Raw genomic sequence first — 55389 nt, forward strand, 5'->3', positions numbered from 1 at the left:
GCGTCGGGAGTGAGCCACGGGGCCTCGGGCCGTACGGCGGTGGCGAGTTCGTCCAGCAGCTCGAACAGGTCGCCGAGCGCCACGGCGTTGAGCGGTGGGAACCGCCCGTCCCGGGTGGCGTGTTCGGCGCCCAGCGCGAAGCGGCTGGCGCCCTGCATCGTGGTCGGGGTGGTCTTGAGGCCCAACTCCTCTACCAGGGCGTTCAGTTCGGTGTGCCGATCGCCGAGGTAGGCGGCGCCCGCGTCGATCCAGGAGCCCGACCCGACCCGGCGGCCGTGGGTACGGCCGCCGACCCGGTCGCGGGCCTCCAGCACGGTGACCTCGATCCCGTGGGCCGCCAGTCCGGTCGCCGCCGTGAGCCCGGCCAGCCCGGCCCCGACCACGACGGCGCTGGTGGCGCCCGCGCGGTCGTGCTTCACCGGGCGGCCGCGATCTGCTCGGCGAGGCCCTGCGGGGTGGGCGCCAGCACGAAGTCGTCGAAGGTCAGCTCGACGCCGTGGCTCCGGGCGATCGCGCTCAGCACCCGGGTCGCGATCAGCGAGTCGCCGCCCAGCAGGAAGAAGTCGGAGTCGGACGCGACCTCGGTGCTCTCCAGTACGCGACGGAAGATCGCCACCACGCTCTCGACGTCGCTCCCGGGGTTGCCGGGTGTGCCGCCGGAGTCGGCGGAAGTGGTGGTGTCAACGCTCATCGAAGGTCTCCTTTGACCTGTCAGTGGGCTGTGTCAGTGAGTTGCGTGGCGCAGGTGCGAGCCTGCGCGGTCGACCTTTCCGCTTACGGTGAAGACGAGTTGGGGGACCACGGTGATCCGGCTCGGCACCAGATGGCCGGGGACCCGCCCGTGCAGGTAGGACCGGACGTCGGCGTCCAGGGTCCCGGCCGTCGCGGGGGTGCGTGGCACCAGGTAGGCGACCAGCGCGGACCGGCCGGCCAGCGTGGTCCCCACCACGGCCACCGCGTGCACCCCGGGGTGGCTCGCGATGTGGGCCTCTACCTCCGCCGGGTCGACCCGGATGCCGCGCACCTTGATCTCGTGGTCGAGCCGGCCCTGGTGGGTGAGCACACCGTCCGGTGAGCTGCTCACCCGGTCGCCGGTACGGAACCGGCGTTCGCCGTCGACGGCGGTGAACCTGGCTTCGGTGGCCTCGGGCAGCCCGAGGTAGCCCAGCGCGAGCGCGGGCCCGCCGATCAGCAACTCGCCCTGATCGCTGATCTGTTGGACGACGTGCGGAAGGGGCCGCCCGATCGGCGCCCGGGTGCCGCTGCCCCAGTCCCAGCCCGGGGAGGGTGCCTCGGGGCCGTGCAGGTCGACGGCATGGGTGATCAGGGTGGTCTCGGTGCAGCCGTAGGTGTTGAGCAGCCGGATCCGTCCGGTGTCCAGGCGGCTCCAGTCGTCCAGCCGGGCCGGGTTCGCCGCCTCGCCGCCGATCACCAGCAGGCGGAGGCAGGCGGGGAGGGCGAGCCGGTCCTCGGCGAGGTGGAGCACCAGCTCGTGCCAGAAGGCGGTCGGCAGGTCGAGGACGGTGATCTGCTCCCGTTCGACCATCCGCAGGAAGCGGGGGAACGATCCCGAGTGCGCTTCGGCGTCGAGGACGAGGGTGGCTCCTGCGGTGAGGGTCGGCAGGATTTCCTCGAAACAGGTGTCCCAGTTCAGCGAGGCGAACTGCAGGACCCGGTCCTCGGGCGTCAGACCGAACAGCTCGCGCAGCGAGTGGACGGTGGCGGAGATGGCCCGGCGGGGGGTGACGACCGGCTTCGGCTGCCCGGTCGAGCCCGAGGTGAAGAGGATGTAGGCCGGGGTGTCGGGGGCCGGGGGGCCGGTGATTTCGGCCGACTGGTCCGACTCGGCCGGATCAGCCCCCAGATGATCTAACTCCAGGTATTTCAACCCGGGTTGGTCTGCCATTCCAGGATCGGCGCCGAGCACGGTGCGGCAGTCGACCGCCGACAGCATCGCCTGCTTGCGTGACGGCGGGAATGCCGGATCGACGGGACAGTAGGCGCCCTCGGCCGCCAGTACGCCGAGCAGCCCGACGACCGTTTCCGGTGTGTGCGCCGCCGGTACGGCGACCACGCCGGGATTGGCTCCCAGGCGTGCGGCAAGTGTGTTCACCAGCTCGTTGAGCCGGTGATAACTCACGGCGCTCCCATGGTGGATGAGCGCCGGACGATCCGGGTAGCGAAGAGTAGTTTGCCTGAACGCGTCAAAAAGGTCGGAAGTGACCTCGCTGGCGCCGCGATAATTTGACATGCCCGCCCCAGGTAATGCTTCGCGAGCCCTCATTCGTGCTCGGCGATCCGGGACTCTACCTTCGAACATGTGTCGCCACAATGGTTGTTGGGGCCGTTTCCTCCAGGTGGAGTGGTGGACCTGTGAACAGGCATGGTCTGGCGGGAGGGGGGTAATGTGCCGATACTCGACTCCGGACCGTGCGCGCTCGGCTGCGTCGGGTGATCTTCCGGTCGCCCGGCCCGGGGGCGTTCCGCCGACCGGTTTTCGAGACCGGCTTGATGGTGCGTCAGAAATGGCCGAGAAGCGCCACTTTGGCGGTCGCGCATCGCGTGGTGTCGGTGAACTTCCTGTGCCTTCAGTCGAGTTCGGTGCTCCGTCGACTGGGAAGAGCGGCACAGGCCGGCCGCCCGGCGCTGCCGGAAAAAGGACCTGGCAGATCGGCGGGAGGGGCGCTAGGGTCATCGGCGATGACTACTCACTCCGTTCACAGATCGGGGGTCCCATCCGCGCAAGGTGAGTGCTGATGCTCACTTGGACCGCGAATGGGGATTCCCGAATTTCCCGCTGGCTGCGCGTGCGCGAGTTCGCCGTGCCGGCCTCCATGATCGAAACTGCCACCGCCCGCCGTCGTGCGGGGGACTGGGCCGGGGCGTGTGCCGCCGCAGGCGTCGACATCGACTTCGGCCTGCGCCACCTGTCGCGCACCCACGGGCAGGAACTGGTGGCCCGGGTACGGGCCGATCTCCGCCATCTGGCGCCCGACCTACTGCGGTGGCACCTGCCGAGGATCGCACCGGACGGGCTGCTGCGCCCGGGCCTGACCATCGAGCTGGCCCGGTACGGGACTTCGGGGTGCGACGGGGACCGCCCGGTGCAGCTGGTGGCCCGGACACCGCCTGCCTGGGCGGACGCCGGACAGCGGATCAGCCTCGCGTTGTGGGACGGGTCCCAGTCCGAGGCGGCTGCCTGGGGCCCGCCGCATCCCCGTCCCCACCGGCGCTTCCGCCTCGACCTGCACCGTCACCTCTGGGACGCGCGCAGGGCCGATGAGCTGGGGGTCCGGTCCGGGGCCGAGGGAAGGCCGGCGGACCTCCCGGATCTCACGGGTCTGGTGCCGCCCGGGTACCGGTGTGCCGTCGACCGGTGGGCGGCCGAAGCGGCCATCCTGCTCCACGCCGAGGGCCGGACCGCCGGTGCCGTCGGCGTACGGCTCAGTGCCCGACACCGGCTGGTCCTGGAGCTCGCCGCAGACCGGGACGGCCCCGGGCCGCCCGCTCTGCAGATCGCTTCGGCGGCCCTGGATCGCGGCGCCCACCCGCTGCCCGTCCTGCCCGATGCGGCGACCTGGGTGCTGCCCGACCTCGACCTGCTGCGCGCCGGGCTGATCGAGGCCGATCGGCTGCACCCGCTGGTCGCCTCGGCGCTGGTCCCCGACCACTCGCCGACCGGTCCTTCCCACCGGCCGGACCTGGCCGGGCAGCCGCAGCTGGTGGAGTGCCGGGGAGCCCGGCACCGGATCGGCCTGGTCGACGGAGTGCTGGCCGCACTGGACCACGACCCGGCCGAGATCCGCCGCGAGGAACTGCTGGCCGCGCTGTCCGGCACCCCACTGCCCTGCCTGCAGGCGATCGACGTGGCGCACCGTCACCCGGACTGCCTGGTCGGCGTCCGCGAGCGGCTGGACCACGGTGACACCGCCGGTGCGCTGGCCGTCGTCGAAGGGCTGCTCGGCCCCGAGGCACTGCTGCGCAGCGGCGACCTGCGGGACGAACTGGAGACCGCCGCGCTGCGCCGGGTCACCTACGGACTCTTCCGGGCGGGCCTGGTCGGGCCCGGCACCGGGCCGCTGCGCGGCCGGTCGGACCGTCGCCGTACCGCCGGCAACCGCTCGCGTTCGCGTCACGCGCTGACCCGCTGACGCTCGGGGCTTCGCCCCCCCACTCCACCCCTTCTCTACAGACAACAGGTGATCAGACATGTCCTCGTACCCCCAGGTGTCCCAACTCGACATCGCCGGAGAGCTGTTGGCCCTGCTCCGGGACTCCACCACCGAGCCGCGCCCCGACATCCAGCTGGAGGCGCTGACCCTGACGGTGGCCGCCGATCTGCCGGTGCTGCTCTGGGGCGAGCCGGGGATCGGCAAGACCGCAGCCCTCACCCAACTGGCGGAGACCCTGGACCTGCCGCTGACCACGGTGATCGCCAGCGTCCACGAACCGTCCGACTTCTCCGGGCTGCCCATCGTCGGCGACAACCCGGCCGAACAGGGCGTGCCGATGGCCCCGCCGGACTGGGCCGTCCGGCTGGTGCGGGCCGGCCGGGGCCTGCTCTTCCTGGACGAGCTCTCCACCGCGCCACCGGCCGTCCMGGCGGCGCTGCTCCGCCTGGTGCTCGAGCGGCGGATCGGGGCCCTGCAACTGCCGCCCGGGGTAAGGATCGTGGCCGCGGCCAATCCGCGCGCCTCGGCGGCCGACGGCTGGGAGCTGAGCGCGCCGCTGGCCAACCGCTTCGTCCACCTGCAGTGGACCCACGACCACGAGGTGGTGGTCCGCGGCCTGGGCGGCACCTGGCCCCGGGCGACGCTGCCCCGCCTCGATCCCGAACGGCTGTCGGCAGCCGTGGAGTTCGCCCGGCGTGCGGTCTGCGGACTGCTCGCCGCCCGTCCCGGGCTGGTACACCGGCTGCCGTCCAACGAGACCCGTCGCGGCGGGCCCTGGCCGTCGCCCCGAAGCTGGGACATGACGCTGACCCTGGTCGCCTTCGCGACGGCCGCCGGCTCGTCCAGGGAGGTCCTCTCGCTCCTGGTCCGTGGCACGGTGGGGGACGGTCCGGGGCTGGAACTGCTGGCGAGCCTGGACCGGATGGACCTCCCCGACCCCGAAGAGCTGCTCGCCGACCCCGCCGGTGCGGCGCTGCCCGAGCGGGGGGATCTGCGGCAGGCGGTGCTCGACGGAGTGGTGGCGGCGGTCCGCAACCGTCCGGAGCGGGACCGCTGGGACTCCGCCTGGGCGCTGCTGGTACGGGCGTTGGAGACCGGGGCACCGGATCTGGTGGTGGTCCCGGCGAACACCCTGGCGGCTCTGCGCCGCGAGGACTGGGACGTACCGGCGGCCATCGAGCGGCTCGCCGGGGTGGTCTCGCTGTCCCGGCGGGCCGACCAGGTCGCCGCCCGGGTCGCGGTCGGCGCGAAGGCGGGCCGATGACCGCACGAGGAGTACCGGCCGCACCGGAAGTACTGGACCGGGACCGGCTGTTCGCCGCCCGGCTGCACGCCGCCCGGGCCCGGCCGTACCTGGCGACGGCGCTGTTCGCGCTGCACGTGGTGGAGTCGCGCCGGGTGCCGACGATGGCCGTCGACCGGCACTGGCGGTGCTACGTCTCCCCGGCCTTCGTGGCCCGGACGCCGGAGGAGGAGTTGGCCGGGGCCTGGGTGCACGAGGTGTCCCACCTGCTCCGCGACCATCACGGGCGCAGCGACCGGGTCGCCCGGGAACGTGGGCTGACCGGCCCGGGGGAGCGGCTGCGGATGAACATCGCGGCGGACTGCGAGATCAACGACGACGTGTTCGGCGACGGTCTGGTCCAGCCCGAAGGCGCCCTCCAGCCACGTGACTTGGGGCTGTCCGCGGGCGAGCTGATGGAGGACTACCTGCGGCAGTTCCGGCTCGGGCCGCACACCCAGAGCCTGGCCTGGCTGGACTGCGGCAGCGGTGCCGACGGGCTCGACCGGGACTGGGAGCTGGGACCGGACGGCGCATACGGCCTCAGCCCGCAGGAGCGCGACGCGGTCCGGTTCCGGGTGGCGCAGGGCATCACCGGCCGGCTCGGCAGCGCGTCCCAGGGGTGGCAGCGCTGGGCGGAGGAGGCGTTCCAAGCGCCGCAGCCGTGGCGGGAGTTGCTGGGAGCGGCGGTCCGCTCCGCAGCCTCCGGCTCCGGTGCGGGCGAGGACTACACCTACGGCCGCCCGTCGCGTCGCTCGGCCGGACTGCCCGGCGTCGTGCTGCCGAGCCTGCGCCGCCGCCCGCCCCGGGTCGCGGTGATCATCGACACTTCCGGGTCGGTCAGTGACGCCGAACTGGGCAGCGCGCTGCGGGAGGTGGCCGCGATCTCGCAGGCCCTCTGCGGGCGGCGCGACCTGGTGAGCGTGCTGCCCTGCGACGCGGCGTCCGGGATCGTGCACCAGCTGTGCCGGGCCGAGGGCATCCCGCTGGTGGGCGGTGGCGGGACGGACCTCCGGGCGGGCTTCGCCAGGGCACTGCAGACGGGACAGCGGCCGGACGTGATCGTGGTGCTGACCGACGGTCAGACACCCTGGCCGAGCAGCCGGCCACCGTGCCGCACGGTGGTTGGCCTGTTCCCGCGCCCGCGGCCGGCCGGCTCCTGGGACGAGGACGACCCCGACTACGTACCGGACACGCCACCGGACTGGGCCCGGGTGGTGGAGATCGGGTAGGGCCCAATTCGCGGGCGCGGCGGGGCGGCGTGTGGTTAGTGTGCCCCACTGTGACCGACTGGACTGCAATCGAAGCCGCTGACTGTGCCGTACCCGCCGACCGTTCGATGGCGGAGCTGGTGAGTGAGCTCTCCGCCGCGCTGGCGGATCCCGATCCGCTGATCCGGGACGGCGCGCCGTACGCCGTTCTCTGGACCTGGATTGCCCGGGGGGTGATCGAGGAGCCGCTGCGGCTCGCGCTGGGCGACGAGATGGCGGCCCGCTTCCTCGACCAGGAGGTGCAGGCCCGCACCTTCGCGCCGCTGGTGCTCGACATGCTGGTGGAGCAGGGTGACCACCGGTCCGGCTGGGTGGACGCGTTCGAGCTCTGGTACTCGACGGAGCAGGACCTGCGCGGCTACGACGGGGAGCTCGGCTGGTTGCACGCGGTTGCGCACGGCGCGGACCTGCTGGGCAGCTTCGGGCTCCACCCCGAGGTGGATCCGGTACGGATGCTCGACCTCGCCGCCGCGCGACTGACCGCGCCCACCACGTACGTCTTCGACCAGCTGGAGGACGACCGGCTGGCGAAAGCGGTCGCCCTCGTCCTCACCCGGCCCGGCCTCGCCGAACACGACGCGACGGCCTGGCTGGACCCGATCGCCACCCACTTCGGAGCCGACCGGATCAGCACGCCGGTGCCCGCGCAGCTCAGCAACTGCCTGCGCACGCTGCGCCTGCTCTACGTCCTCGCGGACCGGGGTGTACGGCCCACCAGCGAGTCGGCGCCGGAGGCCCTGCAGCACCGGGCGGCGGTCAAGGAGCGTCTCGCCACGGTCCTCGACGCGATCGTGCAGCGGTGAGCGCGGCGTTCAGGGTGTCAGTACCCGCTTCAGGCGGGCGAGTTCGGCCAGGATCCGGCGCCCCTGGGGGCTGATGCCACGCACGGCGTCCCCGGCCAGCCGGGGGTTCACCGGCAGCACGTGTTCGGCCCCGCCGGCCTGGACGGTCATCGCCGTCAGATCGTGCGTGATCACATCGTGCAACTCCTGGGCCATCCTGGCGTGTACGGCCTCGCGGACCAGTTCGGTGCGCGCCGTCGCGGCCCGGTCCGCCAGCTCGGCCAGCTCCGTACGCCGGGCTCGTGCCCACAGTCCCCAGACCCAGCACGCCACAAAGGGGACCGAGTACGCCACCGAGATGCGCGCCAGCTGCCAGGCCGAGAAGTCGCCCAGGCTGCCGTCGGCGACTCCCCGCGCCATGGCCAGCGGCCCGACCGCCAGCACACTCAGCAACGCGGCCCGGGACACCCGGGGGGAGCCGAAGCAGGCGGCCCAGCGGGCCAGCAACAGACAGCCGACCTGCAGCAGACCCGGTTCGGCCCCGGCGAGCAACTCCCCGACGCCCACCGCGATCCCGGCCAGTACGACCAGGTCAGGATGCCGGCGGCGCAGCAGCATCAGGGCCGCGAACACCACCCCGACGGCCAGACTGCCGAGCTGCGGCCGACCGAACGGCCCGGGCAGTTCGGCCGCCGCCCACCCGCCCAGCAGCAACAGGCACATCGCCCAGGCGCCGTCGCCGACGGCGGGACGCTGGAGGAACCATGCATGGAGTCGGTACACGCCGCCAGCGTAGGCAGCCGACCACTGACCCCGAGTCAGCCGCTGAGGTGACCCGCCCTCCTCCTCCGGAGGTACGGACCGGGTGGGGAGCATCGCTCAACGCGGCGCCTGGACATCCGCGTTCGGCTGGGTGCGGCGGGCGTAGGCGCGGGCGGCGCGGACCCGGTCGCCGCAGCGGGTGGAGCACCAGTGGCCGCGGCCGTGGCGCAGCAGGTAGCGGGTGCAGGGGGTGGAGCCGCAGGCGGTGAGGCGGTCGGCGTCGGGGCTGGTGAGGAGGTCGGCCGCGTTGGCCGCGAGGGTCGCCAGGGCGTGGTCGAGGATCTCGGTGGTGGGGCACGGCGCCGCCCGGTAGGGGCCGTTCGTCTCGTCCCAGTACAGCAGGGCGGCCGTGGGGGCCCTGGTCAGCGCGGCATTGACGGCGGACAGAGCCGTGGGCAGAGCGGGCACCCCGGCCGTCCGGGCGGCGAACAGGGACCTGATGTGCTCGCGCATCGAGCGCAGCTGCGTCGCGCACATCTCCCGCACCCCGGCGTCGGCCGGCGCGAGGTCGCGTTCGGTGAGCCAGTGGTTCGCGGCCCCGGGGGTGCCGAGGAGGTCGATGAACTGCCCGCCGGGCAGCGCGACGGCGCTGTTGACGAAGTCGAGGGCGAGGTAGTCCGCCGCCCCTGGCGCGGGCGGCAACACGGATTCGGCGGTCTGGGTCTCGCTCATGACTCTCATGGTACGTCTTGCGCTCTTCCGTGAGAACCCGCTAACGTTCATCACGGATAGACCGCTACTCATCCGTGAGGTGTCTGAATGACCAGTACCAGCACGACTTTTGAGCAGATCCCCGTCCGCGTCTTCGGCGGTCCGACCGCCCTCTTCGACTACGGCGGCCTGCGGTTCCTGACCGATCCGACCTTCGACGCCCCCGGCGACTACGAGCGGCCGGGCGCCCTGCTGACCAAGACGGCGCCCGCTGCCGCCGCACCGGCCGGTCTCGGCCGCATCGACGTGGTGCTGCTCTCGCACGACGAGCACCCCGACAACCTCGACACCTCCGGCCGGGCCCTGCTCGCCGAGGTCCCGCTCACCCTCACCACGCCCGGCGGCGGGCAGCGCCTGGGGGGCCGGGCCAGGGGGCTGGCCGACTGGGAGTCGGTCGAGCTCGACCGCCCCGGCGGCGGCACGGTCACCGTGACGGGCGTGCCCGCCATCCACGGCCCCGGGGCCCGCGAGCAGGTCGAGCCGGTCACCGGCCAGGTCATCGGCTTCGTCCTGACCGGCGAGGGCCTGCCCACGGTCTACGTCAGCGGCGACAACGCCTCGCTCGACGCGGTCGAGCAGATCGCCGGACGCTTCGGCCCGGTGGACACCGCGATCCTGTTCGCCGGGGCTCCCCGGTTCCCCGTGCTCTTCGACGGTGCGGTCCTCGTCCTGGACAGCGCCCAGGCCGCCGAGGCCGCCGGGATCCTCGGCGCCCGCCGGGTGGTTCCGGTCCACTACGACAGCTGGGCCCACTTCACCGAGGGTGGTGACGAACTGACAGCCGCGTTCGCCAAGGCCGGCCTGGCCGACCGCCTGGACCTGGGCGACCGGGGCTGACGGTGCCGGCCGGGCCCACCGACTGTACGGCCGTTCCGATCCGCCGGGATCACACCGAGCCCCTTGTTGGCAAGGCCCGTGCGAGAACGTCCGATTGTCGATCGTGCCGGGAACGCGAACTGACTCTCCATCAGTTGCAGGAGTGACGGGCCCTGCCCGTGCAATCCGTCAACGATCAGGAGAACCACCGTGCGCATTCTCTTCACCGGCCCGGCCGCGCCCAGCCACCTGTTCCCGATGGTGCCGACGGCACAGGCCCTGCGGGCCGCCGGGCACGAGGTCCTGTTCGCCAGCCCGAAGCCGCTGGACCAGCTTCGGGAGGCCGGCTTCCCGATAGTCGAGATCGGCGACGGCCGGTCGCTCCGGGAGTCCTTCGAGGCCGTCAGTGGTGAGCAGCCGAGGTACGCCAGGCCGGATCTGACCCAGGACCAGATCCTCGACATGGCGGCCGCCGCCTTCGCGCACGCCTCCCGGGCCACCGTGGACGGGCTGCTGGCGACCGCCGGGGAGTGGGAGGCCGACCTGCTGATCCATGACTCCTGCCTGGCCTCGGCCCAGTTGGTCGCGGCCAAGCTCAAGATCCCGGCGGCACTGCAGAACTTCGGCTTCACCTCCGGCCTCGAGATGGCGGCGCGGCTGGCCGGTCACTTCACCGACCTCTACGAGGCACACGGCGTGGCCGCCCCGGCCGAGACCACCCCGCTGAACATCGTCCCGGCCTCGCTCGGCGGCGACCCGGGCGGCCTGCGGATGCGCTACCTCCCCTACAACGGCGGCGGTGTGGTCCCCGCCGAGCTGCTGCGCCGCGGCACCCGGCCGCGAGTCGCGGTCACCCTGGGCACCGTGGTCACCGAGATCGACGGCGTGCACGCGATCACCCGGCTGATCGAGGCCGCCGCCTCGGTGGACGCCGAGTTCCTGCTCGCCGTCGGTGGCGCCGACCTCACCCACCTCGGCACGCTTCCGGCCAACGTCCGCCCGCTGCCGTGGGTTCCGCTGGCCGAGTTGCTGCGGGTCTGCGACGCGGTGGTCCACCACGGTGGCTCCGGCAGTGCGCTCACCGGCCTGCAGGCGGGGATTCCCCAACTGCTGCTTCCCCAGGGCGCCGACAACTTCGTCGTCGCCGACACCCTCGCCGCCACCGGTGCCGCCCTGCGCTCCAGCTCCGGCGACGTCGACACCCCGCTGCTCGCGCGCCTGGTCGGCGACCCGGAGCTCCGTGACGCTGCGGTCCGCCTCCGGGCCGAGAACGACGCCCTGCCCACCCCGGCCGCCCTCGTCCCCGCCATCGAAGCCCTCGCGAACGCTCGGCGCTGACCCGTACCGTCCGGCGCCGGGCCMCAGGTCGGAACGCCTGCGGTCCGGCGCCGACGGCTCAGCTCAGCGGTCGGCAGAGCAGGGCGTCGGGCACCCCGCCGTGGTTCCACTTCCAGGTGAAGGCGACCCCCGCGACGTACTCCCGGTCGGTGCACTGGCCCTTGTAGTAGCCGGGGGCCCAGTCGCTGGCAACCGAGCCGCCGTTGGCCGGCCGGTTGTCACTGTGGTCGAACCACACGTTCCGGCCCGATGTGGGCAGCGGAGCGTTCGCCTGGGCGCAGAGCAGGGACGCCATCGCGCTGCCCCGGACGCCGTAGCCGACCACGAGTTGGCCGTCCGGGCACTGCAGCTTGTTGTACCCGGACGCCCAGTCGCCCCCCGTCACGTAGCGCTCGTCGGTGACGCGCAGGTAGGGCGCGTTGGTCAGCCCGGGCTGGGCCGAGTCGGTGCACAGGCCCCGGCTGTCGCTGCGGCCGAGGCCGGTCAGGCGTTGGCCGTCCGGGCAGTTGCCCTTGCGGGCGCCCGAGTCCCAGTCGGGCAGGGCGAGCATCCGGGACGAGACGATGTAGTCGCCGTGGTCGAGGTTGAGCATGTTCCAGTGGTCGACCCGGGCGACAGGCCCGGTCAGGCCCGGAGCTCCGACCAGCCTGCGCCAGTCCGTCACCCGCCAGTCACCGGGATCGTCGATGCTCAGCCGGGTGCCGTCGGGGGCGTACGAGAGCAGGGACCAACTGTCCAGCGGGGCACCGTCCTTGGTCCAGCCGACCAGCGGCCAGATCGCGAAGTCGGTGTCGTTGGCCACCAGGATGTCGGTGAAGTTGCGGAGCCAGGCCTGCTCCTTGGCGTCGTTCGAGCCACGGCCGCCGGCGCCGAACTCGCTGATCCACACGGGGGCGGTGAAGTGCTGCCCGGACTGGGTGACGAACAGCGCCTCCCGGTCGACCACCTGGGCGAGCTCGGCGGCGGTGAAGTCCTGGTAGCGCGGGTCGCTGGTGGCCCCGAGCCCGCTGCCCGCACCGCTGTTGGCCGGGCCGGTGTAGGCGTAGAAGTGCGCCGCGTACACCAACTTGCCTGAGCTGATCAGGGTGTTGGAGAGGGTGCGGACGGGGGCGAGCACCGGCCGGCCGTGCGGCAGCCCGTCGAGCGGGATGCCGTACCAGTTGATGCCCTCCATGATGACGAGCAGGTCAGGCGCGGCCTGCAGGATCCGGTTCCCGGCGGCCTCGAAGGCCGCGTTCGCGTCGTGCGAGTCGCCCCAGCCCCAGTTCGGGTCGTCCCAGACGTCCCGGCGGATCTCGTTGCGCAGGTCGGCGCCGACCACCCGCTTGTTCGCCCGGTAGCGCTCGGCCATGAAGACCCAGTCGGCGATCCACTGCTCGGTGGACTGCCCGCTGTTCCAGCGCTCGTTGCCGTCCAGTCCGCAGCACCAACGGGCGCTGGTGGTGTGGTTGTTGAGGATCACGGCGAAGCCGTCGGCGGTCAGCGCGGCGACCACCGCGTCGAACACCTGGAGTCCGGTGGACCCGCGCAGCTGGGGGTTGGCCGCGACGGCCGCGTCCGGCACGACCGTGCTGTCGTGGAGCAGGGCGTTGGAGAACGGGAGCCGGATGCTGTTGATGCCGAGCCCGTGGAAGTCGGCCAGGATCTTCGCCATCGGGACTCGGTCGAGCCCCAGCGGCATGTTGTGCCCGTCCTCCCCGTGCATGTGATTTGCCGGATCACCGATGTCGCCGCTGCCTTGCCAGGTGCCCTGGGCGCCCTCCCAGTTGCCGGACTTCAGCTTGAAGCGGTCGCCGTTCGCGTCGACGATCCAGCGGCCGCGGGTACTGAGCGGGCCGGTCCAGGACGCGGCGAGCTGCGCACCGGTCTGTGGTGTCGCTGCGGCCGGGGCAGCGGACGCCGCGTTCAGGCCGGCGGGTAGTCCGGACAGGAGGGCGGCGACGCAGAGGGCCCGGCTGAGGGCCCTCCTGATCGTGCCTGACCTGGCGTTTCTCACGGTCTCTCCCTTGAGGGTTAGGGTACGAGGCAGTGCAACTGGGTGAATGTACGCACTCAATGAATCACTGTCAGCCCTTGAGCCCGTCGCTGGCTACCCCTCGGTAGCAACGGTCGGATGTCAGCTCGGCAGCCGGGGGACGTACGTCGCACCCCGGTCGGACGGAAGGTCCGGGCGGCAGCCGCGGGTCAGCAGTGGGCTGGTCCGGCGGCGCAGCGCGGTGCCCGGGCGGTCCAACTGCCGCCACTCGGGCCGCAGGACGGCGACCAGGGTGACCAGCAGGTAGCCGAGGCCGGCGACGGTCAGGGCGGGAGTGAGCCCGGCCGTGCTCGCCGCGAGGCCGCCGAGCAGGCCGCCCACCGGGATGCCCGCCCAGACCACGGAGTCCCTGATCGCCCGGACCCGGCCGAGCAGCGGGCGCGGTATCCGTTCCAGCAGCACCGCACCGATGATCGGGTTCACGAAGCCCGCGCCGAAGCCCGATACCGCGAACACGGCGGTTACCAGCCACAGCGGAAGGTCCAGGGCGAGGACCAGGAAGCGGGGCGCACCGGCGATCAGAAAGCCCGTCAGGAACACGGGTCTGCGGGGCAGCCGGGCCGCGTACACGGCCGCCAGCAGGCTGCCGCCCAGCGCCGTGACACCCATGGCGCCGGCCACCAGTCCGATCGCGGACGGCCCGTGGCCGGACTCCCGGGCCCAGACCGGCAGCAGGACGCCCGAGAGGGCGGCGTCCAGCAGGTTGGTGGCCGCGAACAGCGCGGTGACGGTGATCACCAGTGGCTCGCCCCGGAGGAATCGCACGCCCTCCCGGAAGCCCTCCCAGTACTTCTGGCCAGGGCCGTCGGCGGGCCGGCCGACCCCGCTCGGCAGCAGCCCGCCGATGATCAGTGCACCCGCCAGGAAGGCCGCCGCGTTGAGCAGCAGTGCGGTCATCGGCCCTGCCAGGGCGACCGCCGCGCCGCCGCCGACCGGGCCGACCGTCGAGGCCAGCCGGTTCACCACGCCGAGCAGACCGGTCGCCCGCTCCAGCGGCACCCCGCCGAGCTCGGCGGTCTCGGGGAGCAGGACGTCCTTGGACAGGTCGCCGGGGCCGCGCACCGTCCCGACCAGGGCGACCAGCAGGAGCAGAGCCCAGAGCGGCAGCAGGTCGAGCGCGTGCAGCAGTGGGACGAGTCCGACCGCCAGGGCACTGACCGCATCGGCGGTCCAGGAGATCAGCCGGGCCCCGAGCCGGTCGACCACCGGGCCGGTGAGGCCCTTGCAGAGAACGTACGGGACGAGTTCGCAGAAGGCGGTGAGGCCGGTGCTGGTGGCGCTGCCGGTGGTCACCAGGACGAACCAGGGCAGGGCGATCACCGACACCGCCGTGCCGGCCTGGGCGAGGCTGATCGCGGTCAGCAGTGCCCGGTACGGACTTCGGCTCCCGGTCACCGGATCTCCCCGACGGCTGTCTGCGGGACGGTTCTTCGATCGGTTGAGGACACGTGGAACCACACCGCACTGACGGCGGCGCTCAGTTGAGGGCGCATGGCCGTCACTGTAGGGGGATCACTCTCCCCCGGAGCAACTGAATTCGGCCTGCGCCCCCAACGGTCAGAGCTGCGCGGTGATCTCGGTGGCCGTCCGGGCGCCGGAGACCAGTGCGGCGTTGAGGGTGGCGTTGTCCACGTCGGTGTGTTCGCCGGCGAAGTGGATCCGGCCCTCCTGGACGGCCTCGTAGCCTGCGAACGCGGTGTACTGGCCGACCTTGTAGTAGTGGTACGCGCCCAGGTGCCACGGGTCGAGCGACCAGTGGTCCTCGTACGCCCGGCCGTTGTAGGCGGCCGTGGTGCCGGGGTGGACGTGTTCGATCTGGGCGAGGAAGGCGTTCACGTCGGCGGCCGGGGCCGGGCCGTGGGCCGCTCCGGTGAGCCGGTCGCGGGCACCGTCGCCGCCGGGGAAGTTGACCAGCAGAGCCGGTGCGCCCGCCTCGCCGAGCTGGACCGAGCCGTCCCAGGCGGTCTGGTAGCCGAGCGGGCCGGTGTTGGAGATGCCGTTGTACCCGAGGGCGGGCCAGGTCTTCCGGGTGAGCTGGGTGACCAACTTGGCGTTCTGGCCCATCCCTTGCTCCCGGATCGCGGTCAGCTTCAGCGGGGACAGCTGGGCCCGGGAGAGATCGACCTTGCGCAGCGTGCTGAACGGCAGCGCCAGCACCACGTGGTCGGCCGGGACCGAGACGATGCTGCCGCAGTGGTCGAAGGTGCAGGTGTAGCTGCCGTCGCTGTTCCGGGCCAGGGCGATCAGCTCGTACCCCTGCTTGACCGCCCCGGCCGGCAGCTGGCCGACCATGCCGGTCACCAACTGGTCGTTGCCGCCGACCAGATGGTACTTCTCGTCGAAGCCGCGGCCGCCGGCGAAGATGCTCGACCCGCCGAGGAAGCCGACCATGTTCAGGGCCGAGGACTGCCCGGGCTCGCCGCCGGTCTGCAGCTGGAGGGCCTGGATCAGCTGGCCGAGCCGGGAGTTCGGAGGTAGGCCGATCTCGGCGAGGTAGTCCAGGCAGGAGAGTTGGTCGAGCCGGTGTGCCTCGGCGGTGTAGTTGTCGTAGCGCGGTGTGCCGATGGCCCGGTAGGAGGCGCTGAACGCGTCGAAGGCGCTCGCGATCCAGTCGTCCTGCTGCTGACTGCCGCTGTAGAGCGAGTCGTTGACCCACCCGGCGTAGTCGCCGGTGTCCAGCTCGCCGCCGTTCGCGTACTCGCGTTGCAGGCCGAGGCTGTTGGCCAGGTTGAGCACGGCCTTGTCGGTGGAGCTGATGAACGAGCCGCCGTGCTCGCTGACCTGGCCGCCCTCGAAGAAGCCGCGCAGCGACCAGCAGCGGCCGCCGAGGTGGGTGGTGTCGGCCTCGTAGACCGTGGCGGCGACCGGCTTGGCCCGGTTCCACAGCTGGTGGGCGCAGCGCAGCCCCGCCAGGCCGGCCCCGACCACCACCACCCTGGGTGCGGTGGCCGCGGCGGCCCGGGACGGGGCGAGCAGACCGGCGGGTACGGAGGCGGCGGCGAGCGCACCGGCGGTGCCAAGGAGCTGACGGCGGCTCAGCCGCTGCTCGGCCCGCTCGGCCCGCTCGGCCTGCTCGCCCCGTTCGCCCCGTTCGCCCCGTTCGCCTCGTTCGGCTCGCTCCCCGGCGACCTCGGCGACGGGCATCCGGCGGCGCCGGGCCTCGCCGAGGGCGGCGAAGACCGCTCGCAGCGGTTCGGGCAGCCCGGCCCGGTCTCCGGCGGGGGAACCGGAGCGGGTGGCGGGCAGGCCGGTGGGTACACGGTCCATGTGGTGCCTCTTCTCGGGAGGGTGGCTTCCCTGCGGCATCAAGTGGGGGACCGCAGGCGGAGACAGTTCGGAGAGGCTCGCGCGGCGGCGTGGCGCCCGACGCGTTCTTCGAGTTGATGGGGAGTGAAGCGCCTGCGCAGCACTGTTGTCAACGGTGTTGCGCACCGGACCGAGTACCGGGCTGCGGGCCCGGCACCCGGACCCGGCCCGCCGTCACGCCTTGCGGACGGCCTCCGCGCGCTGCTCGACCGCGGTGATCAGAGCCTCGACCCTGGCGTGGAAGATCTGGTCGTGCGTCACCTCGGCCAGCTCCCGGCCCAGCCGGGCGATGTTCGGGAAGCCCTCGGCGTCGACCAGGCGGTACTCGCGGCTCCACGACGACTCGTCACCGGCCCTGACCTCCGGGTCGAAGAGCAGGTAGGCGGCCCGCTGGCCGACGTAGGCCAGCAGCGAGTCGCCGACCATCCGGTAGTGGACGGCCGCGTCGACGCCGTCCAGGCCCGCCTCACGGACGGCCCCGAGGATCAGCTCGACCACCCGGAACTCGTTGGCTCTCCTGGTGGTCCGGCTGGCCATCGCCGAGCTCACGGCCGGGTACTTGAGGGCGACCGCGAGCGAGCCGTCGGCCAGCGCCCGCAGCCGTCCCTTCCAGTCCAGACCGGCCGGGATGCTGTCGAGCACCTCGCCCAGGGTCCGGTCGGCGACGGAGAGCAGCAGCTCGTCCTTGTCCCGGTAGTGCCGGTAGATCGCGGTCGGATCGGTGCCCAGCTCCTCGCCGAGACGTCGGACCGTGAAGGCGTCGGCACTGCCTCGGGCGGCGATCCGCAGACTGGCGTCGATGATCGCTTCGGGTGTCAGCTGGGCGCCAACGCGCTTGCTGCGGGCGGGAGTCACAGGTGGCTTCGACATGGTCTCCATAGTGTATCGACCTGGGGCGAAGTTAGCGCAACACCGTTGACAACGGTGTTGCGCTGCCGTTCACTCCTCCTCAACAACACGACGCGCGGGCCAGCCCGCCGAGGGGAACTTCCGTTGACGACACAGGACATACCGGGGCAGCACGGGCAGCGGGCGGACACCGTCTTCGTCGGTGGCCGGGTTTTCACCGCCACCGGCCCCGCGCCGGTCGAGGCCGCCGTGGCGGTCGCCGACGGCCGGATCATCGCGGTCGCCGACGAGGCGTCGGTCCGGCTGCTGGTGGACCGGGACACCGAGGTGGTCGACCTCGCGGGCGGCCTGCTGGTCCCCGGATTCCAGGACGCCCACGTGCACCCGGCGGTGGCCGGCGTGCAGATGCTGCGCTGCGACCTGTCCGCCGAGCGCTCGGTGGACGGCTACCTCGCGGTGGTCGCCGGGTACGCCGAGGCCCACCCCGAGGCGCAGTGGATCTGCGGCGGCGGCTGGTCGATGGACGTCTTCCCCGGTGGCGTCCCGACCCGGGCGATGCTCGACGCCGTGGTGCCGGACCGGCCGGTGCTGCTCACCAACCGGGACGGCCACGGAGCGTGGGTCAACTCGGCGGCCCTGCGGCTGGCGGGCGTCGACCGCGACACCCCCGACCCGGCGGACGGCCGAATCGAGCGGGAGGCAGACGGCAGCCCGGCCGGCACCCTGCAGGAGGGGGCGATGGACCTGATTGCCGCCCACGTCCCGGTCGCGACCCCGGAGGAGGCGCAGGCCGGTCTGCTGGTCGCCCAGGAGTACCTGTTCTCGCTCGGGGTGACCAGCTGGCAGGACGCCATGATCGGCGCCTTCCCCGGCAATCCCGACAACTACCAGGTCTACCTGCGCGCGGCGGCCGACGGCTCGCTGAAGGCCCGGGTGGTGGGCGCGCTCTGGTGGGACCGCGAACGCGGCCTGGAGCAGCTGCCCGAGCTGGAGGAGCGCCGACGCGGCGGACAGGTCGGGCGGTTCGCCGCCACCACCGTGAAGATCATGCAGGACGGCATCGCGGAGAACTTCACCGCCAGCATGCTTGAGCCCTACCTGGACGGCTGCGGCTGCCCCACCCAGAACTCCGGACTCACCTTCGTCGGCCCTGAGTTGCTCACCGAGGCGGTCTGCGCACTGGACGCCGCCGGCTTCCAGGTGCACTTCCACGCGCTCGGCGACCGCGCCGTCCGCCAGGCCCTCGACGCACTGGCCGCCGCCCTCGCGGCCAACGGCGCGGGGGACAACCGCCACCACCTGGCGCACCTTCAGGTGATCCACCCCGACGACCTGGCCCGGTTCGCGGAGCTCGGCGCAGGCGCCAACATCCAGGCACTGTGGGCCGCGCACGAGCCGCAGATGGACGAGCTCACCATCCCGTTCCTGGGCTCCGAACGTGCCGCCTGGCAGTACCCGTTCGGGGACCTGCAGCGGGCCGGAGCCCGACTGGTGGCCGGCAGCGACTGGTCGGTGAGCAGCCCCAACCCGCTCTGGGGCATCCACGTCGCGGTCAACCGGGCCGTACCGCCGGCCGCCCCCAACGCCGCGGAGGACCACAAGCCGCGCGAGCCGTTCTACCCCGAGCAGGCCCTGACGCTCGCTCAGGCGCTGACCGCGTACACCGCAGGCAGCGCCTGGGCGAACCACCTCGACGAGATCACCGGCACGGTCGAGGTCGGCAAGTGCGCGGACCTGGTCGTGCTGGACCGCGACCCCTTCGAGCACCCGGCCGAGGAGATCGGCCTCACCCGGGTGCTGCGCACCTACCTGGACGGCCGAGCGGTCTTCACCGCCACCTCCTGACCGCCACCTCCCCCCACGAAGGACCCCCATGAGACCCCGCAGCCTCCTCGCCGCCGTCACCGTGGCCACCGCCCTCGTCACCACCGGGTGCAGTGGCAGCGCCAAGCAGGCCGACAGCACCGGCGCCGCCTACCAGTTGACCGACACCACCCCCGCCGCCACCGGTCAGCTCGACTCGTTCACCTGGTCGCTGTTCGGCGAGCCGACCACGATCGACTACGCGTACGCCTTCGACTTCCCGCCGAACCAGATCCTCGCCAACGTCTGCGAGAGTCTGCTGCGCTGGAACCCGGACCTGACCACCTCGCCCGGCCTGGCCAGCGCGTTCAGCAACCCGACGCCGACCAGCTGGGTCTACCAGATCCGCCCCGGCGTGAAGTTCCACGACGGCACGGTGCTCACCGCCGCCGACGTGGTCGCCTCGCTGCGCCGCAACATGGACCCGGAGGTGGGCAGCGTCTGGGGCAACCAGTACCGCAACGTCGAGTCGATCGAGCCTTCCGGACCGCTGGAGGTCACCGTCACGCTGAAGGCACCCGACGCCACCTTCAACAAGTACCTGGCCGCCGGGCCCGGCGTGGTGGAGTCGGCCGCGACGCTGGCCAAGGCGGGCAAGGACTACGGCACCCCGGCGGGTGGGGTGAACTGCACCGGGCCGTTCTCGTTCGGGTCCTGGACCTCGGGCCAGTCGCTGGTGCTCAAGCGGTTCGAGGACTACTGGAACCCGCAGTTGAAGGCGAAGTCCGCGCAGGCGAAGTTCGTCTTCCTGGCCGACCCGACCACCCGGGTCAACGCCTTCCGCACCGGTGAGGTGGACGGCGGCTGGATGGTCCCGGCCGGCGCCTACGCGCAGTTGAAGTCCACGCCGGGCGGCGCGCTCTACTTCGGCCAGAACACCACCGTCGCCACCGAGGTGGTCAACAACCTCAAGGGCCCGCTGGGCGACGCCCGGGTGCGGCAGGCGCTGCTGATGGCCGTCGACCGCAAGGGCATCGTCAAGGCCGGCGCCGCGGGGGTCGGCGAGGTGGCCAAGTCCCTGGTGACGGCGAACAACTGGAACGGTGCGCCGGGCGCGGCCGACCTGCTGAAGGCGCTGCCCGAGTACCCGTACGACCCCGTGAAGGCGAAGACGCTCGCCGCCGAGGCCGGGGTGAACGGCCAGAAGGTGGTGATCGCGACCAGCCCGCTGGACTCGCAGACCACCATCATCACCCAGGCCGTCGCGCAGGCCGCCACCGCGATCGGGCTCAAGCCGGAGATCAACACCATCGCGGCGGACAAGTACAGCGCACTGTTCACCGACGCGGCCGCGCGGGAGGGCATCGACCTCTTCCTGACCTTCTGGTACACCTCGATCACCGACCCGCTGGACATGTTCGGCTCGCTGCGGACCGACGCGTTCAGCAACTACGGCGGCTGGTCCGACCCGAAGTTCGACGCCGCCGTCGACCGGGCCATCGGCTCCTACGACCTGGCCGCGAACGCCGCCGCCAAGGGCGAGGCCCAGCAGATCGCGATGACCCAGCTGCCCTGGCTGCCGCTGTACACCGAGCCGGTCAGCGTCTTCATGGGCAAGCGGATCACCGGTGTCCGGCCGTCCATCGCCTACCTCTACTACCCGTGGGCCGCCGAGATCGGCGCCAAGGGATGACGCCGACCACCCTTCTTCGGGCGGCCGGGTCGGCCGCGCGCAGACTGCTGGGCATGGCGGTGACCCTGCTGGTCACCTCGTTCCTGGTGTTCTCCTCGCTCTACCTGGCGCCCGGTGACCCGGCGAGCTTCCTGGTCAAGGGCCGGAGCGCGAGCCCGCAGGAGCTGCTGGCGATCCGTCAGCAGTACGGCTTCGACGACCCGTTCCCGGTGCGCTACTGGCACTGGCTGGAGGGCGTGCTGCACGGTGACCTCGGCCGCTCGTACCTGTTCCACCAGAGCGTCGGCGAGGTACTGGCGGCCCGGCTGCCGGCCACCCTGCTGCTGGTCGGGGTGGCGGCGCTGCTGATCGCCGTGTTCGGCGTCGGCGCCGGGATCGTCGGCGCCCTGCGGCGCGGCACCCGGACCGGGTCCGCCGTGCTGCTGCTGGTGACGGTCGGCGCCGCGGTGCCGTCCTTCGTCGCGGCGATCGTGCTGCGCTCGGTGCTCGGGGTACAGCTCGGCTGGTTCCCCACCATCGGCAACGGCACCGACCTGCTGGACCGGCTGCACCACGTGGTGCTGCCCGCGGTCGCCCTCTCGGTCACCTTCATGGCCCTGGTCACCCGGGTGACCCGCTCGTCGATGCTGGACGAACTGCGGCGCGAGCACGTCGAGGTGGCGCTCAGCCGGGGGCTGCCCCGGCGGACCGTGATCCGGCGTCATGTGCTGCGCAACGCGCTCGGACCGATCGTCACCGTGGGCGGGCTGCTGGTCTCGGGGATGCTGGTCAGCACCGCGATCGTGGAGACCGCGTTCGGCATGTCCGGGATCGGCTCGTTGCTGGTCCAGTGCGTGGACCAGCTGGACTTCCAGGTCGTCCAGGCGATCGTGCTGCTGGTGGTGGCCGTCTTCGTGGTCGTCAACACCCTGGTGGACCTGGTCCATCCGCTGATCGACCCGCGCGTGCGCGCGGCCGGAGGAGCCCGGTGAGTATCTCGACTTCCCTGCTCGGCAGCCCGCTCGGCGCGCTGCGCCGGATCGGCGGTGGCCCGCTGACCCGGGTCAGCACGCTGGTCCTGGTCCTGTTCGTGCTGGCCGCGCTGTTCGCACCGTGGCTCTCCCCGCAGGACCCGACCTACGGCGAACTGGGCAACAACTTCGCGGCCCCGAGCCCCGAGCACTGGCTCGGGACGGACGGCGGCGGGCACGACACCTTCTCGGCGCTGATCGAGGGCACCCGCACCAGCCTGGTCGGCCCGCTGGCCGTGGTGGTGTTCGCCACCCTCGGCGGCATCGCGGTCGGCCTGTTCACCGCCTGGCGCGGCGGCTGGGTCGACACGGTGGTGGGCAGGGTGCTGGACATCCTGTTCGCCTTCCCGGCCCTGCTGCTGGCCATCCTCGCCGTCGCCCTGTTCGGCAAGGGGCTGACCGCTCCCGTACTCGCGATGGCGGTCGCCTACCTGCCGTACACGGCACGGCTGGTACGCAGCCTGACCGCGCAGGAGAAGGTGCGGCCGTACATCGCCGCGTACCAGGTGCAGGGCCACTCGGCCCTGTTCGTGGCCCTGCGGCGACTGCTGCCCGGCATCATGCCCACCGTGCTGGCCCAGTCGACGGTCAACTTCGGCTACGCGCTGCTCGATCTCGCCGCCCTGTCGTTCCTCGGGCTCGGCGTCCAGCCGCCCACCCCCGACTGGGGCGCGATGATCAACCAGGGGCAGGCGGCCGTGCTGCAGGGGGAGCCGCTGTCGGCGATCGTCCCGGCCGTCGCGGTCGTGCTGGTCGTGGTCGCCTTCAACGTCGTCGGGGAGCACCTCGGCGACCGGCTCGCGGGGAGGGAATCCTGATGCCGATTCTTGAGTACGAGGCACTGGACGTGGCCCTGCCCGGGATGGCCCGGCCGATTCTGGACGGCGTCAGCCTGAGCGTCGCCGAGGGCGAGGCCGTCGCGCTGGTGGGGGAGTCGGGGTCCGGCAAGTCGGTGACCGCCCGCGCCGCGCTCGGCCTGCTGCCGGCCGGCGCCCGGGTGAGTGGCCAAGTACGGGTCGGCGGCGCCGAGTTGATCGGTGCCGATGCCGACACCGTGCGCGCGGTGCGGGTCGGCAAGGCGTCCATGATCTTCCAGGACCCCCGGGCCGGCATCAACCCGGTGCGCCGGGTCGGTGACTTCCTCACCGAGCAGCTGCGGCTGGTCGGCGGCCGGTCCAAGGCGGAGGCGGAGGCCCGGGCCCTCGAACTGCTCGGCGCCGTCGGCCTGCCCGACCCGCCCCGGCACCTGCGCCAGTACCCGCACCAGATGTCCGGCGGCATGCTGCAACGCGTCATGATCGCCGGGGCGCTCACCGCCGACCCCCGCCTGCTGCTCTGCGACGAACCCACCACCGCACTCGACGTCACCACCCAGGCCGAGATCATGGCGATCCTGCGCCGGCTGCAACGCGAGAACGGCCTCGGCCTGCTGCTGATCACCCACGACCTGGACCTGGCCGCCGCCACCTGCGACCGGATCTACGTGATGTACGCCGGGCGGATCGTCGAGACCGGCACCGCCGCCGAACTGCTGGCCGCACCCCGACACCCGTACACCGCAGGCCTGTTGGGCTCCTCGCCACCGCTGCACGGCGAGCTCACCCGGCTGGTGCCGATCCCCGGCAGCCCGATGAGCCTGGCGCAGAGCGCACCCGGCTGCGCCTTCTTCGACCGTTGCCACTTCGCGCAGCCCGGACGCTGCGACCAGGCCGCGCCGCCGCTGGCCCCCCTGGGGGCGGGCATGGTCGCCTGCCACCGAGCGGACGAACTCGCCAACCCAGCTGCCCAGGAGATCCGTTGACCACCGACCCCGGCCTGCTGCTCCAGGTCAGCGGCCTGCGCAAGACCTACCCGTCCGGAGGAACGACGGTCGTCGCGGTCGACGACCTCTCCTTCTCGCTGCGCCCCGGGGGAGCTCTCGGCATCGTGGGCGAGTCCGGCTCCGGCAAGACCACCACGGCCCGGATGCTGGTCGGCCTGGAACGCCCCGACCAGGGCGAGATCCTGGTCCAGGGCACCCCGCTCGCGACCCGGGTACGGGGGCGGGCGGCGCGGCTGGCCCGCGCCAAGGCGGTCCAGATCGTCTTCCAGGACCCGTACCTCTCGCTGGACGGCCGCCTCAGCATCGGCGACACGCTGGACGGCGTCCTGCGCCTGCACAACTCGCCGTCCGGCGCGGACCGGGCAGCCCGGGTCAGGGAGCTGCTGGCCCAGGTCGGCCTCGGCGACCGGGAAGCCGCCGCGCTGCCCCGCCAGCTCTCCGGCGGGCAGCGCCAACGCGCCGCCATCGCCCGGGCGTTGGCCGTCGAGCCGGCCGTCCTGGTGCTGGACGAGGCGGTCTCGGCCCTGGACGTCTCGGTCCAGGCCCAGGTCCTCAACCTGCTCTCCGACATCCGCCGCGACACCGGCATCGGCCTGGTCTTCGTCAGCCACGACCTGGCCGTGGTCCGCTACGTCTGCGACGAGGCCCTGGTGATGTACCGCGGCCGGACCGTGGAGCACCAGCCGGTCACCGACCTGCTCAGCACGCCCCAACACCCGTACACCCGCCTGCTGCTGGCCTCCGTACCCCGTCCCGACTGGGACCCGGAGGCGATCGGTGAGCAGCGCCGCGACCTCGTGGCGGCCGACGCCCTGGTTCCGTAGACACGCGAAAGCCCCCGGCCGCAGTTCGCGAGGCCGGGGGCTTCGTCGTGCCCGTCACACGTCGGTCAACTCGCCCAGCCCCAGGGTGCGCAGGGTGTGGTTGGCCATCTGCAGGTGGCCGACGGCGTTGGGGTGGGCGGGGTCGTCGAGCCAGGGGATCGGGTCGGCGCCGTCGGGGAAGCGGGCCAGCCAGTGGGCCTCGTGGTCGACCAGCAGGGCGCCCGTGTCGTGGGCGATCTCCCGGACGGCCTGGCAGTAGGCGGGGAGTTCGGGCCGGGCGGTGCGGCCGCTGACACTGGTCAGCACGGGGGTGTGGAGCACGATCTGTGCTCCGTCGGCCCTGGCGATGATCGCCCGCAGGTTGGTGTGGAACGCGTCGAGCCCGGCCAGCCCGGCGCGGGCGTCGTTGGTGCCCAGCGAGATCGACAGCACGTCCGGGGAGAGCCGGCCGATCAGGTGGTCGTAGCAGCCGAGCACGTCACCCGCGGACCAGGCGGAGACACCGGAGTTGACGACCAGGTCGGTCAGCCGGTCCAACTGCCAGCGGATCCGCTCGTGGACGTGCTCGACCCAGCCCCGCGCGCCGTAGGTGTGCCGGACGGCCTGGGTGATGCTGTCCCCAGCCGCCACCCAGGTCATCGGCGCCGCCGACAGTTCGATCACGTGACCATCCCTCTGTTCGTTTCTGGTGCGCACGCACCTTGCGCTACGGACCTTATTCGATCATGACGGATCGGCCACCGGCCGGCTCAGTTGCCGGGGCGGCTGCCGCGCAGCAGGACGGTTGCCGTGGCGGCGTGGGTGTTCAGGAGGTTGACGGTGCGCCGGTTTCCGTTCCGGAGGAACGGCAGTACGGCGAGGGCGGGCACGGTGGCGAGCACCGTGATCAGCAGGACGGGAGCGAGCAGGGCCACCAGCAGCACTCGCTGCAGGTGGCCGAGCACACGTGGGCCGAGGGGCAGCAGGGGCATCGAGGTCTCCAAGCGCCGGGACGAACAGTGGGGACGAACGTCGCACGCCCGCAGGTTCATCGCCGTTGTTCGTCCGGCCCGGCCCTGGTGAACCCTGAACAACCGGCGGTTGTTCGGCGATAATGCCGAACAAGGATCCGTGGTGTCAGGGGGACGGGTGACGCAGGGGAACCGGGGTGGTCGCCCCTTCGGACCGGTTCGAGCGGAGAGCCGGGAGGCGGCGGAACTGGCCGAGTTCCTCCGCGACCTGGTGCGGGCCGGCGGAAGGACGCTGACCGAGCTGGCCGGCGCGCTGGGCAGGTCCCAGGGCACGGTGAGCGAGTACCTGGCCGGCCGGGTCCCGGACGAGACGTTCGTGAAGTCGGTGGTGGCGGCCACCAGTCGCGACCACCGCGACCAGATCCGAGCGCTGACGCTGCTTCGGGCGGCCCGCAACCCCGCTCCGCAGCGGGCACCCGTGCCACGTGGCTCCGCCGATCCGGAGGAGCGTCAGGGCCACCTGGAGAGCCTCTTCCAGCGGCTGACGCAGGCCGAGGGCCAGCGCGACGAGCTGCGGGTGACCCTGGACACCAGCAACAAGCTCGTCATGCTGCTGGTGGGCATGCTGAACAAGCTGCAGGAGCGAGTCGGTGAGCTGACCGAGGAGCGCAACACTCTGCTCGGGCACCGCGAGGAGATCGCGCGGCTGTACGCGGCTCAGCAGCAGCTCGAACGGGCTCATGGCCAGGAGCGCCAGGCGGTGGGCGAACTCATCCGGGTCGAAGCCCGGCGCAGCGAGGCGGAGCGCCTGCTCGCCCAAGTGCTGGAGCAGGTCGGCCGATTGTCGGGGCAGGTCGCGTCGCTGGAGGGGGCGGTGGGTGCCCGCGCGGCCGGGCATTCGGCAGGTGCCGGCCCGGTCGTGCTGGACGAGGTGGCGGACCCGGTCGGCGAGGACATCGGCCGGGCACTGGCGCGGGTGTCCGAGATCAACGAGGCGGACGAGCGTACGGTCCGGCGCATCACGGACGAGCTGGACCTGACGGTGCCTCAGGCGCTCACTCCGCCGCCCGAGGACGACGAGGAGGAGGACGAAGAACCGGACCAGGAGCACGGCGGGGAGGGCGCGGGCGGACGGATCGTCACGTTCTACTCCTACCGGGGCGGCGCAGGCCGGACCATGGCCCTGGCGAACTGCGCCTGGATCCTGGCTGCCAACGGGTACCGGGTGCTCGCCGTCGACTGGGATCTGGAAGCGCCAGGTCTGCACCACTACTTCCACCCCTTCCTCGATCCCGCTGTCATCGAGAACGGCGAGGGCGTCGTAGGGCTGCTCCGCAAGTACCGCGGCAGGGCGCGGAAGAGGCGGCGCCAGGGCGGTGAGGAGTGGTTGCGTCGCGCGGCCTGTGTCCGCAGCTTCGCGCACACCATCGCCTGGACCGGCTTCCCCGGCGATGGGCGCCTGGATCTGCTGCCGGGCGGGCGGGCCGATGCGGTTTCGGGTGAGGGCGTGGACTTCTTGGCGGATGCGTTCGTCGATGCCCTGCGAGAGGACTTTCGTCACCACTACGACTACGTGCTGATCGACTCCCAGACCGGTGCGTCCGACCTCACCGAGGTCTGCCTCGTTCAGCTGCCCGACGACCTGGTGGTCTGCTTCACCCTGGGGGACCAGTCGATCGCGGGCGCCTCCGAGGTCGCCCGGTTCGTCCAGGACCGCGAGATCCGCGTCCTGCCGGTGCCGACGCGCGTCGACGACGGCGAGAAGGAGAAGGCGGACGCCGGCCGGGCACTCGCCCGGGCCCGGTTCTCCGGGCTGCCCGAGGGGCTGGTCGAGGAGGATCTCGCCCACTACTGGGGCTCGGTGGAGATCCCGTACCGGCCGTTCTACGCCTACGAACAGATCCTGGCCACCTTCGGCGACCAGCCCGGCATGCCGACCTCGATGCTGGCCGCCTGCGAGCGGCTGACCGGGGTCATCACGGAGGGACGGGTCGCCGCGCTGGCCCCGGTGAACGAGGAACTGCGGCTGCGGTACCTGGACGCGTTCACCCGGCGGGGGCCGGTCGTGCCCGCCGACGTCTGCGTCTCGTACGTGCCGGAGGACCGAACCTGGGCGGACTGGATCGAGTCCGTCCTCACCCGGGCCGGCTTCCGGGTGCTGTGCCGGAATCTCCTCGATCCGGACCCGCGCCAGGAGACCCTGCCCGGCATCGACGCCACCGACCGGACCGTCGTGGTGCTCTCGGCCGCCTATCTGAGGGCGCCTCAGGCCCGGGCGCTGGGGGAGTCGGCGGTCGGGTCCGACCCGTCCGGCCGCGAGCTGGTCGTGGTCCGGGTCGGTGATGTCCGGCCCACCGCGCCGTTCAGTGCCCGGATGCCGGTCGACCTGATCGGCCGCGACGAGCCCCAGGCCACCCAGAGCCTGCTGCGCGCGCTCGGCCGCAGTGACGTCGTGCCCGACGACGTTCCCGGCTACGGGCCGCGCTTCCCCGGCACCCGGCCGTCGTACTGGTCGATGCCGCAGCGCAACCCGTCCTTCACCGGCCGGGCCAAGGAGTTGGAGGAGCTGCGCGAACAGCTGGTCGGCGGGCCGATGGTGCTGCCGACGCCACAGGCGCTGTACGGGCTCGGCGGTGTCGGCAAGACCCAGCTGGCGATCGAGTACGCGCACCGCTACATGTCGTCCTACGACCTGGTGTGGTGGATCGACGCCGAGCAGACCGTGCTCATCCCGATGGCGCTGGCCGAGCTGGCGGCCAGGCTCGGGCTGCGGGTCGGCGACAGTGTCAACGAGGCCGCCGAGGCGGCCCGGGAGGCGCTGCAGTGGGGCAACCCGACCTCGCGCTGGCTGCTGATCTTCGACAACGCCGACGAGCCGGACGAGATCCGCCGGTTCCTCCCCGGCGGTTCCGGGCACATCCTGGTGACCTCGCGGAACCAGGCCTGGTCGGAGCAGGCGGGTCTGCTCGAGGTGGACGTCTTCACCCGGGCCGAGAGCGTCGAACACCTCACCCGGCGCACCCGGGGCCTGTCCAGGGCCGACGCCGACCGGGTGGCCGAGGCGGTCGGCGACCTGCCGCTGGCGGTCGAGGCGGCCGCCGCCTGGCTGGACGCCACCCGCACCCCCGTCGACACCTACATCCACCAGCTCCAGCAGGCGTCCGGCAGGGCCCTGGCGGTCGGCGGCCCGGCCGACTACCCGACCCCGGTCGGGGCCGCCTGGAACGTCTCCATCGCCCGGCTGAGCGAGCAGTCCCCGGCGGCCGTACGCCTGTTGCAGCTCTGCGCGTTCTTCGCCCCCGAGCCGATCTCGATGGACCTGTTCCACAGCGACCAGATGATCAAGTCGCTGGCGCCCTACGATCCGACGCTGACCGACACCCTCATGCTGGCCAGGGTGCTCCAGGCGGTCGGCCGGTACGCGCTGGTCAAGGTGGACACGAGCGGCAACAGCTTCCAGATGCACCGGCTGGTGCAGGCGGTGGTCCGCTCCGAGATGGACGAGAGCGCCCGCGAGGATGCGATGCACGAGGTGCACCGCATCCTGGTCGGCGCCCGCCCGGCGCTCGGCGACACCGACAACCCCGCCAACTGGCCCCGGTTCGAGAAGATCTGGCCCCACCTGGCCCCGTCCGGGGCGCAGGACTGCGACGAGCGGGAGACCCGCGAGCTGCTGACCGACCGGGTCCGCTACCTGTGGCAACGCGGTGAGCTCGACCGAGCCGGCGAGCTCGGCGCCGCCCTGGACGCGGCGTGGACCGGCAGGCTCGGTGAGAGTGACCCGCAGACCCTGCTGCTGCGCGTCCAGATCGCCAACGTGCAGCGCTCGCAAGGTGAGTTCGCCAAGGCACTGGCCCTGGACGAGGCCACCCTGGCGCGTCAGCGGGCGCTGCTCGGCGAGCACCACCCGTACACCCTGATGACCGCCGCCTCGCTCGGCGCCGACCTGCGCGCACTCGGCCGGTTTGATGCGGCCCTCGACCTCGACCGTGAAATCCTGGACCAGTTCCGGGAGTTGTTCGGCGACGACAACACGCGCACGCTCTCCATGGCGAACAACCTGGCCATCGACCACCGCCTGGTCGGCGACAGCGAGGCCGCCCGCGCACTCGACCAGGACATCTACGACCGCCGCACCGCCGTACTCGGCGCCACGCACCCGAACACGCTCGCCAGCAAGTCCGACCTCGCCCGCGACCTGCGCGACCTCGGCGACTACAAGGGTTCGATCGACCTGCTGCGGGAGCTCGCCCAGGAGCTGGCCGACGTGCCTCAGGCCGACCAGCCGGAGGACCTGCGCAACGCCAAGTCCCTTGCGGTGTCGCTCCGTCAGGCCGGCCGGCTGCGGGAGGCCGGGCAGCTCACCAGGCAGACCTACGAGCGCCACCTGGAGCGGTACGGCGGCGACACGCCCGATGCGCTGGCCTGCGCCCTCAACCTGGCCGCCGACCACAGTGCCGCCGGCGACCAGGAGGCCGCCCGGGACCTGTGCCTCACGGTGCTCGACGGCCACCGCCGACTGTTCGGCAAGCAACACCCGTTCACGCTGGTCTGTGGCAACAACCTCGGCCGCTACCTCCTGGGCAGCGGCGACGTCGAGGGCGCCATCGGCCGCGGCCGGGACGCCGTGGCGGGGCTGAGCCGGTCGGTCGGGACGCACCACCCGTACACCCTCAACGCGATGGTCAACCTGGCCTGCTCCTTCGGCGCGGTGGGGCACCACGACGAGGCGGAGCAGCTGGAGCTGGCGGCGTACCAGGGGCTGAGCGAACGGTACGGCGTACGTCACCCGGACGCGGTCGCCTGCCGGGCCAACCTGGCCGTCACCCTGCGGGACCAGGGCCGATTGAACGAGGCCGTCGAGCTGCGGGCGGACGCGCTGGCCGCGCTGCTCGGGCAGTTCGGTGACGAACACCCGTACACGGTGGCCGTGCGCCACTGGCGACGGATCAGCCGGGACCTGGAGGTCCAGCCGCTCTGACAACGCTGCGAGCTCAGGCCGACCCGGGTCACCCGGGAGGGCGAAGGTTCGGCCGCGTCGGGCGCCGTCGGCAGGGCCGGACCAGGCCGCCGGGGATAGCTTCGTGGACGAACGTGGGCGCCGACCCGCGCAGCCCACCGCCGTCCCGATGGAGACCCCATGCGGATCCCCGCGACCCTGGCCGCCGCCCTGACGGCCGCTCTCGTCCCCGTCACCGCCCAGGCCGCCCCGTCCCCGCAGCCTGCCCCGCCGTACGCCCGCGACCTGGCCGTGACGGTCGCCGCACCCAATCCGGCCGCCCCGCCCGGCGCCACCGTGCCGTTCACCGTCGTGGTCTGCAACCACGGCACCGAGACCCCGCAGACCGCGGCGACCCTGGTGGTCAACGGGCCGCCGGACGAGGGCATGGAGATCTCCCCCGAGTCGGGCCAGGCCACCGACGGTGGCTGGAACTGGATCCGGGTCCCGGTCGCCGAGGGGCTCCAGCCGAACCAGTGCAGCCACGTCAAGCTGCGCTCACGCACCATCAGCGGCCTGGCCGGACCGAAGAGTTACCCCGGTGGCACCGCCGAGGTCAGCTGGGACGGCGAACAGAACCCGGTCGACAACCTCGCCACCTGGACCTCCGAGATCGCCAGCCCGGTCACCGGTGCCTATCTCTCGCTGGTCCGGCCCCCGCTGCCCGCCGCCCCCGGCGACCCGGCCGACTTCGAGGTCGAGGAGCGCAACCTCGGCCCGTCCACCGACTACCCGTGGCGCGGCCGCCTGGTCGCCCAACTGCCGCCCGGTTCGACCTTCCTGAGCTCCGCGCCGGACGGGGCCCCGTGCGAGTTCTCGGCCGACCGCTCCACCGCGACCTGCCCCGACACGGTCAGCAACACCTGGTCGTGGCGGAACCGCGGCTTCGCCGTCCGGGTCAGCCCCACCGCCCCGCACGGCGGCAAGGTGACGGCCACCCTGACCTACGAGGCCCCGGCCGACCCCGCGCCGCACGCCTTCGTCCTGAAGGTGGACATCCCGGTCCTGTGACCCTCCGTCAGGCGGGCCGGCTCCGAACGCCGCCGGCGGAGCGGGCCCGCGTGACGGCCGGCCGGGAGAGGACCGTGACGGCCAGGGAGACCACGGCGACGGCGGTGATCGCGGCCCCCGGAGCGAGGTACTGGGCGGCGCCACCGGCGATCGCGGCGCCGAGACCCTGCCAGGTCATCCGGCCGGCCGACTCGACCCCCTGGACCTGGCCGCGCACCGGATCGGGGGTGAGCTCGAGCAGCTGCTCCTGCAAGGGCAGGGTGGCCGCGAACCCGACACTCGCGGCGAACACCGCGACCGTCACCACCGCGATCGGGGGATCCAGCACGAACAGCAGGTACGGGACGGCGAGCAGCAGCCGCAGGGCGTACGCGTAGCGCCGTCGCCGGTCTGCGGTGAGCAACCGGCCGACGGCCAGGTCACCGACCAGCAGGCCGGCCGATCCGGCGGCCAGCAGGGTGCCCGCGTGGTCGGGCGCATAGGAGAGGAACAGCGCCTCGCAGCCGACGATCAGGCCGTTGGGGACCCAGAGGTTCAGCAGCAGCGCCCGTTGCCCGGGGTCGGCGAAGAGCGCGGCGTTGGTGCTCCAGGTCTGCCGCAGCCCGGGCCGCCGGGTCAGCCGGATCGAGTGGTCCCGGACGGTGGCCGCCAGCACGACCAGGCCGAGCGCGGTCAGGACCGCGGCCAGCACGAAGACCTGGTGGGGGCTCAGCTGCCGCAGGAGGACGGCGCCGATCGCGTAGCCGAGCACGGCCGTACCACCCGAGGTGATGTTCATCAGCGAACGGGCCATCGCGTAGGCGGAGGCCGGGACCACCTCGGCGAGCAGCCCCATCCGGGTACCGGTGCCCAACGACTGGAAGAACCCCAGCGCCAGCAGCAGCCCGAACCGGGCCACCAGTGGCAGCCCCGGTATCGACTGCGCGGCGACACCCAGCAGCGAGAGGCCCTGGAGCGCGACGACGGTGCGGCGCGGGCGGCGCCCGTCCGCGACCGACATCAGGGTCAACGCCCCGAGCACGGCGGCGAACGTGGCGCCGTACATGCTGACCGCCGTCAGGAACGGCGAGCTGGTCTGTCGGCTGACCAACGTGCCAAGGGCGAAGCCGGACAGGGTACTTGCGCCGACCGTGAGGGTGAAGCCGACATACAGACCGGTGAACTCGGTGATACGGAGCAGGTCACGGTAACCGGTGACGGCAGGCGCCCCGGGCAGAGGAGTGTGAGAAGGCATGAAAAAAGCCTCCGGACACCCGCACTTGAGGGGCACGCCGAAGGCCAACACCCGCATTCTAGCAGCAGCGGCCGTTCGATACGCTGGTCAGCGGTGTTGCGCCGACGAGAGGAACTTCGATGGGATTCAAGCGCTTGCTGGCCGGACTCGGTGCCGGAGGTGCCTCGGTCGAGACGGTCCTCGCGGACCCGAACGTGCTGCCCGGCGGCATGCTGCGCGGCGAGGTCCGGATCCAGGGCGGCAAGGTGGACCAGGCGATCGAGGGCCTGACCCTCAGCCTGCAGGCCCGGGTGGAGGTGGAGGGCGGCGAGAGCGAGAGCCACCAGAACATCCGCTTCCAACAGCACCGTCTCGGTGGCGAGTTCGAGCTGAAGGAGGGCGCGCTGCACGCGGTGCCGTTCGCCTTCCAGGTGCCGTTCGAGACGCCGGTGACGGCGGTGGGCGGGCAGCAGCTGCGCGGCATGGTGCTCGGGGTGCACACCGAGCTGGCGATCGACCGGGCGGTCGACGCCGGTGACCTGGACCCGATCGCGGTCCATCCGCTGCCGGTGCAGCAGGGCATCCTCGACGCGTTCGGGCGGCTCGGGTTCCGCTTCAAGGGCGCGGACCTGGAGCGCGGTCAGATCCGCAACACCCGGCAGCGGCTGCCGTTCTACCAGGAGATCGAGTTCTTCGCGGCACCGCAGTACCCGGGGCTGAGCCAGGTCGAGCTGTCGTTCGTCGCGGACGAGCACGCGGTGGACGTGGTGCTGGAGATGGACAAGCGCGGCGGCCTGTTCACCGAAGGATCCGACACCTTCCGCTCGTTCACCGTGGCGCACGCGGACGCGGCCGCGACGGACTGGGCGGACTACCTGCACCAGTGGCTGCACTCGGTCGGCGGCCGGCGCGGCTGGGTCTGAGCCGGCTCCCCGGTCAGGTCTGCCGGGAGGACTGGAGATGGGCGAAGACCACGACGTTGTCCGTGTAGTCCTTGCGCTGCCGGTCGTACGCGCCGCCGCAGGTGATCAGGCGCAGCTGGGCGGTGTCGGTGTCCGCGTACACCTGCTGGTCCGGGAAGCGGTCCTTGGGGAAGGTCTGGACCGAGTCCACCGCGAAGGTCGCGACGATGCCGTCCGTGCGGGTGATGTCGATCGTGTTCCCCGGGGTCAGCAGGTGCAGCATCAGGAAGACCGCGGGGCCGGTCGTGGTGTCCACGTGTCCGGCCACGACCGCGCTGCCGCGTTCGCCGGGTGAGGCGCCGTCGCGGTACCACCCGACCAGGTTGCGGTCCTCCTTGGCCGGGGCCTCCAGGGCACCGGCCCGGTCCAGGCCCAGCTCAACGAACGGTGCCTCCACGAAGAGCTGAGGGATCCACAGCCTGACCGGGCGGGAACGGGGCAGCGCGGGCGCCGCCGGGGCGGCGAGGGAGGACGCCCGGGCGGTGGGGGCGGCGGCCGGGGCGACGGCGGCCACCTGACGGGGCGCCACCGGGCCGGTGTCCACGGACTGGTACATCACCAGGAGCCCCAGAGCGGCTGCCCCCATCGCCCACCAGAAGGGCCTGAGACTGCCTGCCTCCCGGGCGGCCGGAGACCCGGTCGCGCGTTCACCGTTCGGCGCTGTCTGACGGCCCATCGGGTCGCCTCCTCTCGCTGGGCGCTGGGTCGGAGTGGTGCGAACTCTGCGGACGCCTCGTCGTGGCCGCCGCCCGGGGCGACGACCACGACACGAGGCCTGCGGGCCGGCCTGGTCAGGCCGGGTCGGCGCCGGCGTTGCGGCGCCGCAGGGTGTAGGCACCGACGCCGAGGCCGCCGGCCAGCAGGGCGACGCCCGAGGCCAGGCCACCGCCCGAGACGGCCAGGCCGCCGCCACCGGTGTGGACACCGCCGTGCGGCTTCTGGCCCTGCTGCCAGGACGACTCCGGCTCGGCGGCCGCCTTGTCCTTGGCGGCCTCGTGGTCCGGCTTCTTCTCCTGGGCGGGCGGCTGGTCCGGCACCGCCTTCTGCACCTCAGGGGCGGCCGGGGCGGCCGGGGCGGCCGGAGCCTCCTGCCACATCTTCTGGTCGTCGACGGCGCGGGGCTGCTGCTGGGTCGTCTGGCCGTCGGGGGCAGCGGGGGTGGTATCGGCCTGGGCGGCGGGAGCGCCGAGGACGAGGATTGCGGCGGCGGCCGCTCCGGCGAGCAGAGCGCATTGAGAACGCATGGGGAACTGGATCCTTCCGGCGCAGCCGGACGACTGCCGACACTTCGTCGGCTGAAGGAGACGTTGGCGCGCCTCACTCACCGTCAGTTGCCGGGCAGCGGAGCGCCACCGGGGAGCTCATCCGGGTGAGGGCGGCAGGTCCGTTCGGGGTGCCGGCTCGGCCGTTGGAATGGGTGCCGCACCCCGGTGGAGCGCTCGGCCGCGCCGTCCCAGGACTTCCGTGCGACAGATGGAACATGCTGTCGCACCGTCAGATCATCAGCCGGAGAAAGCTCCTGTCCGTCGCCGGGGTGACCCTGCTGGCCGCCGCAGCCTGCGGCGCGCCACCCGGCGGCTCGGGCGACGTGGGCCCCGCTTCCCCCGCCCCGCTCCCGCCCGCCGCCGCACCTTCGCAGCCGGAAGCCCCGAGCACCGCTGCGGCCCCGAGCCCGGCCCCCGCCCCCAGCTCGGCCAAGCCGGCGCCGAGGGCGGTCGGCAATCCGGTGTACGAGCTCCCGGCCACCGACAAGCTGGTGGCCCTCACACTGGACGACGGCCCGGACCCCACGCACACTCCCGCGGTGCTGGCCCTGCTGCGGAAGTACGGGATCCGGGCCACCTTCTTCCTGGTCGGCGAGAACGCCGCCGAACACCCCGCCCTGGTCCGCGAGATCGCCGGTGAAGGCCACCACCTGGCGAACCACACCTGGACCCACCCCGACCTGCGCCACCTCTCGGAGACCCGGGTCCGCGACGAGCTGGAGCGCACCTCCGACCTCCTCCAGGCCGCCGCCGGGAAGCCCCTGACCTGGTTCCGGGCCCCCGGCGGTGACTGGTCACCCGTCGCCCTGCGGACCTGCTCGGAGCTGGGCATGCGCCCGATGGCCTGGTCGGTGGACCCCCGCGACTGGGCCCGCCCCGGCATCTCCCTCATCACCGACCGCGTTCTGAAGGCGGTCCAGCCCGGCTCGATCGTCCTGAACCACGACGGCGGCGGCGACCGCTCGCAGACCATCGAGGCACTGCGGACCTACCTGCCGGTGCTGATCGACGACGGCTACCAGTTCACGGCCCCGCGCTGACCCGGTTCCACGGAGCGGCATGGAGATGCAGGCGGGCCCGAGTCTTCCTATGGTCGATGTACAGGAGTGCGGCGCAGGAGAACCAGGTTCCCCGGCACTGACCGCGACGACTCCCCAACTCGCTCAGGAGATGACCCGGCGTGACGACTTCATCCGAAACCCCAGTCCTCGACACCCTTGCGGCCATGACCGTCGACTCGATCGAACGCTGCGGTCTGCCGGCGGACAGGCTCATCCTCACGCGCATCGCCGCGCTCGTCGCCATGGACGCACCGCCGATGTCCTACCTCGCCCACATCGGCCCCGCCGTGGAGTCCGGCCTGACGGTCGATCAGGTGCAGGACGTCCTGGTGGCCATCGCACCGATCGTGGGCACCGCCCGGGTGATGTCGGCGGCCACCCACCTCGCCGAGGCGCTCGGATTCGCCATCGCAGTGGCCGAAGCCGAAGTCGAGGCCGAACTCGGAGCGTAGGCCCATTACCCGATCAGCAGGAATGGAGACACATCATGTCCTCATCTACGAGCGTCCGCGGTGACGGTTCCTCGAGCGTGGCCAGTGGCCTGGTCGTCTTCGCCGCCGTGATGCTCCTGATCTCGGGCACCCTCAGCATCCTCCGCGGGATCATGGGGATCGTCGAGGACGACGTCTTCGTGCGAACTCCGAACTACGTCTTCAAATTCGACCTGACCAGTTGGGGCTGGATTCATCTGGGCCTCGGCGTCCTCGCCGTCGGCGTAGGCGTCGGGTTGTTCCGGTTGGCCTTCTGGGCCCGGATCCTCGGAGTGGCCCTGGCAGCGCTGCTCATCATCGCCAACTTCCTGTCCATCCCGTACTACCCGTTCTGGTCCCTCACCGTGATTGCCGTCTGCGGTTTCGTCATCTGGGCCCTGTGCGTGTCCGGCCGCGACGACGGTAGCCGGGCCACCTGACCGGGCTGCGATCGTCACCGGCGGCGGCGGTACCAGACCACCGAGACGACTGCCGCGGCAGCGAGCAGCAGAAGCACCCCCGTGCCCCACGAGTTGTCGGCGATGCGCAGGTCGGCGAGGAACACCACCAGCACCGTCCCCACGGTCAGGATGCAGGCGCCCAGTGTTCGCAGGGCCACCAGTACGGCGCCGGGGCGCACGGCGAACCTCGTCTTCGCCGAAGGCTCTGTCTCGGTGTCGCGATCAAGCGCGAAGTACGCGATGGCGCGCTCGGCGAGCTGGTTGGTCGAACGCCGGTACATCTCACCGCATGCGGGCACCCACACGAACGGCACCACCAGGCCCACGAGGAGCAGGACAGTCAGGCCCGCCCAACCGGCTGCCTTGCGCAGTCCGCCGCGCGGCTGCTCCTCGGGTACGAGCAGGCCGAGCAGGTAGGCCTGTCGTCGGACGGTGCTCCACCAGCCGGCCCGGGTCCCGTCGTCCGTGGGTGCCCGCTCCGCCTCCCGCAGCGCCACCTCCGCTTGGGCGACATCCGGATACACGCCCTGGATCACCAGCAGGTCGGCCGCCATGTCCTGGTCGCGCGGGTCACGGCCGGCCAGGGCGGCGAGCTCGAGCACCATCCTCAACTGGGCCAGGAGCGCGGCACAGAACGCGATCGGCAGCAGCACCATGAACGGACCCCCGAGGAAGGCCCCCTCCACGACGGCCCGGTGAACCCCACGTCGGATCACCCCGACGGCGGGTTCACCGGTATCCGCCTCGGGGTCCGCCGCCCGCCGAGCCCGAAGCTGCGCGACGGACTCGGCCGCCCGAGTGCCGAGGAACTCCACGGCGAACACGGCCATCCGCTCCGGCATGTGGCGGGGATCGGCCCGGACCGTGCGGAGCAGTCTCCCCGTAGAGCCGCTCGCCCCCTGCCCGGCACTCTCACGCTCGTCCATCGTCGGCAGCGTAACCGGACGGTCGTGCCCAGCCAGTCGACCCGGTCTCTCCCATCGACGAGTTCACCCGAATACCTGTCGACTACCTGGCGACCCGAAATCCGGGGCCGACCGATGCGGGCGCGGCGGGTCAGGAGTCGCGCCAGTGGCGGCGGCCGACACTGATCAGGCGCAGCTGACGGCGCGCCACCCGGCTGATTCGCAGGTCGAGTTCGGGGTGGTCCTCGGGGACGTCCAGGAAGGCCGTCGCGGTCGACACCAGGTGCTCGACGTAGAGCTCGGCGAGCATCAGCAGGTCCTCCGCGCTCCAGCCCGCCGAGGCCGGCTGGTCCGCCAGTGCGGCGGCGACCTCGTCGGCGAACCGGGCCAGCTCCGCGCCGATCGCCTCGCGCACCGGCCGTACGCCGCCGTGCCGTTCGCGCGCGAGGAAGCGGATGTGGGCGCGGTGCTCGCGGACGTGCGTGGCTACGACGTCCACCGCGCGGTCGATCAGCTCCTCGGCGTCGTCGGGCCCGGCCAGCACCGCGAGCACCATGCCGTGCAGGCTGGCCAGGGACTCCTCGACCAGCGTCACACCCAGGTCGGCCATGTCGCGGAAGTGCCGGTAGAAGCCCGCCGGGGACATCCCGGCCTCGCGGGTGACCTCGCGAACGCCGAGGCTGCTGAGGTTCTGACCCTCCAGCAGGTGCAGCGCGGCATCGAGGAGGGCGCGCCGGGTCTGTTGCTTCTGGGCCTGCCGGGGCCCCAAGGTGTGACTCACGTCATTCAGTAAACAACTGTTTGCTGACTTTGGCCAGCGTAGAGTGAGAACTCAGCGAACAGTCGTCAACTCAACTGTTCGCCGAATCCTGCCGAAACGACCAAAGGGGTCCGCAGATGTCACTTCTCGCCGTGCTCGTCGCCCTCGCGGTACTGGGCGGCGCGGCCGTACACGCCTCCGGTCCGGTGTTCACGGCCGCCTGCTGCGCCATCGCGGCCTGGCTGGCCGTCTTCGCCGTCCGCGAGCAGCTCGCCCGTACTCGGCGCCACTGAACCCCGAGAGGAGTCACCACCATGAACGCCACCACCACCTCTGCCCGCAGCGACGTGGACGGCATGGCCGTCGCCTCGTTCGTCCTGGGCCTGCTGGGCCTGCTCTTCTTCAACCTGGTGCTCGGCCCCTGCGCCCTCGTCCTGGGCGGTCTCGCCCTCGCCCGCGGCACCCGACGCCGGGGCCGCGCACTGCTCGGCCTGACCCTCGGCGCCGCCGACCTGATCGTGCTGGCCGCCACCCTCAACGCCGGGCACGGCACGCTCTGGCAGCTCGGCGGCTGAACGGCGGAGGGTGACGTGTGGTCAGTTGCCGGTGTCGAGAGGCTTCAGGAACCGGCGCTCGTACCGCCTGATGCACCCGGTGGTCCGTGCCAGTTCGAAGGCCGCCAGACACTCGGGGTCGGTGAAGCTGGCGTTGCGGTACTGCTCGTACTCGGCGAGGCTGCCGAAGGAGAAGAGGGCGTAGGCGATGTCGCTGTCCCCCTCGCTCGGGAGGAAGTAGCCGTGGTGGTCGCCTCCGAAGCGGTCGACCAGTTTGACCCAGCGGCGCCCGTACTCCTCGAAGTCCGCCAGCTTGTCGGGGTCGATCTCGTACTTCAGGTGCACGGTGATCATGCGAGTACTGCCTCTCCGTAGGTCGGGGTGGTCTGAAATCCTCCTGCCACGGGAGTCCTTCGCACCAGTGACGAGAACGCCCGAAGCCATCGATTTCCCGCCACCGTCCCAGACCCGGACGAGCCACTCGGGTCAGCCCGTGGTGCCCTGTCGGAGCGGGCCCGTCCACTCCTTGGACGAGGAGAAGAAGCACAGCGTCTCGCGGTCGTGGGCCAGCCACCAGCCGGGGGCCTGCGGGTAGAGGGAGATATCGACGGCTTCGTCCGGAAGCGCGGAGAGCTTGAGGGTCCCGTCGTTCTTCCGGGCGGCGCACAGTCTCTGTGAGGCTTCGGAGACAGCGTCCTCGCCGGGGAAGCCGATGCCTCCCGGGATGCTGACCTCGGTGTAGACCTCCGCCCGGTGGGGCTCGTCGCAGGAGACGACCGTGACCCTGGAAGGCAGCTTCTGCTGTGCGTCGACGTAGTCCCGCAGGCAGTCCCCTGCCCTGAGATACCACTCGCTGGCCGGGCCGTCTGCGGCGGGCCGGCCGTCGGGTCCGCGTTCCGGACCGGTCGTCAGATCAGTGAAGACCAGCCAAGCCAACAGTGCCAGCAGGACGGTCACCAGGAACTGGCCCGCAGCGAGCACCAGGCTCGTGATCGCCAGGCCGAACCCGCGCTGGGGCCGGCGCCTCCTGCGGAGCAGCGCCGCGACGGCGAACCCGGCCGACAGTGCCCAGAGCGGGAGGACGAAGCCGACCAGGCTCAGGACGAACGAGGTGACGGCAAGACCGCTCCAACTGCGCGCATCCGGACTGTCGTTCGGCGGCAGGGCGACTGATGCGGCGTCAGTCAGGATGTCCCCGGGGGCCGGAGGGGCGAACGGGTCCGCGGCCGGCTGCTGGGCGAGGAGCGTGGCGGCGTGAGGCTCGCCGGGTTCGTTCGACACGGGGGAGGTCCTGGATATTGGTGGGAGCAACGGTCTCTGACGGACAGCCGGGCGACTCTAGCCGGCGCAGTACGCGCGGCAGGTCCTCCGGACCACGCCGGTGTCGTCGCACGCCTCGCCGGAAACGGCGGGAATCGCACACCTTGCGACATGTGACCATCCCCGGCCGTGAGACCCCGTCAGGAGCTCTGCGCCCGTCGTCTGGCGCGGTATGCGCTGGCCTTGGTCCGGTTCTGGCACGCGAGATCGCAGAAGCGGCGGGAGGCGTTGCGCGTGGTGTCGAAGAAGACCAGCGAGCATTCCTCGGCCTGGCAGGCGCCGAGCCTGGCCGTCTGGCCCACTCCGATGACCATGGCCAGGGCGGTTCCCATGTCCGCGGCCCACGCGTCGACGAGGTCTGCGTCGGCCCGGTGGAAGGAGAGGACGAGGGGTCGGTGCGGATCGCCGTGCAGGTTGGGTACGGCGTGGTGCCGTACCAGGAGCTGGTTGAGCCGTGCGGCAGCGTCGAGGATGCGGTCGCCGGCGCCGAAGGACGGACGCAGTTCGGCGGCGACCCCGGCCAGTCGGTCGGCGTCGGCATCGGTCAACGACAGGGGCGGCCGACCGGCCGCGGCCATCCGGTCGGCCTCGTCGGCGGTGAGCAGGGAGGGCGCGCGCCCGGCTGCGGCCAACTGGTCGGTGAGCGCGGCGAGTCGGTCGTCGCCGCCGGAGGGTGGCGTGACCGGGCGGCCGTGGGCCGAGGTTGCGGTGAGGCAGTTCACCAGGAGGGCCGCCAACTCGACCCGCCAGCCGATGTGACTGTCTAGATCGGGTTGACCAGTGATGCGCCATGCTTCTATCGTCACTGTCATATCCTACCTAGACAGTGAGGATTTCGCGATGTTCGAGCTGTTGGCCCGTCAGATGTGGCATCAGACAGAGCCGGTGAACGCCGTGCTCTACCTCGCTCCCGAAGCCCAGGAGGAGGCGGCGAAGCCGTGGCGAGCGCTCGGGGAGGCGGGCGCCGGCAGGCTGACCCACCTCAACCGCCCCTTGCTGGGCGCGGTGTTCGAGTCGGGGATGCTGCCCCCGGCGAGCACCCTCGGCATCGGCAAGGTCCAGGTGCCCGCATGAAGCTGGAGCGACTCACCGCGGACGAGACCCACGCCCGCGCCGCCGAACTGATCGAGATCTACGGCGCTGCGTTCAGCGAACCGCCCTGGAACGAGGACGGATCCGGCATCACCGCCTTCGCCCGCCGCCTGACCACGGACCTCCGCCGTCCGGGGTTCGTGGCGGTGCTGGCCAGTTCGGACGGCGTACCCGCAGGTTTCGGTACGGCTTGGCCGACGCCACGCCCCTTCCCGACGGGCCGCGCCTACGACCGGGTGCGGGCCGCCCTCGGCGACCAGGTGGTGACGCGGCTGGCCGGGGCACTCGAGGTGGACGAACTCGCGGTCGGCCCGCACGCTCGCAGGCAGGGTCTGGCGGGCCGCATCCTGCACCTGCTGTGCGCCGACTCGGATGACTCCTGGCTGCTGACCTCACCGAAAGCGCTGGACGCGATCAGGCTCTACGAGGCGCACGGCTGGCAGCGCCTGACCGGGCCGGCGGACGTCGTGGTGTTCGCTCGCCCGCCACGCGCTCGCGACACGGAAACGACCCTCACGTATCTGGAAATGAACGACCCCGGCGACCTGCGGCCCGGCAGAGCCGTGCCCGCTCTGTCGCTCCACCGCGTGGACGGTACCTCCCCGCTGCTGCACGCTGCGCTGGCCCGGATCGGGAGCGACTACGGGTGGGGGAGTGCGACCCGCTCCGCCCAAGGATGGCGGGAGCTGACGCTGGCTCATCCGCTGCGCCAATTCTGGCTGATCTCGCTCGGGAGCACGACCGCAGGGGTCGCTGCCGTGGAGCCCCAGCCCGGTGGGGACGTGGAGATCGTCACGTTCGGGTTGTTGCCCGAGTACATCGGCCGGGGCCTCGGCGGTCCCGCGCTGACGCTGACGGTCCGACAGGCATGGGCGAGCGAGGCCGTGGAGGCAGACGCGGTGCACCGGGTCTGGCTGCGCACACGCTCGCGCGACCATCCGAACGCACTGCGCAACTACCGGCGCCGGGGCCTGAGGGTCTACCGCACCGAGGTTCAGCTGTAGCGCGGCAGCTCGTCAGCGTGGTCACTCGCCGGTGTCGAGGGGCTTGAGGAACCGGCGTTCGTACCGCCTGATGCACCCGGTGGTGCGGGCCAGTTCGAAGGCTGCGACACACTCGGGGGCGGAGAAGCTGGCGGTATCCCGCCACCGTCCCGGGCGGACGAACCGCCCGGGCGGGGCGTGGCAGGCTGACGCTCGGTCAACCGTCGTAGCGGGTGAGGGCTGAGGCGATGATGGCGGCGGCCATGCCGTGGCGGGGGTCGAGGCCCGCCAGGACGGAGGCTGGTGGGTGGCGCCGTTGAGGGGGAGCCCGGGGAGTCCGTTGACCTCCAGCAGGTGCAGGCCGCCGTCCGGAGAGAGGCGGAAGTCGGCTCTGGCCATGTCCCGCAGGCCCAGTGCGTCGACGGCCAGCCCCTGAGGTCGTAGTCGAAGACGCCGCCCGCGGCGGCGGTGGCGGGCATGGTGGCCTCCTTCGCCGTGTGCGCAAGGGAGTTGTCGGTGATGCCCTTCGAGCAGGACTCGAAGTTCGGTTTGACGATGACGGGGAACGGCAGACCGCTCAGCGCTGTCATCGCTGCGTCCGGCGGGAGGAACGGCGTGAGGAACACCGAGGGCGGGGTCGGCAGGCCGGCCTGGTGCAGGGTCAGTTTGGTGCGGTGCTTGTCCAGGGCCAGCGCCAGCGCAGCGGGTCCCGAACCCGTGTAGGGCAGGCCCAACTCTTCGTAAAGTTCCGGAAGGACCGACTGCCGCCACGGGCCGCTCCATCCTTCCGCCAGGTTGAACACCAGATCCGGGCGCATGGCTCCAAGGACACCGGCCACATCGGCGAGAGCTCCGGACACCTCGAGAGGTTCGACGGAGTACCCGAGGCCGGCCACCGACGCCATCAGGTCGTCGAGTTCCTGCCGGGAGGTGAACCCCGTAGCACGTGGTGGGAGCCCACCGTCCGGAACGCTCCGCCGTCCGGGCGGTACGCAGGCCGTGCCGCGCCCGGTCGGGCGGGTTGCCACGCGGGCGGTCACGATACTGGGTGCCCGCTCTCCAATCGGGGACTCACCCGGAAGGCTCCAGCGTGAGCACACCAAGCCCTCCCGTGCCCGGGTCCCGGGACGAGTCGCGACCGGCGGACGACGGGCCGGGGCGGGAGAACCGCTGGCAGGCACTGACGGTCTGTCTGGTCGCGGGGTTCATGACGCTGCTCGACATCAGCATCGTCAACGTCGCCCTGCCCTCCATCCGCTCCGACCTGCACATGTCGGAGAGCGGGATGCAGTGGGCGCTCTCCGGCTACGCGCTGGCGTTCGGGCTGGTGCTCGTGCCGGGTGGGCGGCTCGGTGACGCGTACAGCAGGCGCGTCGTCTTCATGACCGGCCTCGCGCTGTTCACGATGGCGAGCGCGGCGGCCGGCGCCGCCCGGAACGAGACCTGGCTGGTGGTCGCCCGGCTGGCGCAGGGCCTGGCCGGGGGGCTGCTGGTGCCCCAGGTGTCCGGCTTCATCCAGCAGCTGTTCCAGGGAGCCGAGCGAGGGCGGGCGTTCGGCCGACTGGGTTCCACGATCGGGTTCTCCACCGCCGTGGGGCCGCTGCTGGGCGGTCTGCTGATCGAGGTGTTCGGCGAGGAGAACGGTTGGCGCTGGGTGTTCTACGTGAACCTGCCGGTCGGTGCCGTGGCGCTGGTGATGGCGTACCGGCTGCTGCCGGGGCCGAGTGCGCGGCCGCCGGGTCGGCCCCGGTTCGACCCGGTCGGCGTCCTGCTGCTGGGTGGTGGCACGCTCTGCCTGCTGCTCCCGTTCATGCAGCAGCAGTGGCATGCCGCGGCAAAGTGGCTGCTGCTCCCGGCCGCCCTGGTCCTGCTGGCCGCCTTCGCGGCCTGGGAACGCCGCTACGGCCGCAGCGGTGAGCCGCTGGTCCGGATGAGTCTGTTCGAATCTCGCCCGTACGCGCTGGGTGTGCTGCTCGCGCTGCTGTACTTCGCCGGGTTCACCGCGATCTTCTTCATCTTCAGCCTCTACCTGCAGGGTGGGCAGGGGTACAGCGCGCTGCTGGCGGGGCTGTCGATCACGCCGTTCGCCCTGGGCTCGGCCGGTTCCGCCCTGGTTGGCGGGCGGTTGGTGCAGCGCTTCGGGCGGAGGTTGGTGACGGTGGGGCTGGTCCTGGTGGCGGTCGGCCTGGCGGGTGCCGCGCTCGCCGTCCACCTGTGGTCCGGCCACCACGTCGGCTGGGCCACCGCCGTACCGCTGCTGGTGGCGGGCATCGGCAGCGGCCTGGTGGTCTCGCCGAACCAGACGCTGACGCTGGGCGAGGTGCCGGTCGTCCGGGCCGGGAGCGCGGCAGGGGTACTGCAGACCGCGCAGCGGATCGGCTCCGCGGTCGGCATCGCGGCGGTCGGTTCGGTCTTCTTCGCCGAGGTCGCGGCCCGGCACGAGGACTGGTCCGGTGCCTTCCAGCGTGGCCTGGCGGTGGCGCTCGGCTTCGTCGTCCTGGCCCTGATCACCCACCTACTGGGCGGGCGCAGCAAGGACTGACCGACGAAGCCGAGCGCCACCGCAGGGTCAGGAACCCAGCCGGAGCACCGAGTTGAGGACGTCACCGAGCACCGCGTCCGGGTCGGGGACCGAACCCTCGGCACGCCAGGCGACGAAGCCGTCCGGCCGCACCAGCACCGCGCCCTCGGCGGACGTACCGTAGGCCGCCGCCCAGTCGGAGCCGGGCTCCGGTGCCAGTTCGTGCTCGGGGTCGGTGCCGATCCGGTACGCCTCCAGCGGGACGCCGAGCCGCTCGGCGGTCCGCTGTGCCGCCGCGAGCCAGGGTCCGCCGTCCGGCCCGGTGAGCAGGGTCGGCGAGCTCTCGAAGAGGTCCAGGGTGGACAGCCGGACGCCCGCCCGGCGCACCCAGACGTGCGGTGCCCGGCTGCCGGGCTCGCCCGCCGCCTCGAACCGCTCCGGCACGGCAGGACCGGCCGGGTCGGTGCCGACCACCGCACCGACGGGGTAGCGGTAGCCGAGCGCCACGGCCAGCACGTTGCTCTGTCGTCCGGTACCCGGCGTCGCCTCGTACCCCGGGTGCTTGTGCTCGGCCGAGCGCGCGGAGGCGCGCGCGCTGGTCGCGCGCGCCACCGGCTGCCGCTCCTCGCCGTAGGTGTCCAGCAACCCGGGCCCGGCCCAGCCGCCCAGCACGGCGGCCAGCTTCCAGGCCAGGTTGTGGGCGTCCTGGATACCGGTGTTGGAGCCGAACGCGCCGGTGGGCGACATCTCGTGCGCGGAGTCGCCGGCAAGGAAGACCCGTCCGGCGCCGTAGCGCTCGGCGACCCGTTCGGCCGCGTGCCACGGGGCCTTGCCGGTGATCTCGACCTCCAGGTCCGGCACACCGACGGCCGCCCTGATGTGGGCGACGCAGCGCTCGTCGGTGAAGTCCTCCAGCGTCTCGCCCCGGTCGGGATGCCAGGGGGCGTGGAAGACCCACTGCTCCTGGTTGTCCACCGGCAGCAGGGCGCCAGGCCCCTGAGGGGTGGTCAGGTAGCAGGCGATGAAGTGCCGGKCGCCGACCACGTCGGCGACCCGCTTGGACCGGAAGGTGATGCTGACGTTGTGGAACAGGTCGCCGGGCCCGGCCTGGCCGATGCCGAGCCGTTCCCGGACCGGGCTGCGCGGGCCGTCGGCGGCGATCAGGTAGTCGGCGCGGACGGTGCGCTGCTCACCGCTCTCCCGGTCGAGCAGCACGGCCGTCACCCCGTCGGCGTCCTGCTCGAAGCCGACCAGCTCGGTGCCGAACCGCAGCTCCCCGGTGAGTTCGCGGGCCCGGCGCAGCAGCACCGGCTCCAGGTCGTTCTGGCTGCACAGGCACCAGCCGGACGGGCTGAACCGGGCCAGCGCACCGCCGGGGTCGATCTCCTTGAACAGCCACTCCTGGTCCAGCCCGGCGAGCGTGTCGGCCTGCAGGATGCCGTGGTTCTCAGCCAGCACCGAGGCGGCCTCACGGATCGGCTGTTCGACCCCCGCCACTCGGAACAGCTCCATCGTCCGGACGTTGTTGCCGCGTCCACGCGGGTGGTGCGAGGTGCCCGCGTGCTTCTCGACCAGCAGGTGCCCGACACCCAGCCGGCCCAGGAACAGCGAGGCGGACAGCCCCACCAGGGAACCGCCCACGATGAGGACCGGTACGCGGTCCTCGGCCTTCGAGCTCATCCATCACTCCAGTCTGTACGGGGCGCCAGGTACGTCGGCGCCGGCACCGTGATCCAGGGGTCCAGTTACAGCGTCCGGTGCGGCGCGGTTTGACGCTCGGTCAGCGATGGCATGTCCGCACGTTTCGCTCAGATGGCTTCCAGCCCTCGCGCCACGGGTGCGGGGGAACCACGATCGACCTCGGGCCGCAGCGGCGGCGTGACAGTCCGTGACCGGCCCCCCCGAGGTCCCAGGACTGTGTCGCCCTCAAGGAGAGCCATGACGACTCTGACCGAACCCGTATCGCGCCGTGCCGCGTTGAGCACCCCCCGGCTCCGGGTGGTGCTGCTGTGCGACATCCAGGACGGCGCGCAACAGCGCTTCCTGGACGCGTACGAGCAGCTGCGCCACCAGGTGGCCTCGGTGCCCGGCCATGTCAGCGACCAGCTGTGCCAGTCGATCGAGGACCCGGCACAGTGGCTGATCACCAGCGAGTGGGAGAGCGCGCGGCCCTTCCTGTCGTGGGTGGACAGCGAGGCGCACCGCGAGATGGTCCGCCCCCTGCACGGGTGCGTACGGGACACCCGTTCGCTGCGGTTCAGCATCATGCGGGAGACCGCGGGGTCGGAGACCTTCGACGGACCGGCCCCGGTCACGGACGGCACCGTCCGGCATGCCCTCACCTTCACGGTGAAGCCCGGCAGCGAGCCCAAGGTGGCCGAGATCCTGGCGGGCTACACCTCGCCCGCCGCCCAGGTGGACGAGCGCACCCGACTGCTCAGGACCTCGCTCTTCCTGCGCGGCAACCGGGTGGTGCGGGCCGTCGAGGTGGCCGGCGACCTGGCCGCCGCGCTGCGCCATGTGGCGCAGCAGCCCGAAGTCAGGGCGGTCGAGGAGGCCATCAACCCCTACCTCGAGGAGGCCCGCGACCTCAGCGACGCGGAGTCCGCGCGCTCGTTCTTCATCCGCGCCGCGCTGCCGGCGGTCCACCATGTGGCGGCGCCCGGGATGCCGTCCGCCGGGGTCACCCGGCACGCTCTGAGCTATCCCGTCCGGACCGGCTGCGGGGCGGCGGTCGCCGCACTGCTGGCCCGTCAGGACCGGCTCGCCGTCGAGGAACAGGCGAGCCCGCTGGTGGCGAGCACCGTCTTCCAGCGCGAGGACACCGTGGTCCGGGTGGTGGACCTGACCACGTCGCCGGAGTCGGTACCGGGCCTGGCGCTCGGTGTGGTCGGCCCCCGTGCGGCGAGTGTGCTCGGCCGCCTGGTCGACCTCGGCGGCCACGACCTGCGGGTCGCTCCGGAGCTCGGCCGGTTCCTCGAGGAGTGCCGGATGACCCTCGTCACGGACCGTCGCGCCAAGGACTCCTGAGCGGAGACCGACCGTCAGGGACCTTTCCTGCACAGGTATTTGGAGGCAACAATCATGACCACGCAGTTTCCACGCATCGTGCACGTCGACGAGGCCGAACCCAACCGCCGACGTGGCGGCGACCTGCGCGCCATGCTCACCCCGACCGCGGTGGGCGCCACCAGCGGGTTCATGGGGCTGGCGATCGTGCAGCCGGGGGAGCGGATCGGTGAGCACTACCACCCGCACTCCGAGGAGTTCGTCTACGTGGTCGCCGGGCGGCTGGAGGTGGACCTCGACGGCGTGCCGCACGCCCTGGCCCCCGACCAGGGCCTGATGATCCCGATCGGTATGCGCCACCGGTTCCGCAACGTCGGGAGCACCGAGGCCCGGATGGTGTTCCACCTCGGCCCGCTGGCCCCCCGGCCCGACCTCGGTCACGTCGACACCGAGGACACCCCGGAGAGTCTGCCGCCGGAACCTGCCGAGGTCGCCTCATGAACCGGCGGGTGGCGGTGACCGGTATCGGCATCGTCGCCCCCGGCGGCACCGGCGCCCCGGCCTTCTGGGAGCTGCTCACCGCCGGCCGTACGGCGACCCGCGGCATCACCCTGTTCGACCCGGCCGGCTTCCGGTCGCGGATCGCCGCCGAGTGCGACTTCGACCCGGTGGCGTCCGGCCTGGACGCCGAGCAGATCGCGCGCTCGGACCGGTACGTCCAGTTCGCGCTGGTCGCCGCCGCCGAAGCGGTCCGTGACGCCGGTCTCGACGTGGGCGCCGAGGACCCCTGGCGGATCGGGGTGTCCCTGGGCACGGCGGTCGGCGGAACCACCCGGCTGGAGCAGGACTACGCCGAGGTGAGCAGCTCGGGCGCGCGCTGGGACGTCGACCACCGCAAGGCCGCGCCGCAGCTGCACCGGGCGTTCTCGCCGAGCACCCTGGCGTCGGCGGTGGCCGAACAGACCGGTGCCCACGGCCCGGTGCAGACCGTCTCGACGGGCTGCACCTCGGGCCTCGACGCGGTCGGGTACGCCTTCCAGGCGATTGAGGACGGCCGGGCGGACGTCTGCATCGCCGGGGCCTCGGACTCGCCGATCTCGCCGATCACGGTCGCCTGCTTCGACGCGATCCACGCGACCTCGGAGCGCAACGACGATCCGGCGCACGCCTCCCGCCCGTTCGACGCGAACCGGGACGGCTTCGTGCTCGGCGAGGGCGGCGCCGTCCTGGTGCTGGAGGAGCTGGAGCACGCCCGGCGCCGAGGGGCCAGGGTGTACTGCGAGATCGGCGGCTTCGCCACCTTCGGCAACGCGTACCACATGACCGGCCTCACCCAGGAGGGCCTGGAGATGTCCGAGGCGATCGACCGCGCGCTGGCGCACGCCAGGGTCGACAGCTCCGACATCGACTACGTCAACGCGCACGGCTCCGGCACCAAGCAGAACGACCGGCACGAGACGGCGGCCGTGAAGCGCTCGCTGGGCGCGCACGCGTACCGGACCCCGATGAGCTCGATCAAGTCGATGGTCGGGCATTCGCTCGGCGCGATCGGCGCGATCGAACTGGTGGCCTGCGCCCTGGCGTTGGCCCACGGGGTGGTGCCGCCGACCGCCAACTACGACAGCCCGGACCCGGAGTGCGACCTCGACTACGTGCCGAGGACCGCCCGCTCGGTCCCGCTGCGCAACGTCCTCTCGGTGGGCAGCGGCTTCGGCGGCTTCCAGTCCGCGGTGGTGCTCCGCAGAGAGGGGGTCAAGGTATGACCGGCACCCGGCCCGACCGCCGCGCGGTGATCACCGGTACAGGTGTGGTGGCGCCCAACGGGATCGGCGCGGACGACTTCTGGAAGGCGACCCGCGAGGGCACCTCCGTGCTCGGCCCGGTCACCCGCGAGGGCTGCGCGCACCTGCCGCTGCGGATCGCGGGCGAGGTCCGCGGCTTCGACGCGGAGGAGACCATCGAAGGGCGGTTCCTGGTCCAGACCGACCGGTTCACGCACTACGCGATGGCCGCGGCCGACCTGGCCCTGGCGGACGCGCGCTTCGACGCCGACGCTGCCGCGCCCTACGGCGTGGGCGTGGTGACCGCGGCCGGCTCCGGCGGTGGCGAGTTCGGCCAGCGCGAGCTTCAGCAACTCTGGTCGCAGGGACCGCACTTCGTCGGCCCGTACCAGTCCATCGCCTGGTTCTACGCGGCCAGCACCGGCCAGATCTCGATCCGCGGCGGCTTCAAGGGGCCCTGCGCGGTGGTGGCCAGCGACGAGGCCGGCGGCCTGGACGCGCTGGCGCACGCGGTCCGTACCATCCGGCGCGGTACCGACACCGTGGTGGTGGGCGGCGCCGAGGCGCCGCTGGCGCCGTACTCGATGGTCTGTCAGCTCGGGTACGGCGAACTCAGCCTGAGCGAGGACCCGGACCGGGCCTACCTGCCGTTCAGCGCCGACGCCTGCGGGTTCGTGCCCGCCGAGGGCGGCGCGATGTTCGTGCTGGAGGACGAGACCTCGGCCCGCCGCCGTGGCGCCCGGATCCGGGCCGAACTGGCCGGACACGCGGCCACCTTCACCGGGGCCTCCCGCTGGGCGGAGTCCCGGCACGGGCTGGCCCGGGCGATCCGCGGCGCGCTGGCGGAGGCGCGCTGCGCCCCCGACGAGGTCGACGTGGTCTTCGCCGACGCGCTCGGGGTGCCCGAGGCGGACCGGGCCGAGGCGCTGGCGATCGCCGACGCGCTCGGTGGGCACGCCGCCCGGGTCCCGGTGACGGCGCCCAAGGCGGGCACCGGCCGGTCCTACTGCGGGGCCCCGCTGCTCGACACCGCCGCCGCGGTGCTCGCCATGGAGCAGGGCCTGGTGCCGCCCACCCCGAACGTCACCGACGTCTGCCACGACCTGGACCTGGTGACCGGCTTCGCGCGCACCGCCGAGCTGCGGACCGCGCTGGTGCTGAGCCGGGGCCTGATGGGCTCCAACGCGGCCCTGGTGCTGCGCCGGGCCCAGTCCTGACACATTGTCCGATCCGATGAAGGAGAACCACCTGATGAACCAGCATCTGACGCACAGTGAACTGGCCGAGCTGATCAAGACCCGGGCCGGCATCACCATCGCCCCCGAGGCGCTGCAGAGCCCCACCGCCACCTTCGAGGAGTTCGGCGTGGACTCGCTGGGTCTGCTCGGCATCGTGGGCGAGCTGGAGAACCGCTACGGCCGGAAGATCGCCGCCGGAGCCGAGATGTCCAAGTCCCCGGACGAGTTCCTCGACGCGGTCAACGCCGCCATCACGGCAGGAGCCTGAGATGCCCGGCCACACCGACAACGAGATCGTCATCGCCGCGCCCGTCGACCTGGTCTGGGAGATCACCAACGACCTGGAGAACTGGCCGCAGCTGTTCAGCGAGTACTCCAGCGTCGAGGTGCTGGAGCGCGAAGGCGAGCGGACCACCTTCCGGCTGACCATGCACCCCGACGAGAACGGCACGGTCTGGAGCTGGGTCTCCGAGCGGGAGACCGACCGCCACGGCCTCAAGGTCCGGGCCAGGCGGGTGGAGCCGGGCCCGTTCGAATTCATGGACATCCGGTGGGAGTACGCGGAGGTGCCGGACGGCACCCGGATGCGCTGGATCCAGGACTTCGCGATGAAGCCCACCGCCCCGGTCGACGACGACGCCATGACCAACCACATCAACCGCAACTCGCGGACCCAGATGGAGCTGATCAGGCACAAGGTCGAGAAGCGGACCGGGAGGGCGTGAGCACGATGCACCGCGCCCTCATCGTCGCCCGGATGAAGCCCGACTCGGCCGCCGGCATCGCCGAGGTCTTCGGGAACTCGGACCAGGGTGAACTGCCGCAGCTGATCGGTGTCACCGGCCGCAGCCTGTTCCAGTTCGGCGACCTCTACCTGCACCTGATCGAGGCCGAACGGCCGCCCGGCCCCGAAGTCGCCAAGCTGGCCGGGCACCCGGAGTTCCGCGACGTCAGCCGACTGCTGACGGCGTACGTCCAGGCCTACGACCCGGAGACCTGGCGCGAACCCAAGGACGCCATGGCCCGCGAGTTCTACCGCTGGGAGCGCTCCGGCACCGCGTGACACCGTCCGTAGGAGGAACGATCCACATGGCCGAGACCGACGAAGAGCCGGACTGGGTACGGTGCGAAGGCTGCACCGCCCTGGTCTACGGCAAGCGCTTCCTGCGGACCCTGCGGGTCTGCCCGGAGTGCGGCCTGCATGCCAGGCTGACAGCCCATCAGCGGCTGGAGCAGCTGCTCGACCCGGGCTCGGCGGTGCCGCTCGACCACGTGGAGCCCCTGCACGACCCGCTGGAGTTCGTCGACAGCCGGCCCTACCCGGACCGGCTGCTCGACGCCCGTACCAGCACGGGACTGCGCGAGGCCGTGGTCTGCGCGACCGGCCGGATCGAGGACCAGCCGGTGGTGGTGGCCGTGATGGACTTCCGCTTCCTAGGCGGCAGCCTCGGCTGCGGCGTCGGAGCGCTGATCACCGAGGCCGCGCGGACCAGCCTTCGGCTGCAGGTCCCGCTGCTGCTGGTGACGGCCTCGGGCGGCGCCCGGATGCAGGAGGGGGTGCTCTCCCTGATGCAGATGGCCAAGACCGCGCTGGCGCTGGCCGAACTCGACGAGGCGGGCATCCTGGTGGTCTCGCTGATCACCGACCCCACCTACGGGGGAGTGGCCGCGTCCTTCGCCACGCTGGCCGACGTGATCATCGCCGAGCCGGGCGCCCGGATGGGCTTCGCCGGGCCCCGGGTGATCGAACAGACCACCGGTGAGAGTCTGCCGGAAGGCTTCCAGACCGCGGAGTTCCTGCTCGAACACGGCATGGTGGACGACGTGGTGCCGCGGTCCGCACTGCGCCCGACGCTCGGCCGGCTGCTCGGCCTGCGCTCACCGCGCCACCGGGTGGCCGCCGTCGCGGACGCCTCGCCGGACGAGCTGATCCACAGTCAGCTGGACGAGGTGCTGGAACGCGACTCCTGGGAGGCGGTCCGGCTGGCCCGGCACCCGGACCGGCCGACCACCCTCGACTACGTCGGGCACCTGCTGGACGACTTCCAGGAGCTGCACGGCGACCGGCTCAGCGAGGACTGCCCCGCCATCGTCGGCGGGCCGGGCCGCCTGGCCGGCCTGCCGGTGATGCTGATCGGCCATCACAAGGGCGGCCCCGACCTGGCCGAACGACAGCGCCGCCGATTCGGCATGGCGGCCCCCGCCGGCTACCGCAAAGCGGCCCGGCTGATGCGGATGGCCGCCAAACTCGGCCTCCCGCTGGTCACCCTGATCGACACCCCCGGCGCCAATCCGGGGCCGGACGCCGAGCGCGGCGGCCAGGCGATCGCCATCGCCGAGAACCTGCGGCTGATGGCCAGACTCCCGGTACCGATCGTCGCCGTGCTGATCGGCGAGGGCGGCAGCGGCGGCGCACTCGCCCTGGCGGTCGCCGACCGGGTGCTGATCAGTGCCAACGGCGTCTACTCGGTGATCAGCCCCGAGGGCTGCGCCGCCATCCTCTGGAAGGACCGGGCGGCAGCGCCCGCCGCGGCGGCCGCCCTTCGGGTGCACGCCGGGGAACTGCTCCGGCTCGGCATCGTCGACGGCATCGTGCCCGAGCCCGCCGAAGGAGCGCACCAGGACCACGCGGGAGCGGCCACCATGCTGGGCGCAGCCCTGACCGCCGCGCTCGGCGAGCTGATCCCGTGGGAGCCCGAAAAGCTGCTCAAGGAACGCAAGAGCCGGTTCGACGACTTCGGCATCGCGGCGAAGCCCCCGGCTGGAAGAGGTACACAGTGACTACCAAGAACTTCCCGCAGGAGAACGGCTGGGTCACGCCGACCCGGAGCATCATCTTCGGCCCGCCCGGCACGGACTACCCGGCGGACCTGGACGCGGTCTGCCGCAGCGTGGGGGAGCTGGCCAGGTCCGCGCCGCAGCCGCCCAGCAGGATCAAGCTGCAGCACGGCGGCACCACGGTGGAGATGGAGTGGCCGGACCAACCGGTGGCCGCGACCGCCGCCGCCCCCGCCCCCGCCGAGGCGGTCCCCCCGGCGCCCGTCGCCGAGGACGGCGCGCTCGGCTACCTGTGCGCGCCGATGGTGGGCACCTTCTACCACGCGCGCGAGCCGGGGGCGCCGCCGCTGGTCTCGGTCGGCGACCTGGTCACACCCGGCCAGCCGGTCGGGATCCTGGAGGTCATGAAGATGATGAGCACCGTCGAGGCGGACGCGGCCGGGCGGGTGGTCGAGATCCTGACGCCGGACGCCACGGCCGTCGAGTTCCAGCAGCGCCTGATCGCGCTGGAACCGGTGCCGTCGGGTTCGCCTGGTGAGGACGCCTGAGATGTTCTCGACCGTTCTCATCGCCAACCGGGGCGAGATCGCCCTGCGGGTCGCCCGGACCTGCCGTGAACTCGGCATCCGTACGGTGGCCGTCCACTCGACCGCGGACCGGGACTCGGCGGTGGTCCGGTTCGCGGACCAGGCCGTGCACATCGGTCCCGCACCGTCCAGGAACAGCTACCTGCACATCCCCTCGATCATCGAGGCCGCGCTGCAGACCGGTGCGGAGGCGATCCACCCCGGCTACGGCTTCCTCTCGGAGGACCCGGACTTCGCGGAGATCTGCGAGGCCAACGGCATCACCTTCGTCGGCCCGCCGCCGGAGCTGATGCAGCAGCTCGGCGACAAGGCGGTGGCCCGCGCGCTGATGGCGCGGGCCGGACTGCCCGTCCTGCCGGGCAGCGAAGGCGCGCTGAGCGGGCCGGCCGAGGCGGAGGAGACCGCGCAGCGGGTCGGGTACCCGGTGATCCTCAAGGCCGTGGCGGGCGGCGGCGGCCGGGGCATGGCGGTGGTCCGCGACCCCGCCGACCTGCTGCGCGCGTACGGGGAGACCCGGGCGCATGCCCGGGCGATCTTCGGCGACGAACGGCTCTACCTGGAGCGCTTCGTGGACGACGCCCGGCACGTCGAGGTGCAGGTGATCTGCGACCGGAACGGGTCCGCGATCCACCTCGGCGAGCGGGACTGCTCGGTCCAGCGCCGGCACCAGAAGCTGATCGAGGAGTCCCCGGGGCCGAACCTCCCGCCGGAGCTGCGGGAGGCGATGTGTGCTGCCGCAGTGCAGGGCGCGTTGGCGGTCGGCTATGTCGGGGCGGCCACCTTCGAGTTCGTCCTGGCGCCGTCCGGGGAGTTCTACCTGATGGAGATCAACTGCCGCTTGCAGGTGGAGCATCCGGTGACGGAGATGGTCACCGGGATCGACATCGTCCGCGAACAGCTCACCGTGGCGGCCGGACTGCCGCTGACCATACG

Annotated in this window: 52 protein-coding genes and 2 pseudogenes (2 of these 54 only partly in view); 33 read left to right on the forward strand and 21 right to left on the reverse strand. The window is 72.2% G+C overall.

The genetic code is table 11. From position 1 onward, the window contains the following. The 3 genes in view from ACXJMZ_RS03565 to ACXJMZ_RS03575 are tightly spaced (at most 33 nt apart) and all read right to left on the reverse strand, a layout consistent with a single transcriptional unit that may run on beyond the window. Positions 1–419 carry the 5' end (the start) of a flavin monoamine oxidase family protein gene (locus tag ACXJMZ_RS03565; RefSeq protein ID WP_457028493.1) on the reverse strand. 925 nt of this gene lie to the left of the window's left edge, so only the first 419 of its 1344 coding nucleotides appear in the window; its start codon is at positions 417–419; the stop codon falls past the left edge of the window. Next, positions 416–691 (reverse strand): phosphopantetheine-binding protein, encoded by a 276-nt coding sequence (locus ACXJMZ_RS03570; protein ID WP_457028494.1) that lies wholly within the window; start codon positions 689–691, stop codon positions 416–418. Before ACXJMZ_RS03570 ends, ACXJMZ_RS03565 begins: the two co-directional genes overlap by 4 nt. Positions 692–724: 33 nt before the next feature. After that, a complete protein-coding gene (locus ACXJMZ_RS03575; protein WP_457028495.1) occupies positions 725–2695 on the reverse strand; it encodes an amino acid adenylation domain-containing protein in 1971 nt (656 codons plus the stop codon). Between the two features lie 61 nt (positions 2696–2756). On the opposite strand from ACXJMZ_RS03575, the gene ACXJMZ_RS03580 reads away from it, so the two are divergent. The 4 genes from ACXJMZ_RS03580 to ACXJMZ_RS03595 all read left to right on the forward strand — a co-directional run bounded on the left by ACXJMZ_RS03580 (position 2757) and on the right by ACXJMZ_RS03595 (position 7528). After that, positions 2757–4151 (forward strand): hypothetical protein, encoded by a 1395-nt coding sequence (locus ACXJMZ_RS03580; RefSeq protein ID WP_457028496.1) that lies wholly within the window; start codon positions 2757–2759, stop codon positions 4149–4151. A 58-nt stretch (positions 4152–4209) separates the two neighbouring features. Beyond that, positions 4210–5436 carry an AAA family ATPase gene (locus ACXJMZ_RS03585; RefSeq protein ID WP_457028497.1) on the forward strand — a complete coding sequence of 409 codons (1227 nt, stop codon included), beginning with the start codon at positions 4210–4212 and terminating at the stop codon, positions 5434–5436. After that, entirely contained in the window at positions 5433–6686 is a 1254-nt protein-coding gene (locus tag ACXJMZ_RS03590) for a vWA domain-containing protein (protein ID WP_457028498.1), read from the forward strand. Before ACXJMZ_RS03585 ends, ACXJMZ_RS03590 begins: the two co-directional genes overlap by 4 nt. A 119-nt stretch (positions 6687–6805) precedes the next feature. Further along, positions 6806–7528: a DUF2785 domain-containing protein gene (locus ACXJMZ_RS03595; RefSeq protein WP_457028499.1), complete on the forward strand. Its 723-nt coding sequence runs from the start codon at positions 6806–6808 to the stop codon at positions 7526–7528. A gap of 9 nt (positions 7529–7537) precedes the next feature. Here the strand turns inward: ACXJMZ_RS03595 and ACXJMZ_RS03600 are convergent, their stop codons facing one another. Both ACXJMZ_RS03600 and ACXJMZ_RS03605 read right to left on the reverse strand, forming a co-directional pair. After that, positions 7538–8290, reverse strand: a complete 753-nt coding sequence (locus ACXJMZ_RS03600) for a DUF7134 domain-containing protein (protein ID WP_457028500.1) — start codon at positions 8288–8290, stop codon at positions 7538–7540. A 96-nt stretch (positions 8291–8386) separates the two neighbouring features. After that, complete coding sequence (locus ACXJMZ_RS03605) at positions 8387–9001, reverse strand: CGNR zinc finger domain-containing protein (RefSeq protein WP_457028501.1); 615 nt, start codon at positions 8999–9001, stop codon at positions 8387–8389. A gap of 87 nt (positions 9002–9088) precedes the next feature. Between ACXJMZ_RS03605 and ACXJMZ_RS03610 the strand changes: the two genes are divergently transcribed. Together ACXJMZ_RS03610 and ACXJMZ_RS03615 are read left to right on the forward strand one after the other, a co-directional pair. Further along, positions 9089–9877 carry an MBL fold metallo-hydrolase gene (locus ACXJMZ_RS03610; RefSeq protein WP_457028502.1) on the forward strand — a complete coding sequence of 263 codons (789 nt, stop codon included), beginning with the start codon at positions 9089–9091 and terminating at the stop codon, positions 9875–9877. Between the two features lie 189 nt (positions 9878–10066). Continuing rightward, positions 10067–11194, forward strand: a complete 1128-nt coding sequence (locus ACXJMZ_RS03615) for a nucleotide disphospho-sugar-binding domain-containing protein (RefSeq protein WP_457028503.1) — start codon at positions 10067–10069, stop codon at positions 11192–11194. A gap of 58 nt (positions 11195–11252) precedes the next feature. Here ACXJMZ_RS03615 and ACXJMZ_RS03620 read toward each other — a convergent pair whose 3' ends face one another. The 4 genes from ACXJMZ_RS03620 to ACXJMZ_RS03635 all read right to left on the reverse strand — a co-directional run bounded on the left by ACXJMZ_RS03620 (position 11253) and on the right by ACXJMZ_RS03635 (position 17405). After that, positions 11253–13190, reverse strand: a complete 1938-nt coding sequence (locus ACXJMZ_RS03620; RefSeq protein WP_457028504.1) for a glycoside hydrolase family 5 protein — start codon at positions 13188–13190, stop codon at positions 11253–11255. A gap of 120 nt (positions 13191–13310) precedes the next feature. Then, positions 13311–14624: an MFS transporter gene (locus ACXJMZ_RS03625; RefSeq protein ID WP_457028505.1), complete on the reverse strand. Its 1314-nt coding sequence runs from the start codon at positions 14622–14624 to the stop codon at positions 13311–13313. Positions 14625–14786: 162 nt separating this feature from the next. Then, positions 14787–16496: a flavin monoamine oxidase family protein gene (locus ACXJMZ_RS03630; RefSeq protein ID WP_457028506.1), complete on the reverse strand. Its 1710-nt coding sequence runs from the start codon at positions 16494–16496 to the stop codon at positions 14787–14789. Positions 16497–16709: 213 nt separating this feature from the next. Then, complete coding sequence (locus ACXJMZ_RS03635; protein ID WP_457028507.1) at positions 16710–17405, reverse strand: TetR/AcrR family transcriptional regulator; 696 nt, start codon at positions 17403–17405, stop codon at positions 16710–16712. 123 nt (positions 17406–17528) lie between these two features. Here ACXJMZ_RS03635 and ACXJMZ_RS03640 point away from each other — a divergent pair, with 123 nt between their 5' ends. From ACXJMZ_RS03640 to ACXJMZ_RS03665, 6 genes are read left to right on the forward strand one after another with little or no spacing between them, the layout of a single operon-like run. Continuing rightward, entirely contained in the window at positions 17529–19229 is a 1701-nt protein-coding gene (locus ACXJMZ_RS03640; RefSeq protein WP_457028508.1) for an amidohydrolase, read from the forward strand. A gap of 28 nt (positions 19230–19257) precedes the next feature. Further along, entirely contained in the window at positions 19258–20880 is a 1623-nt protein-coding gene (locus tag ACXJMZ_RS03645) for an ABC transporter substrate-binding protein (protein ID WP_457028509.1), read from the forward strand. Further along, positions 20877–21851 carry an ABC transporter permease gene (locus ACXJMZ_RS03650; RefSeq protein WP_457028510.1) on the forward strand — a complete coding sequence of 325 codons (975 nt, stop codon included), beginning with the start codon at positions 20877–20879 and terminating at the stop codon, positions 21849–21851. Before ACXJMZ_RS03645 ends, ACXJMZ_RS03650 begins: the two co-directional genes overlap by 4 nt. Continuing rightward, positions 21848–22708: an ABC transporter permease gene (locus tag ACXJMZ_RS03655; protein ID WP_457028511.1), complete on the forward strand. Its 861-nt coding sequence runs from the start codon at positions 21848–21850 to the stop codon at positions 22706–22708. Before ACXJMZ_RS03650 ends, ACXJMZ_RS03655 begins: the two co-directional genes overlap by 4 nt. Next, complete coding sequence (locus tag ACXJMZ_RS03660; protein WP_457028512.1) at positions 22708–23691, forward strand: ABC transporter ATP-binding protein; 984 nt, start codon at positions 22708–22710, stop codon at positions 23689–23691. The genes ACXJMZ_RS03655 and ACXJMZ_RS03660 overlap by 1 nt, the downstream gene beginning before the upstream one ends. Next, the gene (locus ACXJMZ_RS03665; protein WP_457028513.1) at positions 23688–24536 is read left to right on the forward strand and encodes an ATP-binding cassette domain-containing protein; all 849 of its coding nucleotides are present in this window, start codon (positions 23688–23690) and stop codon (positions 24534–24536) included. The genes ACXJMZ_RS03660 and ACXJMZ_RS03665 overlap by 4 nt, the downstream gene beginning before the upstream one ends. A 54-nt stretch (positions 24537–24590) precedes the next feature. Here the strand turns inward: ACXJMZ_RS03665 and ACXJMZ_RS03670 are convergent, their stop codons facing one another. Together ACXJMZ_RS03670 and ACXJMZ_RS03675 are read right to left on the reverse strand one after the other, a co-directional pair. After that, positions 24591–25199, reverse strand: coding sequence for an SGNH/GDSL hydrolase family protein (locus tag ACXJMZ_RS03670; RefSeq protein WP_457028514.1), 609 nt, complete (start codon positions 25197–25199; stop codon positions 24591–24593). 86 nt (positions 25200–25285) lie between these two features. Then, a complete protein-coding gene (locus ACXJMZ_RS03675; protein WP_457028515.1) occupies positions 25286–25507 on the reverse strand; it encodes a dTMP kinase in 222 nt (73 codons plus the stop codon). Positions 25508–25664: 157 nt separating this feature from the next. On the opposite strand from ACXJMZ_RS03675, the gene fxsT reads away from it, so the two are divergent. Next, positions 25665–30467 carry an FxSxx-COOH system tetratricopeptide repeat protein gene (gene fxsT, locus ACXJMZ_RS03680; protein ID WP_457028516.1) on the forward strand — a complete coding sequence of 1601 codons (4803 nt, stop codon included), beginning with the start codon at positions 25665–25667 and terminating at the stop codon, positions 30465–30467. A gap of 159 nt (positions 30468–30626) precedes the next feature. After that, complete coding sequence (locus ACXJMZ_RS03685) at positions 30627–31496, forward strand: hypothetical protein (protein WP_457028517.1); 870 nt, start codon at positions 30627–30629, stop codon at positions 31494–31496. Positions 31497–31503: 7 nt separating this feature from the next. Here ACXJMZ_RS03685 and ACXJMZ_RS03690 read toward each other — a convergent pair whose 3' ends face one another. Further along, positions 31504–32730, reverse strand: coding sequence for an MFS transporter (locus ACXJMZ_RS03690; RefSeq protein WP_457028518.1), 1227 nt, complete (start codon positions 32728–32730; stop codon positions 31504–31506). A 119-nt stretch (positions 32731–32849) separates the two neighbouring features. Between ACXJMZ_RS03690 and ACXJMZ_RS03695 the strand changes: the two genes are divergently transcribed. Next, positions 32850–33632, forward strand: coding sequence for a sporulation protein (locus tag ACXJMZ_RS03695; protein WP_457028519.1), 783 nt, complete (start codon positions 32850–32852; stop codon positions 33630–33632). 13 nt (positions 33633–33645) lie between these two features. Here the strand turns inward: ACXJMZ_RS03695 and ACXJMZ_RS03700 are convergent, their stop codons facing one another. Together ACXJMZ_RS03700 and ACXJMZ_RS03705 are read right to left on the reverse strand one after the other, a co-directional pair. Further along, complete coding sequence (locus ACXJMZ_RS03700; protein WP_457028520.1) at positions 33646–34347, reverse strand: class F sortase; 702 nt, start codon at positions 34345–34347, stop codon at positions 33646–33648. A 115-nt stretch (positions 34348–34462) separates the two neighbouring features. Further along, a complete protein-coding gene (locus ACXJMZ_RS03705) occupies positions 34463–34915 on the reverse strand; it encodes a hypothetical protein (protein ID WP_457028521.1) in 453 nt (150 codons plus the stop codon). Between the two features lie 236 nt (positions 34916–35151). Between ACXJMZ_RS03705 and ACXJMZ_RS03710 the strand changes: the two genes are divergently transcribed. The 3 genes from ACXJMZ_RS03710 to ACXJMZ_RS03720 all read left to right on the forward strand — a co-directional run bounded on the left by ACXJMZ_RS03710 (position 35152) and on the right by ACXJMZ_RS03720 (position 36907). Beyond that, positions 35152–35976: a polysaccharide deacetylase family protein gene (locus ACXJMZ_RS03710; RefSeq protein WP_457028522.1), complete on the forward strand. Its 825-nt coding sequence runs from the start codon at positions 35152–35154 to the stop codon at positions 35974–35976. Between the two features lie 140 nt (positions 35977–36116). Then, positions 36117–36449, forward strand: a complete 333-nt coding sequence (locus tag ACXJMZ_RS03715; protein WP_457028523.1) for a carboxymuconolactone decarboxylase family protein — start codon at positions 36117–36119, stop codon at positions 36447–36449. A gap of 35 nt (positions 36450–36484) precedes the next feature. Beyond that, positions 36485–36907 carry a DUF7144 family membrane protein gene (locus tag ACXJMZ_RS03720; protein ID WP_457028524.1) on the forward strand — a complete coding sequence of 141 codons (423 nt, stop codon included), beginning with the start codon at positions 36485–36487 and terminating at the stop codon, positions 36905–36907. Between the two features lie 14 nt (positions 36908–36921). Here ACXJMZ_RS03720 and ACXJMZ_RS03725 read toward each other — a convergent pair whose 3' ends face one another. Then, a complete protein-coding gene (locus ACXJMZ_RS03725; protein WP_457028525.1) occupies positions 36922–37854 on the reverse strand; it encodes a hypothetical protein in 933 nt (310 codons plus the stop codon). A 130-nt stretch (positions 37855–37984) separates the two neighbouring features. Further along, positions 37985–38614: a TetR family transcriptional regulator gene (locus tag ACXJMZ_RS03730; protein WP_457028526.1), complete on the reverse strand. Its 630-nt coding sequence runs from the start codon at positions 38612–38614 to the stop codon at positions 37985–37987. Between the two features lie 116 nt (positions 38615–38730). On the opposite strand from ACXJMZ_RS03730, the gene ACXJMZ_RS03735 reads away from it, so the two are divergent. Both ACXJMZ_RS03735 and ACXJMZ_RS03740 read left to right on the forward strand, forming a co-directional pair. Beyond that, positions 38731–38886, forward strand: a complete 156-nt coding sequence (locus ACXJMZ_RS03735) for a hypothetical protein (protein ID WP_457028527.1) — start codon at positions 38731–38733, stop codon at positions 38884–38886. 21 nt (positions 38887–38907) lie between these two features. Continuing rightward, a complete protein-coding gene (locus tag ACXJMZ_RS03740; protein WP_457028528.1) occupies positions 38908–39168 on the forward strand; it encodes a DUF4190 domain-containing protein in 261 nt (86 codons plus the stop codon). Between the two features lie 21 nt (positions 39169–39189). On the opposite strand, the gene ACXJMZ_RS03745 is transcribed toward ACXJMZ_RS03740, so the two are convergent. From ACXJMZ_RS03745 to ACXJMZ_RS03755, 3 genes are all read right to left on the reverse strand, one after another. Then, a complete protein-coding gene (locus ACXJMZ_RS03745) occupies positions 39190–39501 on the reverse strand; it encodes an NIPSNAP family protein (RefSeq protein WP_457028529.1) in 312 nt (103 codons plus the stop codon). Positions 39502–39633: 132 nt separating this feature from the next. Beyond that, positions 39634–40428 (reverse strand): hypothetical protein, encoded by a 795-nt coding sequence (locus tag ACXJMZ_RS03750; protein WP_457028530.1) that lies wholly within the window; start codon positions 40426–40428, stop codon positions 39634–39636. Between the two features lie 179 nt (positions 40429–40607). Continuing rightward, positions 40608–41273, reverse strand: a complete 666-nt coding sequence (locus tag ACXJMZ_RS03755; RefSeq protein WP_457028531.1) for a CGNR zinc finger domain-containing protein — start codon at positions 41271–41273, stop codon at positions 40608–40610. Between the two features lie 34 nt (positions 41274–41307). Between ACXJMZ_RS03755 and ACXJMZ_RS03760 the strand changes: the two genes are divergently transcribed. Both ACXJMZ_RS03760 and ACXJMZ_RS03765 read left to right on the forward strand, forming a co-directional pair. Then, positions 41308–41541, forward strand: a complete 234-nt coding sequence (locus ACXJMZ_RS03760; protein WP_457028532.1) for a hypothetical protein — start codon at positions 41308–41310, stop codon at positions 41539–41541. Next, entirely contained in the window at positions 41538–42563 is a 1026-nt protein-coding gene (locus ACXJMZ_RS03765; RefSeq protein WP_457028533.1) for a GNAT family N-acetyltransferase, read from the forward strand. The genes ACXJMZ_RS03760 and ACXJMZ_RS03765 overlap by 4 nt, the downstream gene beginning before the upstream one ends. Before the next feature lie 21 nt (positions 42564–42584). Here the strand turns inward: ACXJMZ_RS03765 and ACXJMZ_RS03770 are convergent. Next, positions 42585–42692: pseudogene (locus ACXJMZ_RS03770) on the reverse strand (NIPSNAP family protein); the annotation flags it as partial. A gap of 1057 nt (positions 42693–43749) precedes the next feature. On the opposite strand from ACXJMZ_RS03770, the pseudogene ACXJMZ_RS03775 reads away from it, so the two are divergent. Next, positions 43750–45130 (forward strand): annotated as a pseudogene (locus tag ACXJMZ_RS03775) (MFS transporter); the annotation flags it as partial. Here ACXJMZ_RS03775 and ACXJMZ_RS03780 read toward each other — a convergent pair. Beyond that, positions 45112–46743, reverse strand: a complete 1632-nt coding sequence (locus ACXJMZ_RS03780; RefSeq protein ID WP_457028534.1) for an FAD-dependent oxidoreductase — start codon at positions 46741–46743, stop codon at positions 45112–45114. The pseudogene ACXJMZ_RS03775 and the gene ACXJMZ_RS03780 sit on opposite strands and share 19 nt — an antisense overlap. Positions 46744–47001: 258 nt before the next feature. On the opposite strand from ACXJMZ_RS03780, the gene ACXJMZ_RS03785 reads away from it, so the two are divergent. The 10 genes in view from ACXJMZ_RS03785 to ACXJMZ_RS03830 are tightly spaced (at most 54 nt apart) and all read left to right on the forward strand, a layout consistent with a single transcriptional unit that may run on beyond the window. Then, positions 47002–48093 (forward strand): SchA/CurD-like domain-containing protein, encoded by a 1092-nt coding sequence (locus tag ACXJMZ_RS03785; protein WP_457028535.1) that lies wholly within the window; start codon positions 47002–47004, stop codon positions 48091–48093. Positions 48094–48147: 54 nt separating this feature from the next. Then, positions 48148–48573, forward strand: coding sequence for a cupin domain-containing protein (locus ACXJMZ_RS03790; RefSeq protein WP_057232811.1), 426 nt, complete (start codon positions 48148–48150; stop codon positions 48571–48573). Beyond that, entirely contained in the window at positions 48570–49835 is a 1266-nt protein-coding gene (locus ACXJMZ_RS03795; protein ID WP_457028536.1) for a beta-ketoacyl-[acyl-carrier-protein] synthase family protein, read from the forward strand. The genes ACXJMZ_RS03790 and ACXJMZ_RS03795 overlap by 4 nt, the downstream gene beginning before the upstream one ends. Then, entirely contained in the window at positions 49832–51070 is a 1239-nt protein-coding gene (locus ACXJMZ_RS03800) for a ketosynthase chain-length factor (protein ID WP_457028537.1), read from the forward strand. Before ACXJMZ_RS03795 ends, ACXJMZ_RS03800 begins: the two co-directional genes overlap by 4 nt. 34 nt (positions 51071–51104) lie before the next feature. Further along, positions 51105–51359, forward strand: coding sequence for an acyl carrier protein (locus tag ACXJMZ_RS03805; RefSeq protein WP_457028538.1), 255 nt, complete (start codon positions 51105–51107; stop codon positions 51357–51359). Between the two features lies 1 nt (position 51360). Beyond that, positions 51361–51816: an SRPBCC family protein gene (locus tag ACXJMZ_RS03810; RefSeq protein ID WP_457028539.1), complete on the forward strand. Its 456-nt coding sequence runs from the start codon at positions 51361–51363 to the stop codon at positions 51814–51816. A gap of 5 nt (positions 51817–51821) precedes the next feature. After that, on the forward strand, positions 51822–52154 hold the full coding sequence (locus ACXJMZ_RS03815; RefSeq protein WP_457028655.1) for a TcmI family type II polyketide cyclase: 333 nt from the start codon (positions 51822–51824) through the stop codon (positions 52152–52154). A 26-nt stretch (positions 52155–52180) separates the two neighbouring features. Continuing rightward, a complete protein-coding gene (gene accA, locus ACXJMZ_RS03820) occupies positions 52181–53872 on the forward strand; it encodes an acetyl-CoA carboxylase carboxyl transferase subunit alpha (protein ID WP_457028540.1) in 1692 nt (563 codons plus the stop codon). Then, positions 53869–54417 carry an acetyl-CoA carboxylase biotin carboxyl carrier protein gene (locus tag ACXJMZ_RS03825; protein ID WP_457028541.1) on the forward strand — a complete coding sequence of 183 codons (549 nt, stop codon included), beginning with the start codon at positions 53869–53871 and terminating at the stop codon, positions 54415–54417. Before accA ends, ACXJMZ_RS03825 begins: the two co-directional genes overlap by 4 nt. Before the next feature lies 1 nt (position 54418). Further along, a protein-coding gene (locus tag ACXJMZ_RS03830) for an acetyl-CoA carboxylase biotin carboxylase subunit (RefSeq protein ID WP_457028542.1) crosses the window boundary here: on the forward strand, positions 54419–55389 show its 5' portion. The gene runs 406 nt beyond the window's last position; the window shows 971 of its 1377 coding nt (coding positions 1–971); the start codon lies at positions 54419–54421; the stop codon falls past the right edge of the window.

It is taken from the genome of Kitasatospora sp. P5_F3 (genome assembly GCF_054049135.1).

What these genes read in the sequence shown, in the direction of transcription:
- ACXJMZ_RS03570 (WP_457028494.1), bottom strand. Translation starts at nt 691, where the DNA reads ATGAGCGTTGACACCACCACTTCCGCCGACTCCGGCGGCACACCCGGC.
- ACXJMZ_RS03575 (WP_457028495.1), bottom strand. Translation starts at nt 2,695, where the DNA reads ATGACCCTAGCGCCCCTCCCGCCGATCTGCCAGGTCCTTTTTCCGGCA.
- ACXJMZ_RS03580 (WP_457028496.1), top strand. Translation starts at nt 2,757, where the DNA reads ATGCTCACTTGGACCGCGAATGGGGATTCCCGAATTTCCCGCTGGCTG.
- ACXJMZ_RS03590 (WP_457028498.1), top strand. Translation starts at nt 5,433, where the DNA reads ATGACCGCACGAGGAGTACCGGCCGCACCGGAAGTACTGGACCGGGAC.
- ACXJMZ_RS03605 (WP_457028501.1), bottom strand. Translation starts at nt 9,001, where the DNA reads ATGAGCGAGACCCAGACCGCCGAATCCGTGTTGCCGCCCGCGCCAGGG.
- ACXJMZ_RS03610 (WP_457028502.1), top strand. Translation starts at nt 9,089, where the DNA reads ATGACCAGTACCAGCACGACTTTTGAGCAGATCCCCGTCCGCGTCTTC.
- ACXJMZ_RS03630 (WP_457028506.1), bottom strand. Translation starts at nt 16,496, where the DNA reads ATGGACCGTGTACCCACCGGCCTGCCCGCCACCCGCTCCGGTTCCCCC.
- ACXJMZ_RS03635 (WP_457028507.1), bottom strand. Translation starts at nt 17,405, where the DNA reads ATGTCGAAGCCACCTGTGACTCCCGCCCGCAGCAAGCGCGTTGGCGCC.
- ACXJMZ_RS03645 (WP_457028509.1), top strand. Translation starts at nt 19,258, where the DNA reads ATGAGACCCCGCAGCCTCCTCGCCGCCGTCACCGTGGCCACCGCCCTC.
- ACXJMZ_RS03650 (WP_457028510.1), top strand. Translation starts at nt 20,877, where the DNA reads ATGACGCCGACCACCCTTCTTCGGGCGGCCGGGTCGGCCGCGCGCAGA.
- ACXJMZ_RS03660 (WP_457028512.1), top strand. Translation starts at nt 22,708, where the DNA reads ATGCCGATTCTTGAGTACGAGGCACTGGACGTGGCCCTGCCCGGGATG.
- ACXJMZ_RS03675 (WP_457028515.1), bottom strand. Translation starts at nt 25,507, where the DNA reads ATGCCCCTGCTGCCCCTCGGCCCACGTGTGCTCGGCCACCTGCAGCGA.
- ACXJMZ_RS03685 (WP_457028517.1), top strand. Translation starts at nt 30,627, where the DNA reads ATGCGGATCCCCGCGACCCTGGCCGCCGCCCTGACGGCCGCTCTCGTC.
- ACXJMZ_RS03690 (WP_457028518.1), bottom strand. Translation starts at nt 32,730, where the DNA reads ATGCCTTCTCACACTCCTCTGCCCGGGGCGCCTGCCGTCACCGGTTAC.
- ACXJMZ_RS03695 (WP_457028519.1), top strand. Translation starts at nt 32,850, where the DNA reads ATGGGATTCAAGCGCTTGCTGGCCGGACTCGGTGCCGGAGGTGCCTCG.
- ACXJMZ_RS03700 (WP_457028520.1), bottom strand. Translation starts at nt 34,347, where the DNA reads ATGGGCCGTCAGACAGCGCCGAACGGTGAACGCGCGACCGGGTCTCCG.
- ACXJMZ_RS03705 (WP_457028521.1), bottom strand. Translation starts at nt 34,915, where the DNA reads ATGCGTTCTCAATGCGCTCTGCTCGCCGGAGCGGCCGCCGCCGCAATC.
- ACXJMZ_RS03710 (WP_457028522.1), top strand. Translation starts at nt 35,152, where the DNA reads ATGCTGTCGCACCGTCAGATCATCAGCCGGAGAAAGCTCCTGTCCGTC.
- ACXJMZ_RS03720 (WP_457028524.1), top strand. Translation starts at nt 36,485, where the DNA reads ATGTCCTCATCTACGAGCGTCCGCGGTGACGGTTCCTCGAGCGTGGCC.
- ACXJMZ_RS03725 (WP_457028525.1), bottom strand. Translation starts at nt 37,854, where the DNA reads ATGGACGAGCGTGAGAGTGCCGGGCAGGGGGCGAGCGGCTCTACGGGG.
- ACXJMZ_RS03735 (WP_457028527.1), top strand. Translation starts at nt 38,731, where the DNA reads ATGTCACTTCTCGCCGTGCTCGTCGCCCTCGCGGTACTGGGCGGCGCG.
- ACXJMZ_RS03740 (WP_457028528.1), top strand. Translation starts at nt 38,908, where the DNA reads ATGAACGCCACCACCACCTCTGCCCGCAGCGACGTGGACGGCATGGCC.
- ACXJMZ_RS03745 (WP_457028529.1), bottom strand. Translation starts at nt 39,501, where the DNA reads ATGATCACCGTGCACCTGAAGTACGAGATCGACCCCGACAAGCTGGCG.
- ACXJMZ_RS03760 (WP_457028532.1), top strand. Translation starts at nt 41,308, where the DNA reads ATGTTCGAGCTGTTGGCCCGTCAGATGTGGCATCAGACAGAGCCGGTG.
- ACXJMZ_RS03765 (WP_457028533.1), top strand. Translation starts at nt 41,538, where the DNA reads ATGAAGCTGGAGCGACTCACCGCGGACGAGACCCACGCCCGCGCCGCC.
- ACXJMZ_RS03785 (WP_457028535.1), top strand. Translation starts at nt 47,002, where the DNA reads ATGACGACTCTGACCGAACCCGTATCGCGCCGTGCCGCGTTGAGCACC.
- ACXJMZ_RS03790 (WP_057232811.1), top strand. Translation starts at nt 48,148, where the DNA reads ATGACCACGCAGTTTCCACGCATCGTGCACGTCGACGAGGCCGAACCC.
- ACXJMZ_RS03795 (WP_457028536.1), top strand. Translation starts at nt 48,570, where the DNA reads ATGAACCGGCGGGTGGCGGTGACCGGTATCGGCATCGTCGCCCCCGGC.
- ACXJMZ_RS03800 (WP_457028537.1), top strand. Translation starts at nt 49,832, where the DNA reads ATGACCGGCACCCGGCCCGACCGCCGCGCGGTGATCACCGGTACAGGT.
- ACXJMZ_RS03805 (WP_457028538.1), top strand. Translation starts at nt 51,105, where the DNA reads ATGAACCAGCATCTGACGCACAGTGAACTGGCCGAGCTGATCAAGACC.
- ACXJMZ_RS03810 (WP_457028539.1), top strand. Translation starts at nt 51,361, where the DNA reads ATGCCCGGCCACACCGACAACGAGATCGTCATCGCCGCGCCCGTCGAC.
- ACXJMZ_RS03815 (WP_457028655.1), top strand. Translation starts at nt 51,822, where the DNA reads ATGCACCGCGCCCTCATCGTCGCCCGGATGAAGCCCGACTCGGCCGCC.
- accA (WP_457028540.1), top strand. Translation starts at nt 52,181, where the DNA reads ATGGCCGAGACCGACGAAGAGCCGGACTGGGTACGGTGCGAAGGCTGC.